Annotated in this window: 54 protein-coding genes and 2 pseudogenes (1 of these 56 only partly in view); 29 read left to right on the top strand and 27 right to left on the bottom strand. The window is 64.2% G+C overall.

Annotated features, from left to right (window positions below; genetic code table 11):
- From R3355_RS20470 to R3355_RS20455, 4 genes are all read left to right on the top strand, one after another.
- On the top strand, nucleotides 1-1059 hold the 3' portion of the coding sequence (locus R3355_RS20470) for a TRAP transporter substrate-binding protein (protein WP_318946351.1). 36 nt of this gene lie to the left of the window's left edge; only the last 1059 of its 1095 coding nucleotides appear in the window; the start codon falls outside the window, past its left edge; its stop codon occupies nucleotides 1057-1059.
- 195 nt (nucleotides 1060-1254) lie between these two features.
- Complete coding sequence (locus R3355_RS20465; protein ID WP_318962867.1) at nucleotides 1255-1833, top strand: TetR/AcrR family transcriptional regulator; 579 nt, start codon at nucleotides 1255-1257, stop codon at nucleotides 1831-1833.
- A 106-nt stretch (nucleotides 1834-1939) separates the two neighbouring features.
- Nucleotides 1940-2785: a Tim44 domain-containing protein gene (locus R3355_RS20460; protein ID WP_318962866.1), complete on the top strand. Its 846-nt coding sequence runs from the start codon at nucleotides 1940-1942 to the stop codon at nucleotides 2783-2785.
- A gap of 183 nt (nucleotides 2786-2968) precedes the next feature.
- Nucleotides 2969-3379, top strand: a complete 411-nt coding sequence (locus tag R3355_RS20455; RefSeq protein ID WP_318946348.1) for an SMI1/KNR4 family protein — start codon at nucleotides 2969-2971, stop codon at nucleotides 3377-3379.
- A 117-nt stretch (nucleotides 3380-3496) separates the two neighbouring features.
- Here the strand turns inward: R3355_RS20455 and R3355_RS20450 are convergent, their stop codons facing one another.
- Entirely contained in the window at nucleotides 3497-4186 is a 690-nt protein-coding gene (locus R3355_RS20450; RefSeq protein ID WP_318962865.1) for a GntR family transcriptional regulator, read from the bottom strand.
- Between the two features lie 413 nt (nucleotides 4187-4599).
- Nucleotides 4600-5379: an SDR family NAD(P)-dependent oxidoreductase gene (locus tag R3355_RS20445; protein WP_318946346.1), complete on the bottom strand. Its 780-nt coding sequence runs from the start codon at nucleotides 5377-5379 to the stop codon at nucleotides 4600-4602.
- Between the two features lie 125 nt (nucleotides 5380-5504).
- On the opposite strand from R3355_RS20445, the gene R3355_RS20440 reads away from it, so the two are divergent.
- The 5 genes from R3355_RS20440 to R3355_RS20420 all read left to right on the top strand — a co-directional run bounded on the left by R3355_RS20440 (nucleotide 5505) and on the right by R3355_RS20420 (nucleotide 9382).
- Nucleotides 5505-6902, top strand: coding sequence for an aspartate aminotransferase family protein (locus R3355_RS20440; RefSeq protein ID WP_318962864.1), 1398 nt, complete (start codon nucleotides 5505-5507; stop codon nucleotides 6900-6902).
- A gap of 114 nt (nucleotides 6903-7016) precedes the next feature.
- The gene (locus R3355_RS24440) at nucleotides 7017-7289 is read left to right on the top strand and encodes a hypothetical protein (RefSeq protein ID WP_413243548.1); all 273 of its coding nucleotides are present in this window, start codon (nucleotides 7017-7019) and stop codon (nucleotides 7287-7289) included.
- A 157-nt stretch (nucleotides 7290-7446) separates the two neighbouring features.
- Nucleotides 7447-8205, top strand: coding sequence for an SDR family oxidoreductase (locus R3355_RS20430; protein WP_318946345.1), 759 nt, complete (start codon nucleotides 7447-7449; stop codon nucleotides 8203-8205).
- Nucleotides 8206-8399: 194 nt separating this feature from the next.
- Nucleotides 8400-8882 (top strand): acyl-CoA thioesterase, encoded by a 483-nt coding sequence (locus tag R3355_RS20425; protein ID WP_318946344.1) that lies wholly within the window; start codon nucleotides 8400-8402, stop codon nucleotides 8880-8882.
- A gap of 95 nt (nucleotides 8883-8977) precedes the next feature.
- Nucleotides 8978-9382, top strand: coding sequence for a DUF3301 domain-containing protein (locus R3355_RS20420; RefSeq protein ID WP_318962863.1), 405 nt, complete (start codon nucleotides 8978-8980; stop codon nucleotides 9380-9382).
- A 143-nt stretch (nucleotides 9383-9525) separates the two neighbouring features.
- On the opposite strand, the gene blaOXA is transcribed toward R3355_RS20420, so the two are convergent.
- The 3 genes from blaOXA to R3355_RS20405 all read right to left on the bottom strand — a co-directional run bounded on the left by blaOXA (nucleotide 9526) and on the right by R3355_RS20405 (nucleotide 12292).
- Nucleotides 9526-10308 carry a class D beta-lactamase gene (blaOXA, locus tag R3355_RS20415; protein ID WP_318962862.1) on the bottom strand — a complete coding sequence of 261 codons (783 nt, stop codon included), beginning with the start codon at nucleotides 10306-10308 and terminating at the stop codon, nucleotides 9526-9528.
- Between the two features lie 58 nt (nucleotides 10309-10366).
- Nucleotides 10367-11245, bottom strand: a complete 879-nt coding sequence (locus R3355_RS20410; protein WP_318962860.1) for an alpha/beta hydrolase — start codon at nucleotides 11243-11245, stop codon at nucleotides 10367-10369.
- Nucleotides 11246-11326: 81 nt separating this feature from the next.
- Nucleotides 11327-12292, bottom strand: a complete 966-nt coding sequence (locus R3355_RS20405) for a CobW-like GTP-binding protein (protein WP_318962859.1) — start codon at nucleotides 12290-12292, stop codon at nucleotides 11327-11329.
- A 162-nt stretch (nucleotides 12293-12454) separates the two neighbouring features.
- Between R3355_RS20405 and R3355_RS20400 the strand changes: the two genes are divergently transcribed.
- The gene (locus R3355_RS20400; RefSeq protein WP_318962857.1) at nucleotides 12455-12808 is read left to right on the top strand and encodes an NADH:ubiquinone oxidoreductase; all 354 of its coding nucleotides are present in this window, start codon (nucleotides 12455-12457) and stop codon (nucleotides 12806-12808) included.
- A gap of 93 nt (nucleotides 12809-12901) precedes the next feature.
- Here the strand turns inward: R3355_RS20400 and R3355_RS20395 are convergent, their stop codons facing one another.
- From R3355_RS20395 to dksA, 3 genes are all read right to left on the bottom strand, one after another.
- Entirely contained in the window at nucleotides 12902-13537 is a 636-nt protein-coding gene (locus tag R3355_RS20395) for a DUF1826 domain-containing protein (RefSeq protein WP_318962856.1), read from the bottom strand.
- Nucleotides 13538-13638: 101 nt separating this feature from the next.
- Entirely contained in the window at nucleotides 13639-14847 is a 1209-nt protein-coding gene (gene zigA, locus R3355_RS20390; protein WP_318962855.1) for a zinc metallochaperone GTPase ZigA, read from the bottom strand.
- A 14-nt stretch (nucleotides 14848-14861) separates the two neighbouring features.
- Nucleotides 14862-15287: an RNA polymerase-binding protein DksA gene (dksA, locus tag R3355_RS20385; protein ID WP_318962853.1), complete on the bottom strand. Its 426-nt coding sequence runs from the start codon at nucleotides 15285-15287 to the stop codon at nucleotides 14862-14864.
- Between the two features lie 76 nt (nucleotides 15288-15363).
- Here dksA and folE2 point away from each other — a divergent pair, with 76 nt between their 5' ends.
- The 7 genes from folE2 (at nucleotide 15364) to R3355_RS20350 (ending at nucleotide 20452) form a co-directional block, all read left to right on the top strand.
- Nucleotides 15364-16260, top strand: coding sequence for a GTP cyclohydrolase FolE2 (folE2, locus tag R3355_RS20380; RefSeq protein WP_318962851.1), 897 nt, complete (start codon nucleotides 15364-15366; stop codon nucleotides 16258-16260).
- Nucleotides 16257-16928, top strand: coding sequence for a metal ABC transporter ATP-binding protein (locus tag R3355_RS20375; protein ID WP_318962849.1), 672 nt, complete (start codon nucleotides 16257-16259; stop codon nucleotides 16926-16928). The genes folE2 and R3355_RS20375 overlap by 4 nt, the downstream gene beginning before the upstream one ends.
- A gap of 2 nt (nucleotides 16929-16930) precedes the next feature.
- Nucleotides 16931-17785 (top strand): metal ABC transporter permease, encoded by an 855-nt coding sequence (locus R3355_RS20370; protein WP_318962848.1) that lies wholly within the window; start codon nucleotides 16931-16933, stop codon nucleotides 17783-17785.
- Between the two features lie 10 nt (nucleotides 17786-17795).
- On the top strand, nucleotides 17796-18668 hold the full coding sequence (locus R3355_RS20365; protein WP_318962847.1) for a metal ABC transporter substrate-binding protein: 873 nt from the start codon (nucleotides 17796-17798) through the stop codon (nucleotides 18666-18668).
- Between the two features lie 84 nt (nucleotides 18669-18752).
- Nucleotides 18753-19112, top strand: a complete 360-nt coding sequence (locus R3355_RS20360; RefSeq protein WP_318962846.1) for a MerR family transcriptional regulator — start codon at nucleotides 18753-18755, stop codon at nucleotides 19110-19112.
- A gap of 91 nt (nucleotides 19113-19203) precedes the next feature.
- A complete protein-coding gene (locus R3355_RS20355; protein ID WP_318962845.1) occupies nucleotides 19204-20193 on the top strand; it encodes an NAD-dependent epimerase/dehydratase family protein in 990 nt (329 codons plus the stop codon).
- Nucleotides 20194-20233: 40 nt separating this feature from the next.
- Nucleotides 20234-20452 (top strand): hypothetical protein, encoded by a 219-nt coding sequence (locus R3355_RS20350; RefSeq protein ID WP_318962844.1) that lies wholly within the window; start codon nucleotides 20234-20236, stop codon nucleotides 20450-20452.
- Nucleotides 20453-20591: 139 nt separating this feature from the next.
- Here R3355_RS20350 and R3355_RS20345 read toward each other — a convergent pair whose 3' ends face one another.
- Together R3355_RS20345 and R3355_RS20340 are read right to left on the bottom strand one after the other, a co-directional pair.
- The gene (locus R3355_RS20345; RefSeq protein ID WP_318946330.1) at nucleotides 20592-20885 is read right to left on the bottom strand and encodes a hypothetical protein; all 294 of its coding nucleotides are present in this window, start codon (nucleotides 20883-20885) and stop codon (nucleotides 20592-20594) included.
- Complete coding sequence (locus tag R3355_RS20340) at nucleotides 20882-21955, bottom strand: DMT family transporter (RefSeq protein ID WP_318946329.1); 1074 nt, start codon at nucleotides 21953-21955, stop codon at nucleotides 20882-20884. Before R3355_RS20340 ends, R3355_RS20345 begins: the two co-directional genes overlap by 4 nt.
- Before the next feature lie 777 nt (nucleotides 21956-22732).
- Between R3355_RS20340 and R3355_RS20335 the strand changes: the two genes are divergently transcribed.
- From R3355_RS20335 to R3355_RS20300, 8 genes are all read left to right on the top strand, one after another.
- Complete coding sequence (locus R3355_RS20335; protein WP_318946363.1) at nucleotides 22733-24103, top strand: NAD(P)/FAD-dependent oxidoreductase; 1371 nt, start codon at nucleotides 22733-22735, stop codon at nucleotides 24101-24103.
- Nucleotides 24104-24385: 282 nt separating this feature from the next.
- Entirely contained in the window at nucleotides 24386-24871 is a 486-nt protein-coding gene (locus R3355_RS20330; RefSeq protein WP_318962843.1) for a GNAT family N-acetyltransferase, read from the top strand.
- Nucleotides 24872-24902: 31 nt separating this feature from the next.
- Nucleotides 24903-25139 carry a hypothetical protein gene (locus tag R3355_RS20325; RefSeq protein WP_318946327.1) on the top strand — a complete coding sequence of 79 codons (237 nt, stop codon included), beginning with the start codon at nucleotides 24903-24905 and terminating at the stop codon, nucleotides 25137-25139.
- A gap of 146 nt (nucleotides 25140-25285) precedes the next feature.
- Nucleotides 25286-25690: a ribonucleotide reductase subunit alpha gene (locus tag R3355_RS20320; protein ID WP_318946326.1), complete on the top strand. Its 405-nt coding sequence runs from the start codon at nucleotides 25286-25288 to the stop codon at nucleotides 25688-25690.
- A gap of 196 nt (nucleotides 25691-25886) precedes the next feature.
- Nucleotides 25887-26609: a hypothetical protein gene (locus R3355_RS20315; RefSeq protein ID WP_318962841.1), complete on the top strand. Its 723-nt coding sequence runs from the start codon at nucleotides 25887-25889 to the stop codon at nucleotides 26607-26609.
- Nucleotides 26606-27601, top strand: coding sequence for a DUF6976 family protein (locus R3355_RS20310; RefSeq protein ID WP_318962840.1), 996 nt, complete (start codon nucleotides 26606-26608; stop codon nucleotides 27599-27601). Before R3355_RS20315 ends, R3355_RS20310 begins: the two co-directional genes overlap by 4 nt.
- Nucleotides 27602-27847: 246 nt before the next feature.
- Entirely contained in the window at nucleotides 27848-29755 is a 1908-nt protein-coding gene (locus tag R3355_RS20305) for a DUF294 nucleotidyltransferase-like domain-containing protein (RefSeq protein ID WP_318962839.1), read from the top strand.
- Between the two features lie 23 nt (nucleotides 29756-29778).
- Nucleotides 29779-30489, top strand: a complete 711-nt coding sequence (locus tag R3355_RS20300; RefSeq protein ID WP_413243549.1) for a 3'-5' exonuclease — start codon at nucleotides 29779-29781, stop codon at nucleotides 30487-30489.
- 175 nt (nucleotides 30490-30664) lie between these two features.
- Here the strand turns inward: R3355_RS20300 and R3355_RS20295 are convergent, their stop codons facing one another.
- On the bottom strand, nucleotides 30665-32332 hold the full coding sequence (locus R3355_RS20295; protein WP_318962837.1) for a BCCT family transporter: 1668 nt from the start codon (nucleotides 32330-32332) through the stop codon (nucleotides 30665-30667).
- A gap of 266 nt (nucleotides 32333-32598) precedes the next feature.
- Here R3355_RS20295 and cls point away from each other — a divergent pair, with 266 nt between their 5' ends.
- Nucleotides 32599-34044 (top strand): cardiolipin synthase, encoded by a 1446-nt coding sequence (gene cls, locus R3355_RS20290; RefSeq protein WP_413243547.1) that lies wholly within the window; start codon nucleotides 32599-32601, stop codon nucleotides 34042-34044.
- Here the strand turns inward: cls and R3355_RS20285 are convergent.
- The 3 genes from R3355_RS20285 to R3355_RS20275 all read right to left on the bottom strand — a co-directional run bounded on the left by R3355_RS20285 (nucleotide 34041) and on the right by R3355_RS20275 (nucleotide 38170).
- Nucleotides 34041-35261 (bottom strand): PepSY-associated TM helix domain-containing protein, encoded by a 1221-nt coding sequence (locus R3355_RS20285; RefSeq protein WP_318962836.1) that lies wholly within the window; start codon nucleotides 35259-35261, stop codon nucleotides 34041-34043. The two genes, cls and R3355_RS20285, sit on opposite strands and share 4 nt — an antisense overlap.
- A gap of 66 nt (nucleotides 35262-35327) precedes the next feature.
- Complete coding sequence (locus tag R3355_RS20280; RefSeq protein WP_318962834.1) at nucleotides 35328-37445, bottom strand: TonB-dependent siderophore receptor; 2118 nt, start codon at nucleotides 37443-37445, stop codon at nucleotides 35328-35330.
- A gap of 209 nt (nucleotides 37446-37654) precedes the next feature.
- Nucleotides 37655-38170: a DUF3617 domain-containing protein gene (locus R3355_RS20275; protein WP_318962833.1), complete on the bottom strand. Its 516-nt coding sequence runs from the start codon at nucleotides 38168-38170 to the stop codon at nucleotides 37655-37657.
- Nucleotides 38171-38458: 288 nt separating this feature from the next.
- Between R3355_RS20275 and R3355_RS20270 the strand changes: the two genes are divergently transcribed.
- Together R3355_RS20270 and R3355_RS20265 are read left to right on the top strand one after the other, a co-directional pair.
- Nucleotides 38459-40354 carry a DUF294 nucleotidyltransferase-like domain-containing protein gene (locus R3355_RS20270; protein ID WP_318962832.1) on the top strand — a complete coding sequence of 632 codons (1896 nt, stop codon included), beginning with the start codon at nucleotides 38459-38461 and terminating at the stop codon, nucleotides 40352-40354.
- Nucleotides 40351-41070 carry a 3'-5' exonuclease gene (locus R3355_RS20265; protein ID WP_318962831.1) on the top strand — a complete coding sequence of 240 codons (720 nt, stop codon included), beginning with the start codon at nucleotides 40351-40353 and terminating at the stop codon, nucleotides 41068-41070. The genes R3355_RS20270 and R3355_RS20265 overlap by 4 nt, the downstream gene beginning before the upstream one ends.
- A 371-nt stretch (nucleotides 41071-41441) precedes the next feature.
- On the opposite strand, the gene R3355_RS20260 is transcribed toward R3355_RS20265, so the two are convergent.
- Nucleotides 41442-43097 carry a BCCT family transporter gene (locus R3355_RS20260; RefSeq protein WP_318962830.1) on the bottom strand — a complete coding sequence of 552 codons (1656 nt, stop codon included), beginning with the start codon at nucleotides 43095-43097 and terminating at the stop codon, nucleotides 41442-41444.
- A 147-nt stretch (nucleotides 43098-43244) separates the two neighbouring features.
- On the opposite strand from R3355_RS20260, the pseudogene R3355_RS20255 reads away from it, so the two are divergent.
- A pseudogene (locus tag R3355_RS20255) lies at nucleotides 43245-43507 on the top strand (cardiolipin synthase); the annotation flags it as partial.
- A gap of 92 nt (nucleotides 43508-43599) precedes the next feature.
- Here the strand turns inward: R3355_RS20255 and R3355_RS20250 are convergent.
- The 12 genes and pseudogenes from R3355_RS20250 to R3355_RS20195 all read right to left on the bottom strand — a co-directional run.
- On the bottom strand, nucleotides 43600-44091 hold the full coding sequence (locus tag R3355_RS20250; RefSeq protein WP_318962828.1) for a GNAT family N-acetyltransferase: 492 nt from the start codon (nucleotides 44089-44091) through the stop codon (nucleotides 43600-43602).
- Nucleotides 44092-44370: 279 nt separating this feature from the next.
- On the bottom strand, nucleotides 44371-44796 hold the full coding sequence (locus R3355_RS20245; RefSeq protein ID WP_318946314.1) for a DUF1850 domain-containing protein: 426 nt from the start codon (nucleotides 44794-44796) through the stop codon (nucleotides 44371-44373).
- Nucleotides 44793-46820, bottom strand: a complete 2028-nt coding sequence (locus R3355_RS20240; RefSeq protein ID WP_318962827.1) for a TRAP transporter permease — start codon at nucleotides 46818-46820, stop codon at nucleotides 44793-44795. Before R3355_RS20240 ends, R3355_RS20245 begins: the two co-directional genes overlap by 4 nt.
- A gap of 230 nt (nucleotides 46821-47050) precedes the next feature.
- Nucleotides 47051-48004, bottom strand: a complete 954-nt coding sequence (locus R3355_RS20235) for a TAXI family TRAP transporter solute-binding subunit (RefSeq protein WP_318962825.1) — start codon at nucleotides 48002-48004, stop codon at nucleotides 47051-47053.
- 731 nt (nucleotides 48005-48735) lie between these two features.
- Nucleotides 48736-50088, bottom strand: a complete 1353-nt coding sequence (locus tag R3355_RS20230; RefSeq protein WP_318962823.1) for a sigma-54 dependent transcriptional regulator — start codon at nucleotides 50086-50088, stop codon at nucleotides 48736-48738.
- Between the two features lie 125 nt (nucleotides 50089-50213).
- Entirely contained in the window at nucleotides 50214-51968 is a 1755-nt protein-coding gene (locus R3355_RS20225; protein ID WP_318962821.1) for a sensor histidine kinase, read from the bottom strand.
- 236 nt (nucleotides 51969-52204) lie between these two features.
- Nucleotides 52205-53389 carry a C17 cyclopropane fatty acid synthase CfaB gene (gene cfaB, locus R3355_RS20220; protein WP_318962819.1) on the bottom strand — a complete coding sequence of 395 codons (1185 nt, stop codon included), beginning with the start codon at nucleotides 53387-53389 and terminating at the stop codon, nucleotides 52205-52207.
- A gap of 82 nt (nucleotides 53390-53471) precedes the next feature.
- Nucleotides 53472-54257 (bottom strand): DNA-binding domain-containing protein, encoded by a 786-nt coding sequence (locus tag R3355_RS20215; RefSeq protein WP_318962817.1) that lies wholly within the window; start codon nucleotides 54255-54257, stop codon nucleotides 53472-53474.
- The gene (locus tag R3355_RS20210) at nucleotides 54248-55093 is read right to left on the bottom strand and encodes a DUF692 domain-containing protein (RefSeq protein ID WP_318962815.1); all 846 of its coding nucleotides are present in this window, start codon (nucleotides 55091-55093) and stop codon (nucleotides 54248-54250) included. The genes R3355_RS20215 and R3355_RS20210 overlap by 10 nt, the downstream gene beginning before the upstream one ends.
- A gap of 58 nt (nucleotides 55094-55151) precedes the next feature.
- Nucleotides 55152-55406 (bottom strand): hypothetical protein, encoded by a 255-nt coding sequence (locus tag R3355_RS20205; RefSeq protein WP_318962813.1) that lies wholly within the window; start codon nucleotides 55404-55406, stop codon nucleotides 55152-55154.
- A 201-nt stretch (nucleotides 55407-55607) separates the two neighbouring features.
- Nucleotides 55608-55799 carry a 2-hydroxymuconate tautomerase gene (locus R3355_RS20200; RefSeq protein ID WP_318949441.1) on the bottom strand — a complete coding sequence of 64 codons (192 nt, stop codon included), beginning with the start codon at nucleotides 55797-55799 and terminating at the stop codon, nucleotides 55608-55610.
- 54 nt (nucleotides 55800-55853) lie between these two features.
- Nucleotides 55854-56277: pseudogene (locus tag R3355_RS20195) on the bottom strand (4-oxalocrotonate decarboxylase); the annotation flags it as partial.

Here is a 56277-nt window from a genome sequence, read left to right as displayed (position 1 = left end):
CTGTTCGCCGTTATCGGCCTGGCCGGCTGCAAGGACGAAAAAGCCGGCAGCGAGCAGGCCGCGGCCGAGCCGGTGCAGAGCTTCCAGTGGAAGATGGTCACCGCCTGGCCGAAGAACTACCCGGGCCTGGGCACCGCCGCCGAACGCCTGGCCGAGCGAGTCGCGACCATGAGCGCCGGGCGCCTGACCATCAAGGTCTACGCCGGTGGCGAACTGGTGCCGCCGCTGGAGGTGTTCGATGCGGTCTCGCGCGGCACCGCCGAGCTGGGCCACGGCGCCGCCTATTACTGGAAGGGCAAGGTGCCGGCCGCGCAGTTCTTCACCGCCGTGCCCTTCGGCCTGTCCACCAGCGAAATGAATGCCTGGCTGAGCAAGGGTGGCGGTCAGGCGTTGTGGGACGAGGCCTATGCCCCGCACGGGGTGAAGCCGGTGGTGGTGGGCAATACCGGCATGCAGATGGGCGGCTGGTACAACAAGGAAATCAACTCCCTGGATGACCTCAAGGGCCTGAAGATCCGCATGCCCGGCCTTGGTGGCGAGGTGCTGAGCAAGCTCGGCGCCACCACCGTCAACCTGCCCGGCGGCGAGGTGTTCACCGCCCTGCAGACCAACGCCATCGATGCGACCGACTGGGTCAGCCCCTACAACGACCTGGCCTTCGGTTTGCACAAGGCGGCCAAGTTCTACTACTACCCAGGCTGGCAGGAGCCGCAGGCGGTGCTCGAACTGCTAATCAACCAGAAGGCCCTCGACAGCCTGCCGGCCGACCTGCAGGCGATCCTCACGGAAGCCGCCCGCGCCGCCAGCCAGGACATGCTGGATGACTACGTCTACCACAACGCCCTGGCCCTGGACGAACTCAAGCAGCAGGGCACCCTGCTCAAGCGCTTCCCCGACGAAGTACTCGACGCCATGCAGCGCGAATCCGAAGTGGTGCTTGGCGAACTGGCCGCGCAGAGCGAGCTGAACGGGCGCATCTGGGCCTCGATGAAAGCCTTCCAGGCCCAGGCCAGCCAGATGCACAAGCTGTCCGAGAAAGAGCTGTATAACTGGCGCTAAGCCCCCGTAGGGTGGATGACGCCTTTTTCATCCACCAGCGCAATCGGTGGATGGGTGAAGCGTCATCCACCCTACGAGGTTGCAGGCCTTACAATAGACATAGGATCTACGACCAACCGGAGCTTCGCCTTCCGTTGGTCGTCTCCACCCCGCCTCGCGCTCCCCTCGGCCCATACTGCTTGGCGAGGTGAACCGATGAAACAACCGAAAATCACTGCAGCGCAGATCCTCGATGCTGCCCTGCAACTGGCCGATGTCTGCGGCTGGGAGCGTCTGCACCTGTTCGATGTGGCCGCCCATCTCGACGCTGGCCTGGACGCCATCGCCACCCATTACCGGGAAAAGGACCAACTGGTCGACGCCTGGTTCGACCGCGCCGACCGCGCCATGCTGGCGCGCAGCAGCGCCGCCGATCTAAGCGCTCTGGCGCCGAGCAAGCGCCTGGAAGAATTACTGGTCGCCTGGCTCGACAGCCTGGCCGCACATCGCTCGGTGACCGGGCAGATGCTGCTGTACAAGCTCGAGCCCGGGCATATCCACCTGCAGATCCTCGGCCTGCTGCGCATCAGCCGCACCGTGCAGTGGTGGCGCGAGGGCGCCCGGCGGGAATCCCAACACCTGCAGCGTATCGTCGAAGAAAGCCTGCTGACCGGCGCCTACCTGCGCAGCTTTATCCACTGGCTGCGCCACCCCGAGGAAGACTCCGCCGAGTTCCGCGCCTTCCTGCGCCGGCAACTGCGCTGCGGGCCTCTGCTGATGTTGTTGCGCCAGTAGCGGCTCGGGTAAAAAGCAAAAGTTCGAAACATTCTATGGCTAGCCTTGCACGCCACTGGCGGGCAAGATGCCGCGCGTAGTTCCAACCACCAAGAGACAGCTAAACATGCAGCGTTTCCTCAGCATTGCCCTGGCCATGTGCCTGAGTCTGGGCCTTACCATGAGTTTCGATGCCGAAGCCAAGCGTTTTGGCGGCGCCAAATCCATCGGCTCCGCGCCTAGCCACCAGACCCGCCAGGCGCCGGCCCAGCAAACCGCCAGCGCGCCGACCGCCGGTCGTCAGCCGGCAGCGGCCAGCGGCGCCTCGCGCTGGCTCGGCCCATTGGCCGGCCTGGCCGCTGGCGGCCTGCTCGCCTCGATGTTCATGGGTGACGGCTTCGAAGGCCTGCAGATCATGGACATGCTGATCTTCGGCCTGATCGCCTTCCTGCTGTTCCGCTTCCTCGCCTCCCGGCGCAAGCAGGCCGGCCCGCTAACCGCCAATGACGCGCCCATGCAACGCGACATGCCCGCTCAGGCTGCACCCGCCTCGATCTTCGGTGGCGCTGGCGCCGCCGCGATCAAGCCGGTGATCAATGCCCCCGCCTGGTTCAACGAGCAAAGCTTCGTCAGCGCCGGGCGCGAGCACTTCCTCAGCCTGCAGCAGCACTGGGACGCCGACGAAATGGACAAGATCGCCGAGTTCGTCACCCCGCAGCTGCTCGAATTCCTCAAGCGCGAACGCGCCGACCTCGGCGAGGGCTTCCAGTCCACCTACGTCGACAACCTCGAGGTGCAGCTGGATGGCGTCGACGACCTGAGCGACAAGACCGTCGCCACCCTGACCTTCACCGGCGTGGCCAAGACCTCGCGTTTCGACCAGGGCGAAGCCTTCAGCGAAAGCTGGCGCCTGGAGCGCGAAGCCGGTGACAACCGGCCGTGGCTGGTGGCCGGTATCCGCCAGAACGGCTGACAGGCGCTCACGTTTCACGCGAAACCCGGGCCTGTCCCGGGTTTTGTGTTTCCCGCGAGCCCCCCCTCTTGTTCGGCCAGGCCGGGCAGAGTAAAACCCCTACGCGGGAGAGTCGTGGCGCCTTATGGCCCGAGGCTCGCCGTTGCTACCCCGTCATTCTGTCCTGCTGCTGGAGTCCACACCGTGGAAGAAGTCATCGAACAACTGCGTGAAATGAACGAACCGGTACCAGTCGCCCTGGAACTGCCGGAAGAGGAACTGCTGGTGGAAATCGAAGAGCAGATTCTGATCAACCTGCCGTTCGAACTGCGCGAGTTTCTGCTCAAGGTCAGCGATGTGGTCTACGGCCGCCTGGAGCCTGTCACGGCCACCGACCCGCAGTCGCACACCTACCTGCCGGAAGTCGCCTCGGTGGCCTGGTCGCTGGGTGTCTCCCGTGAGCTGGTGCCGATCTGCGAGGATCGCGGCAACTACTACTGCGTCGAACAGGACGGCACCGTGGTGCTCTGGGAAGGCGACACCGGCGAGCTGAGTGAAGAAGAAACCTGGGACTCGGTGTGGCACTGGGTTCGCGACGTCTGGCTGGAAAACTGAGCGCTTGTGAAAAAACGCTCGCCTACTGCAGCAACGCTGTTCACTTGAGCCAGGTGAGCAGCATCGGGCCTACGCATTGGGCGCCTGGAGAAGGCCTCGCGACGGTGCTCGATATGTTCACGACCGCTGAGCCTTGCGGGACTTGCGCAAGCAACCTGGCCCATCCGACTCCTGCTCCAGCAGGTTGAGCAGGTACTCGTCGAAATAGCTCAGGTCCCTCTCCATCGCCGCGCGCGCCGCTTTGCCGTCTCCGGCCTGCAACGCGTTGAAGGTCGCCTCATGGAAATCATTGAGGTGCAGTAACTGAGTGCTGTCGCTAAACAGCCGGTTGAAGAATGGTCCGATTTGCAGGCGCAGGGACTCGATCATACGCAGCAGGATCGGATTGGCGCAGGCACGGTACAGGCTCAGGTGGAACAGGCTGTTGTCCTGCAGATAGGCCGCTACATCGCGCCGCTCCAGCGCCTGCTCCATGCGCAGGAGACAGCCGTGCAACAGGTCGATTTCGGCCCCATCCAGGCGCGCTGCCGCCAGTTCGACGGCCAGGCCCTCCAGGTTCAGGCGCACCTGGATAATCTGCTGGAAGCGTTCGCGGGTCATTGTCGGTACCCGCACCGAACGCTGCGGCTCCCCTTCCAGCGCCCCCTCGGCGACCAGACGCTGCAAGGCGGCGCGCACCGGCATCGGGCTGGTGCCCCAGACAACGGCGAGGTCACGAATTTTCAGGCGTTCACCGGGTTGGAAACGACCGGCCAGCAAATCGCTGCGGATCCGCTGGTAGAGTTGCTCCTGCAGGTTATCGGCCATCGGCGGGCACCAGGCCGTGGCCTGGCGACGCCGGCAATGGTTTCAGGGGGCAACAGCGCATGCGTTTCTCCGCAATCAGGAAAGTGATGGGGGGCTGAGTGGCTTGCTGGCAGGCCGTTGAAAAATGTCGTCGCGGCAGCCAAGACAAGGCCTGGTCAGCCCCGCAAAAATGGCCGCAACGTCGCATAGCGGAGTAACGGCCACAGGCTGGCCCACAGGGCGAGCAAAGCGAGTCAACAGCGGAATGGGCTCGCACGCGAGGCCATGTTTAACGCCCCGCTCTTCTATCAAGAGGGTCAACCTAGGTAGTTTTTCAACGGCCGGCAGAGCCTGGCAAGGCGCTGGTGCAGTCGACAAGCGCAGTTGACCGCAGTCATGACACCGGCGACAACGCCTGACCGATACACAACCGCTCAGGGAGCCTTGTTTTCGATCAGGCAGTTGCCACCGTCCACCACCAGCACTTCACCGGTGATGTAGCTGGCTTCGGCTGAGGCGAGGAAGGCCACGGCGCCGGCTATCTCCTCCGGGCGCCCGGCACGGCCAAGCGGTGTGTAACTGGCAGCGTGGCGTTCTTCATCGGTGCTCGAACCGGTGGCGATCCAGCCCGGCGCTACGCTGTTGACGGTGATGCCCTGCTTGGCCACTTCCAGCGCCAGGCCCATGCTCAAACCGAGCATACCGGCCTTGGCCGCACTGTAGGCCGCCTCGCCAGGGTTGCTGCCGCGGGTGCCGGTGGTCGAGCTGATGTTGACGATGCGCCCGTAACCGCGCGCCTGCATGTTCGGCAGCAGGGCACGGGTGAGCAGGAAGGCGCTGGTCAGGTTGCGCGCCAGCGACAGGTTCCAGGTCGCCAGGTCCATGCTCGCCACCTCGGCGAAGGGTTCCGGGCTGCCCTGCATGGCCATGCCGGCGTTATTGACCAGGATGTCTACATGGCCGAACTGCGCCGTTGCCCAGTTGGCCAACTCCAGCACCTGGGTTTCATCGGTAAGGTCGGCAGGCATGGCGCGGGCGTCGATACCTTCAGCCAGCAGCTCGGCGGCGCGTTGCTGGATCCGTGCACTGCTGGCGGTCAGCAGGATGCGCACCCCTTCGCGCCCCAGGCGGCGCGCAATGGCCAGGCCGATGCCGCTGTCGCTGCCGGCGCCGCTGACCAGGGCAACCTGGCCCTGCCAATCAGGAGTGCTCATCTCGATCCGTCCTTGCGCTCACAAAAAGTCGCCGAATAGTAGCAGACGCCACTTCATTCGCCAGTCGTTGACATATGCTCATCACACCACAAGAATGTGCAGAAAATCGAACGAGGTGTTCAAGCATGACTGCCAGCGGTATCGCCGAATCTGCCATCAGCACCTTCACCGCCCGCGAGCGGCAGCGCTTCATCGAACAGAACCCGCAATCCGTGGCGCTGGCCGAGCGCGCGCGCCATTCGCTGTTCGGCGGCGTGCCGATGCACTGGATGGCCGATTGGTCGACCCCCAGCCCACTGTTCGTCAGCCGGGCCAAGGGCGCGCGCTTCCATGATGTCGACGGCCACGAGTACATCGACTTCTGCCTCGGCGACACCGGCAGCATGTTCGGTCACTCGCCGGACCCGATCGCCAAGGCCATCGCCGAACAGGCCAACAACGGCCTGACCAGCATGCTGCCCGGCGAGGACGCCGTGGTCGCCGGCGAACTGCTGGCCGCGCGCTTCGGCCTGCCGTACTGGCAGATCACCGCCACCGCCACCGATGCCAACCGCTGTGTGCTGCGCTGGGCACGCGGCATCACCGAACGCAAGGTGCTGCTGGTGTTCGACGGCTGCTACCACGGCACCGTGGATGACGTCATGGTGCGCTGCCACAAGGGCCAGACCCAGCCGCGCTCCGGCCTGATCGGCCAGGCCTACGACCTGACCCAGTACAGTCGCTCTATCCCGTTCAACGATGTGCAAGCGCTGGAGGCCGCCCTGGCCCAGGGCGACGTCGCCGCACTGATGTGCGAGCCGGCGATGACCAATATCGGCATGGTCCTGCCCGCGCCGGGCTTCATGGCCAAATGCCGCGAGCTGACCAGGAAATACGGTAGCCTGCTGATCATCGACGAGACCCACACCATCTCCAGCGATATCGGTGGCTGCACCAGGCTGTGGAACCTCGAACCGGACTTCTTCGTGCTTGGCAAGCCGATTGCCGGCGGCGTGCCCTGCGCGGTGTTCGGTTGCAGCAGCGCCATGGCCGAAGCCATGCAGCAGGTGCGGCACCGCGCCAGCGAGAACAGCCACGGCCATGGCCATGGCCATAGCGGCATGGGCACCACCCTGTCGGCCAACGCTCTGGCCATGCATTGCATGCGCGCCAACCTGGAGCAGGTCATGACCGCAGCCGCCTACGCGCACATGCTGCCGCTGGCCAAACGCCTGGCCGATGGCTTGCGCCGTCTGATCACAAAACACCAGCTCAAATGGTCGGTGACCGAACTGGGCGCGCGCAGCGAGTTCCAGTTCTGCGCGGTGTCGCCGCAGACCGGTGCCGAGGCCGAGGCGGCCTTCCACGATGAGCTGCAAATGGCCCTGCACCTGTACCTGATCAACCGCGGTATCCTGATCACGCCGTTCCACAACATGTGCCTGTGCTGCCCCGATACTTGCGCAGCCGATGTGGATCGGCTGATCGATCTGCTCGACCAGGCCCTGACCGAGCTGCTGGCCATCCCCGACGCCCGCGAGTGATCCATACGCCCCAAAACCTGTGGGCTGAGCCTGCGCTACCCGCCCCCACATCACCGCATGGGTATCGCTACGCTGAACCTGCGCGGCCCGACCCATCCTATCGAGGACGCCACCATGCAGCTTGCCGACATTCAGGAAGCTCGCGATTTCCTCGCCCTGCCCCCCGATGTATGCCTGATCGAGCTGTTCCTCATCGACGCCAACGGCGTGCCCCGCGGCGAGCGGCTGCTCACCGCCCTGCACGCCCTGGAACAGTCGAGCGGAGCCAAGGACGCCCTCGGAGCGGATTTCCTCAAGGTATTTCTGGCGAAAAAGCACGAGGAACATCGCCAGTTCATGGGCGACGTGGGCAAGCAGGACAGGCGCGGGTACCTGACTCAGGCGTGAGCGCTTGTGAAAAAACTCGCGCCTACTGCGACCGCCCCCAGGTGTTCGCTGCCGGCGTTGCGCTCGATATTTTCACAACCGCTGAGGGTTTTTCCACAAAACGCTGAACACCCCCTTACCTACACCGGATTGACCACCACCCCTGGAGGAACCACCCATGAGCACTCCCGTTATCCTGATCACCGGCGCTGCTGGCGGCCTCGGCCGCGCCATCGCCAAGCGCTTCTCGCAGAGCCGCTGGCGGGTCACCGCCACCGACGTCGACAAGGCCGGCCTGCATGCACTGAATACCGCGGTGCCGCTGGATTTCAGCGCCACCGCCGACCTGCGCAGTGCGAGTAACTGCCGCGAGCTGCTGGCTGAAGTGCTGGCCAGCACTGGCCGCCTGGATGCCGTGGTCAATGCCGCCGGAGTCTGGCGCGAGGGGCCTGTGGAAACGTTCGGCGAAGACGACTTTGACCTGGTCATGGGCGTCAACCTGAAGGCTGCGTTCTATATCAGCCAAGCCGCCATCCCGACCCTCAAGGAAACCCGCGGCTGTATCGTCAATATCGCCAGCGATGCCGGGCGCCAAGCCTACCGTGGCTCGGCGGCCTATTGCGCGAGCAAGGCGGCGCTGGTGATGCTGAGCAAGACCCTGGCCCTGGAACTGGCCGAGTACGGCGTGCGGGTCAACGCGGTATCGCCCGGCGACATCGCCACGCCGATGCTCGACTACCAGGCCGAACGCTATGGCAAGGGCAACCCAAACGCCTACAAACGCGAACTGCTGAACCTCTATCCACAGGGCCGCGAGGCGCGCTTCCTGCGCCCGGAGGAAATCGCCGAGCTGGTCTGGTACCTGTGCCAGCCGCAGGCCGAGGCCATCACCGGCGCCGACCTGGCGATCGACTTCGGTCTCTCGGCGGGCAAGTAGCGCCGGGCTCACATACCGCAGGTCAGGGCTGGCGCAATCGCCGGGCGCAGGTCGGCGAACCGCTCGGCTACAATGGCTGCGCCGCCTACCTGCATGCGCGCAAACGCTGGCGTGACCTCCTGGCACCTGAGTCGTTCTGATAGACAGGGCGCTGTAACGCCCGGACCCACCCAACTCAACTGCGAGAGAGCCCCATGGAAGCCGGAAACGCCCAACTGACGATGACCGTATTGATGACCCCGGATATGGCCAATTTCTCCGGCAATGTCCACGGCGGCACCCTGCTCAAGTACCTCGACGAGGTGGCTTACGCCTGCGCCAGCCGCTTCGCCGGCTGCTACGTGGTGACCCTGTCGGTGGATCAGGTGACCTTCCGCGAGCCGATCCATGTCGGCGAACTGGTGACCTTCCTCGCCTCGGTCAACTACACCGGGCGCAGCTCGATGGAGATCGGCATCAAGGTGATTACCGAAAACATCCGCCAGCGCTCGGTGCGCCACACCAACAGCTGCTTCTTCACCATGGTCGCGGTCGACGACCAGGGCAAACCAGTCGCGGCACCGGCACGCCAGCCGCAGACCTCCGAAGAACAACGGCGCTTCACCCAAGGCCAACAGCGCCGGGCGATCCGCCAGGAGCTGGAACAGCGCTACCGCGACCTCAAGCACGACGGCTGAGCGCTCGGGCAAGACAGCCCGCAGCGGGACTGGCAGAATGGCTCGAGTCACGTCGTGACACGCTGCAATCCGACCAAGCCCGCCTGGAACCCGCAATGCTGACCCTCGGTAATATTTTCGTTCTGATGCTGCTGGCCACGGCCGGCGCCTGGCTGTGGCACGCCCACGGCTTGCGCGAGCGGGCCCTGGCGCAGGTCAAACAGCACTGCGCGAAAGCCGATGTCGAACTGCTCGACGGCAACGTCGCGTTACGCAAGATCACCATCTTGGCCGATGCCCGCGGGCGCAAGCGCCTGGCACGGGTGTATGGCTTCGAGTTCACCGTCACCGGCGAACAACGTCATGTCGGCAGCATCGTCATGTTCGGCCCGCAGGTCGGACGCATCGAACTGGCGCCCCATCCGTTCAGGACGCCACCGGCGGAAAATCCCCAGGTGATCGAACTGCAGCAATGGCGCTCGGATCACCGCAAACCCGACAGGCACCAGCCCGAGCCTTAACAGGCCGTTGAAAAATGTCGGTGAGGCAGCCAAGACAAGGCAAAAATGGCCGAAAAAGCGGAGTTTACGTGTTGTAAATGAGCATTTTTAACGCCCCTCTCTTTTATCAAGAGGGGCAACGTAGGTAGTTTTTCAACGGCCTGTTAAAGCAGGCCCAGCGCCCGCAAGCTGGCTTTGCCCAACTCGATACGCTTGCCCGCATCGCGCAAATCGGCCATGGGGATGTTCAGCGCGAAGCTGTACAGCTTGTCGTCCTGCTCCAGCCAGCCAACCCACCAGCCGATGCCCGGATCCTGAGCGGTGGCCCAGCCAGTCTTGCCGTACAACGTCCAACCGGCGCCTTGCTCCAGCCTGCAGATTTCCCGGACCTGGCCCTGAATGGCCGGCGGGAACGGCAACTGATCCTGGGCCAGGCGCGCCAGAAACTGGGTCTGCTCCACGGCACTGATGGTCAAGGGTCCCTTCAGCCAGAACTGATCAACCTCGCTGCCGACCTGGCCATTGCCGTAACCCAGTGCCTCTACCTGCCTGCGCATGCGCTGCAGACCGATGCGCCGCGCCAGCTCCTGGTAAACCGGCAGGTTGGAGACCTTGATCGCCTCGCGCAGGCCCATGTCCTGCTCCCAGGTCTTGAGAAAGCGGGGCTTGCCGTCGTACGGGAATACCTCGTCGACACTGCTGACCGCGCCCGTGGCCAGGCCAATCAGGCTGTTGGCAATCTTGAAGGTGGAGGCCGGGATATAGCGGGTTTGCGCGCGCGGACGATTGTGCCCGAGCAGTTGCCCGCTACCGATCTCGTAAAGCACAAAGGTGCCCTGCATGGCGGCACGATCGAATTCAGCGGATACCCCAGGGCTGTCCCGCCAATCGAGGGCCGTGACCTGACTGCTCAACAGCAGCAAGGCTAGGCAAAACATCCGGTTCATAGCGACTCCTTGAACAAGGGAAATTTGCCAGAAACGCTCATGGGCCGCGCTCGGCATCTCAGCTGCACTGCAGGAGGAAGTTGCTGACCCGCTCGGCCGTATCCCGCGGCTGCTCCTGCATGAAGCAGTGCCCGCCATCCACCACCTGGGCGTGAATGTGCGGATTGCTGGCGCACCAGCGTGCCACCGACTTGGCGACGAAGGGGTAGCTGTGCTGGCCATAGAGCACCTGGGTTGGCGTCGTCACCTTGGCCAGCGACGGCCACAGACGCCGGGGAAAGGAGCCGAAGATTTCCGCCTCGCGGCTCGGCCGGCACTTCAACTCGACGCCCTCCTCGGTGTCCCTCAGGGCATGATTGATATAGGCGTAGAAGGCGTCCTCGTGCCAGCCGCGGAACATCCCGCGGCCATGCAGCGCGGCATGCGCCGCCACGCGATCCGGCCACTCGCGGCGACGCTTGCGTGCCTTGCTCGCCAGGGTATTGCGCTGGCTCAGACCAACCACGTCGGAGAGCGCCATGACCCCGATCATCGCCGGAGTGAACAACACCGGATCGAGCAGCACCGCGCGTTGAAACAGTTGCGGCTGCTGGGCCAGCATCAGGCTGCTCAAGACCCCGCCAAAACTGTGGCCAACGGCAAACAATGGCACCTCGGCAAAGTGTTTGCGGCCTTCGGCGAACGCCTCCAGCGCCAGCTCGGCGCTGCGGTTCCAGCCATGGAAACGCCCACCATGATCGCTGTCGCCATGGCCCTGGGCATCGCACAGCCAGAGGTCGAAATCCGCAGCCAGGCAGGCCAGCAGCGGCTCGTAGACGCGTCCGCAATAACCGTTGCCATGCAGAAAATGCAGCAACGGCTTGCCCGAAGGTGGCGAGTGCCAGCCGCGCAGGGTGAACCCGGCGGAGCAGGCGTGGGACCAGGGGAGCAGGTGCATGTCCTTCATCCATCAGGAAAATCTGCGGAGTCTAGCAGGCCCGCACAAATAGCCGTGCACCGCCCACCACAGATTGCTGGTTCAGGCCAATCGACACTGCTGAAAACCCGCCTGCAAAGCCACCACATCCTGTGCCTCGCCGAAGATCAGTTCCAGGCGCGAGTCCTTGCGCCACTCGCTGTTCTGCCAGTGCAATGGCTGACCGTCGAGGGCATTGGCCGAGAGCCAGCCGGCATTGGTCTGCAGCACCAGCTTGGCGCGGCGCCAGGCCAAGCTGCCGAGCCACTGCTGCACCCGCATCAGCTCGAAGCGCTGGCTCGGGTGCCAGCGCCAACCGATGCTCCAGCCTTCGGCTTGCGCCTGAACCTGGCAGATCGGTTCGGCAAGCGTGCGCCAGATCTGCGGCACAGCTGCAACGGCACTGGGCAGGTCGTCCAGACCTGTACCTGGCTCGGCCCGGACGGCGAAACCGGGCAGTTGGCTCAAGGGCAGAGCCGCTTGGGTCGTCCAGCGCAGCGGGCGCGCCGGCAGTTGCGCCTGGATCCGCGACCTGGTCACCTCGTCCAGGTTCTCGGCCTTGTTCAGCAGCAGCAGACCGGCACTGCTCAAGGTGGCTTGCTGGCTGTCGGGCAAGCCAGCGCCGGCGGCCAGGGCGGCCGCATCCAGCACCAGCACCGCCGGCTGCACGGCCAGCACCCCGGCCCAGGGCGGCTCGCCCAGCTGCTCGAGCAATTGCAGGGGGTGGCCCAGGCCGGAGGGCTCGATCAGCAGGCGATCCGGCCTGGCCTTGCGCAACAACCGGCTCAGACCGACCTGAAAGGGCACGCCGTTGACGCAGCACAGGCAACCGCCTGCCACTTCGCCCATGGCCACACCGTCGGCGTCGCTGTCGAGCAGGACCGCGTCCAGACCGACCAGGCCGAATTCGTTGATCAGCACCGCCCAGCGTTCATCCGCCGGACGCTGGGCCAGCAGGTTGCGGATCAGGCTGGTCTTGCCGGCGCCCAGGGGGCCGGCAATTAGGTGGGTGGGGATATTTTTCAACATGGCCCTATGGTGCGGGTTTGCCTGCCGGGAGAGAACCCCGAGCAGGGCGCAGACTGAATAAAAGCCGCATGCTAGAGTCGGCAGACTGTTTATTGGCCATGCCAGCGCTCCTACAGAATCCACCTGTACCTGGCCATTGCCTGTTTATCGAGGTTTTTAACGATGCGTGCCGTTCTACTGCTCGGCTTGTACCTGTTGTCCGGGCTGGCCTGGGGCGAGGCCTGCGTGATCCACAGTCAGGCCGAACGCCTGGACGTCAAGGTCTGCCAGCAAAACCGCAGCATCCCGCCGAACCTGTTTCGCAGCGGTTTCTGCCAACCGCAACTGAAGGGCCAGAAGGTCGAAGTCGCCTTCGTCGAGCAATGCCCGATCGGCGCCTACGGCGTCTGTCGTAACGCCCAGGTCAGAGGCATGCCCTACCAGCAGGACATTCATTACTACGGAGTGGCCAGCGACGCCGCCTACCTCAAGCCGTTCTGCGAACGGCAGAGCCGAGGCGTGTGGATGGCGCGCTAGCCACACCCAGGTAGGGTGCGCCATGCGCACCGATAACAACTCGGCTGGCCGCCGGTGCGCAGGTCGTACCTTACTCCGGCAGTACCCCCGGCATCAGGTCAGCCAATCCAGGGTCAGCAACAAGCGCCGCGCGCCTGCTGGCGGTTGCGGCGAGCGGTGAATCAGCCCGCCGCCCTCGTTACCGACCCATTTCTCGCCCTTGGCCAGCAGCACATGGCCGGTCGCGGCGCGTTCGATCCGGGCCTCATCCACGGGCTCGGCCGCCGGGTCGCCGAGGCGCTGCCGCGCCATCACGCCCTCGCGCAGCCACTGGCTGCCGACCCCGGCATAACTGGTGATCAGGCGCAGCGGCACATGGTCGACGTGAAAGCGCGGGCACATGGCCCTGTCCAGCACGCGCAGGCGCAGGCCGATGCGCTTGGCGTCGAGCAGGCAGGAGAAGGCAGCGACCAGCCAGGCCACATCGGTGATAAAGGCCGCGTGGCCGGGCAACTCGCCATAGCCCTGGAGCAGGTCGCCAAGATCCACCGGGCTCTCCGAGTGCGCCAACTCCAGCACCCTGGACTCTGCCAACGGCTCACCCCGGGCCAGTAACTGCTCGGCGAACGCACCGATCGCTGGCGGCAATCGACGTTGCCAGACGGCCAGGTTGACCTCATCACGCAACACCTCGCCGAGCACCTCGATCTGCCCGCCGGCGACCTGCTGCAACGGCTGCCTGGCGGGCATACCCGCCTCCCTCATCCGGCGCTGCGCACCACCTTCTCCCGGAGGGAGAAGGGCATAAGGATGGCGTCGCTGCGCGACTTTCACATTAATGGGCGCAAGCATCAGGCCGCCTCCTCCTCGACCCAGGGGCCGAAGGGATCGGGCAGCGCCCGCCAGGCATCCACGCCCAGGGCCATTTCCGCGTCATCCAGCAGGCAGGCATCCAGCTCGGCGGTCAGCTGGGCGAAGTCGATGTTCTGGCCGATGAACACCAGCTCCTGGCGGCAGTCGCCGCTCTGTGCTTGCCAATTCTTCATGATCGCCTGCAGGCCTTCGTCATCGCTCGGCCACTGGCTTTTCGGCACGAAACGCCACCAGCGCCCGGCAAAACCATGGCGCATCAGGCCGCCGGCCTGGGACCAGCTACCGGCTTCCTGATACTTGCTGGCCAGCCAGAAGAAGCCCTTGGAGCGCAGCAGGCGGCCATTGCTCCATTCGCGGTTGATGAAATTGAAGAAACGCTCGGGGTGCAACGGCCGCCGCGCCCGGTAGGCGCTGGAAGCGATGCCGTACTCCTCGGTCTCGGGGATGTGCTCGCCGCGCAGCTCCTTGAGCCAGCCCGGCGCCTGGGCCGCACGCTCGAAGTCGAAGCGCCCGGTATCGAGGATCTTGTTCAGCGGCACCGCGCCCATGGCCATCGGCAGGATCTCGGCGTGGGTGTTGAGGCCGCGCAGAATGGCGATCAGCTCCTCGCGCTCATGGCTGCCGATCAGATCGATCTTGCTCACCAGCAGCACGTCGGCGAACTCCACCTGCTCGATCAGCAGGTCGGTGATCGAGCGCTCATCCTCTTCGCCGAGGGTCTCGCCACGGCTGGCCAGGCTCTCGGCCTGGTGGAAATCGCGGAGGAAGTTGACCCCGTCGACCACTGTGACCAGGGTGTCCAGGCGCGCCAGATCGGCCAGGCTCTGGCCCTGTTCGTCACGGAAGGTGAAGGTTTCCGCCACCGGCAGCGGCTCGGAAATGCCGGTGGACTCGATCAGCAGGTAGTCGAAGCGACCGTCCCGAGCCAGGCGGCCGACCTCTTCCAGCAGGTCCTCGCGCAGGGTGCAGCAGATGCAGCCGTTGCTCATCTCGATGAGTTTTTCTTCTGCGCGGTTGAGGCTGACATCGCGCTGGACCTCGCTGCCATCGATATTGATCTCGCTCATGTCGTTGACGATCACCGCGACCTTGAGGCCCTCGCGGTTCTTCAGGATGTAGTTGAGCAGGGTGCTCTTGCCGGCACCGAGAAAGCCCGATAGCACGGTCACGGGTAGTCGTTCAGTCATCGCAGGGGTCTCCATCATTGATCACGGTCGCGCAGGTGTATTTCCCGTTGTTCCTGGCGCTCCTTGGCTTCGACGCACAGGCTGGCGGTGGGCCGCAGCAGCAGGCGCCTGAGACCGATGGCCTCTCCAGTTTCCCGGCACCAGCCGTATTCGCCACGGGCCAGGTGAGCCAGGGCTTGGTCGATCTTGTCGAGCAGTTTCCTTTCCCGCTCAAGCTGGCGCAGCTGCCACTGCCGCTGTTCTTCGGCGCTGCCGATATCGGCCGGGTCGCTGCTGGTTTCACGCTCGCGCAGGGCCTCCAACTCCTCGGCAATGCGCGCCTGCAGTTCGCCGCGCTGGTTCAGCAGCAAGGTGCGGAAGAATTGCTGCTGGGCGTCGCTCATATAGTCATCGGCCGGCTGGGCGAGCAGCTCGGCTTGGGTAAGCAGGGTCAAGGTCATGGTTCGAATTCACTGGCGTGGCGCTTTAATTGTTATAACATAACATTTATCGCCTCAGTCACACCCTGGATTTCTGATGAACGCCCTGACTCTGCCGGATATCGCCGCCCAAGCGACTCACTACCAACAACCCCTGGACTGGGTCGGCATGGGCGAAATCGCCCTGCCGCTGCTGTTTGCCGGGCAACGGATCAACGCTCGTGCCGATGCCGGGGTCAGCCTGGATGACGGCGGCGCGCGCGGCATTCATATGTCGCGCCTGTACCTGGCCCTGCAGGTCCTGGAGACTGACAACCTCAGCCCGCTGCTGTTGCGGCAACTGCTGGGCGAGTTTCTCGACAGCCATAAAGGCCTGTCGCAACAGGCCCATATCAGCCTGAGCGGCGAGGCTTTGCTCAGCCGACCGGCCCTGGTCAGCCCGCTATCAGGCTGGAAGGCTTACCCCTTCGAAGTGCGCGCACGCCAGGATTCATGGGGGTTCCACGTGGAACTGCAGGTTCAGGTCGACTATTCCTCGACCTGCCCCTGCTCCGCCGCCCTGGCCCGCCAACTGATCCAGCAGCGCTTCATCGAAGACTTCGCCAATCAGCCGCTCGACCATCAGCAACTGCTGACCTGGCTCGGCTCGACCCAGGGCATTCTGGCCACGCCGCATAGCCAGCGCAGCACCGCCACCCTGCAGGTGCGCCTGAGCCCGCAGGCCGACGAACTGCCCTTGATCGAGCTGATCGACCGCGCCGAACAGGCCCTCGGCACCGCGGTGCAGACCGCGGTCAAGCGCGCCGACGAGCAGGCCTTCGCCCTGGCCAACGGGCAGAACCTGATGTTCTGCGAAGACGCCGCGCGGCGCCTGCACAGCACCCTGTTGCTGCAGCCCGGGCTGAGCGCCTTCAGCCTGCGCGTGGTTCACGCGGAAAGCCTGCACGCCCACGATGCCGTGGCCGCCAGCAGCTGGAACTGGAGCCCGGCATGATCCGCTGCCAGCACCTGCAATGGGGGCCGAGCGGCCAGCCGCTGACCCCGCCGCTGGATCTGCAACTGCCCAGCGGCAGCCTGACCGGGCTGATCGGCAGCAACGGTTGCGGCAAGAGCAGCCTGCTCAAGGTGATCGCCGGCCTGCAACAACCGCTGCGCGGACGCCTCGAACTAGGCGTGCCGCGCCTCGGCGGCGTGGCCTATCTGGTGCAACAGCAGGCCCTCGACCGGCAATTCCCGATCAGCCTGCAGAGCCTGGTCAGCGCCGGCTTCTGGCGCAGCCCACTGAACCGCCGCGAACGCCAGGCGCGTCTGCAGCAGGTGCTGAGCGACTGGGGCCTGCTCGACCTGCAGCAACAGTCGCTGCAGGCGCTCTCCGGCGGCGAGCTGCAGCGCGCGCTGCTGGCACGCCTGAGCCTGACCGACGCCCAGGTGTTGCTGCTGGATGAGCCCGAGGCGGCGCTGGACGAGCACGGCCAGGCCCTGCTCTGGCAGCATATCCGGCGCTGGCAGGCCGAGGGCCGCACCCAGCTGCTGGTCAGCCATGACCTCGCCAGCCTTGGCCGGCGCCTGGACCACGCCCTGCAGGTGTCGCGCAACGGTTGCCGCTTCGCGCCGATTCGCCAGCTGATCGGCCAGCGCCCGCCCTTGGAACAGGTGGCCTGAGCATGGAACTGCTGTGGGCACCCTTCATCGAATTCGCCTTTATGCGCCGCGCCCTGCTCGGCGGCGTGGTGCTGGCATTGAGCGCCGCGCCGCTGGGGGTGTTTCTGATCCTGCGCCGCCTGAGCCTGATCGGCGACGCCATCGCCCACGGCATCCTGCCCGGCGCCGCCATCGGCTTCTGGCTGTTCGGCCTTAGCCTGCCGGCCCTGACCCTCGGCGGTCTGGTCGCCGGCCTGGGCATGGCCGGTCTGGCCGCCTGGGTCACCCGCCACACCGGCCTGCGCGAAGACGCCAGCCTGGCGGCCATCTACCCGATTTCCCTGGCCAGCGGCGTACTGCTGCTGGGCCTGGCCGGACGCCAGCTGGACCTGCTGCACCTGCTGTTCGGCTCGGTATTGGCCGTCGATCAAAGCACGCTCAACGGCATGCTGCTGGTCTCGCTCGGCAGCCTGGCGGGCCTGGCGCTGATCTACCGCTGGCTGCTGCTGGACAGCCTCGACCCGCTGTTTCTCGCCAGCGTCAGCCGCTTCGGGCCGCTGGCCTACGGCCTGTTCCTGACCCTGGTGGTGCTCAATCTGGTGATCGGCTTCCAGGCCATAGGCGCACTGATGGTGGTCGGCCTGATGATGCTGCCGGCCGCCGCCGCGCGCTTCTGGAGCGGCCACCTGCCCAGCCTGCTGCTGCTCGCCGCACTGACCGGCGCGACCTGCGTCTGGCTCGGCCTGCTGCTGTCCTACTACGCCAACCTGCCCAGCGGGCCCTGCATCGTGTTGCTGGCAGGCCTGGCCTATGCCCTTTCCGTGCTGTTCGGCCCGCTCAACGGCCTGCTGCGCGCCCAGCCCTTACCGTCACCCTGAGGAACGCTCCATGCGTGTATTGATCGCCCTGTTCGTCCTGTTCGCGTCGCTGCCCCTGAACGCCGCAGAGAAACTCAAAGTCGTCACCAGTTTCAGTATTTTGGCCGACATTACCCGACAGATAGCCGGAGATAAGCTCGAACTGCGCAATCTGGTCGGTGCCGATGCCGACGCCCATGTCTACCAGCCGAGCGCCGAGGATGCCAAGGCCGTGCTCGACGCCGACCTGATCATCGCCAACGGCCTGGGCTTCGAGCCCTGGCTGCAGCGCCTGATCGCCAGCAGCGATGCTCCCGGTACACGGCTCGACGCCAGCGCCGGGGTACTGCCGCTGATGCTCGATGAAGACGGCGACAAGGTCCCCGACCCGCATGCCTGGCAGAACCTGGCTAATGCCGAGATCTATGTGCAGAACATCGCCAAGGCGCTGAGCCAGGCCGATCCGGTCAATGCAGCGCATTACGCCAGCCGCAGCGAGGCTTACCTCAGCCAGATCCGCGCCCTGCTCGGCGAAGCCCGCGCCGGCCTGGGCCAGTTGCCACAGGCCCAGCGCAGCATCATCACCAGCCACGATGCCTTCGCTTACCTGGGCCAGGCCTACGGCCTGAATTTCATCGCGCCTCAAGGGCTATCCACCGAAGACGAGCCATCGGCCGCCGAAGTGGCCGCCCTGATCCGGCAGATCCGCGCCGACGGCGTGCGCGCGGTGTTCGTCGAAAATATCCGCGACCCGCGGCTGATCCAGCAGATCGCCGCAGAAGGCGGTGCCAAGGTCGGCGGCACCCTCTACTCCGATGCCCTGGCCAGCGAAGGCCCGGCCAGCAGCTACCTGGGCATGTTCAGGCACAACCTCGACACCCTGCTGGCCGCGCTCAAGCCGTGAGTCACAGGCGGCGCCAGTCGCCGATTTACCTGCCCTCGCCTGCCGGGTAACCTGCCGGCCTTCTCGTCGTTCAGGACTTACCTGATGTTCATCGGACAACTGGCCAAACTCACCGCCTGCACGCCCAAGGCGATCCGCCATTACGAAAAAATCGGCCTGCTCCCCGCGCCACTGCGCCAAGGCAGCTACCGCTGCTACGACCAGCACCACGTGACGCTGGTACGCATGATCCGCCAGGCCCAGGCCGTGGGCTTCAAACTGACAGAGATACTCCCGCTGATTACAGAAAAACTGCGTAGCCAGCGCTTCCCCCTCGAGACGGCCACCCTCGGCATCGAGCAAAAACGCGTGCAACTACAGGCCGAAATCCAGGCCTTGCAACGCCTCGACCAGCAACTGCTGCAGCTCAAGCAGGACATCAATCGTCTATTCGCACCCCATTAAGGTTCAACCAGCGAAAGCTTGACCCTGCCCCCAGGGGCAAGGTTTAGCCTGTCTCCCGACAAAACAGTCAACGCCGTGCAGGGAGATCGCAATGGGCACTTTATGTTTGGTAACCGGGGCCAACGGCCATCTGGGCAACAATCTGCTGCGGGCACTGTTGGCGCAAGGCCAGCGGGTGCGCGCCGGGGTGCGTGACCTGAACAATACCCAGCCATTCGCCGGGCTGGATTGCGAATTGGTATACGCCGAGCTCGAGGACCAGGCCGCACTGCTCAAGGCAATGGAGGGCGTCGAGGTGCTCTATCAGGTGGCCGCGGTGTTCAAGCACTGGTCAGCGGACCCTGAAGCGGAAATAGTCCGCGCCAATGTCGAAGGTACCCGCAGCGTGCTCGAGACGGCGGTGCAGGCCGGCGTCAAGCGCGTGGTCTACGTCAGTTCGGTCGCCGCCGTCGGCCACAACGGCCAAGCCTTGGACGAAGGCAGCTGGAACCAGGACCTGAGCAACCCCTACTACCGTTCCAAGATACTCTCCGAGCAACTGGCCTGGGAAATCGCCAAAGCCCATGGTCTGTGGATGGTGGCGGTGCTGCCTGCCGCGATGATCGGCCCCAACGCCTATCGCCTGAGCGACACCATGGCTTTTATCGAGCGCATCTACAAAAAATCCGTGCCCATGGACCCCAACTTTCATTTCAATTTCGTTGATGTGCGCGACGTCGCGCTGGCCTGCATCGCGGCCGCCAACCGGGGCGAAACCGGGCAGCGCTATATCCTGGCGAACCAGCACAGCTCCTCATTCAGCGACATAGTGGCGGCCGCCAATGCCGTTGCTCCTGGCTACAAGCTGCCACCGCACGCGCCACAATGGTTACTGCTGAGCCTTGCCTGGGGCGCCGAACTGCTTGCCAGGCGGACCGGCAAACCGGCGAACCTGACCCGCAGCCAGGTGCGCACCTTCTATGGCGTCAAACAGGAATACGACATCCGTAAAGCCTGTGCACAATTGGCTTACCAGCCCAAATCCCCCTTTGCGGCCTTGCGGGAAACCTTCGCATACTTACAACGGCGACAATCTGCTTGAGGCTGTGAGCGACATCCACCTCAGCCGAACCTTACAGCCCATGCCCAGCCATTCGGCCTTCACCTTGCGCGATTACCACGCCCAGGATCTGCAGGCGTTAGTCGAGCTGTTCAGCGCCTCGGTGCATCAACTCAGCGCCGAAGATGCCAAGGCCAGCACCTACCTGGGCATGTTCAAACACAACCTCGACACCCTGCTGATGGCGTTGAGGCCATGCATCCGTGGAGCCCATTGCGAGCGGCGCATCAGATCTTGGTGACGAACGTACGAGCTTGATAGAGCGCGAACCCGCTCAGCGCGATGATCACCAGCACCGCCAGGATATCGGCCCCCGGGTAACCCCAAAAATCAGACATGGTATTTCCTTTTCAGTTGGTGGATGAGCCGGTGCGGGTTGATCAGATCAGCGCGGTATCGCGCATGCGCTGACGCCCGAAATCGCTCAGCCGAAATTTGAACAGCACCTTGCCGAGACCGAAGTAGCCCTGCTCATCCAGTTGCTCCTCGACACTTTCGATAATGCCGCTGGAATAAAGATCGGTCAGGGTTACCCGCGTGGTGCCCCGCCAGTACGAGCCGGAAATAGCGTATTCACGCTCAAGAATGTTCGACACCTGCCAATCCCACAGACCTGCATCCAGCTGGTCATTGATCAGCTGCAGGATGCGGCCCTTCATGTGCAGCTGTTTCATGATCGGACCTCCTCTGGGTTGTTCCTGGACACGGCACGCACCACTTCCAGCACCTCGTCGCTCTCGGTGTACATGACAAAGCCACCGATCACGAAGAGGGCAAGCCCGGCGAGAAAATTCCACTCGGGAAACTTCAGGGTAAAGGCGGCCAGAAAGATCACCGCAAACAGGCCGTACAACGCCGCAATGGCCTGCCCGCGACCCACGCCGATAAGGGGAAAAGATTTGTACCAAGACACATAACAGAAGGCGAAGGTGACCCCGGCCAACATCAACCAGCCGATTGCCGCCCAGTTGAACGTGGCCACTACCAACTCCACCACCGGTTGATCGGTAAACAGATAAATGGCCGGCAGGATCAACGCGACCCAGTAGAGCACCTCGGCGGAGAAGCGTACGGTGATGCCAACGTCGGGGTCGGCGACATCCAGGCCTCGCCCAGCGATGGCCCCCTCAATACCCCAACCCAGGGCCGCCATGGCACCGCCCAGATAGCCCAGCCAGCCACTGTCACCGGTTCCCGTCAATTCACCGATAATGCCCGGCGCATATACCGTCACACCGCCGGCCATGATGATGAAAATGCCGATTGCAGCCCGTTTGGTTATTTTCTCCCGGTACCAGAGGCGCGCCAGGGTAGCGCCGATGATCGGGTACATCAGCGCGGCGATGGCGGCGAAGGCGCCTCCGATATAACCCATGGCCAGATAGGAACCGAAGATCGCCATGGGGCCACCGAAAATTGCACCGATGAAAAACCACTTGGAAATGTTACGCATCTGCCGAATGGTGCGGCCATATTCCCCCCACTTGCCAAGCACACCGTTCCAGATAAACAGGAAGAACAGCACGGCGATTGCGTTGAAGGTTGTCAGCACTGCTGCCGCCAACAGAAACTCCGCATTACTCTCATACGTCAGGTTGACATAGGGCGCTTCAAACCAGACCGCTGATCCGGGCACATACCAGGCCCCCCACAAAACAGCACACCACAACGCCCAGGTAAATCCCCAGCGAATACTACTGGCCGTAAAGCGCGTTCGCGCTTGTGCCAGGTTTGTATGCATCATTATTTTCTCCTTCAACGTTGAACGAGAGACGCATTGGCCGCCGAATAATGTAGTTAACTCAACTGCACTCGACACATCGCACCCAGCAAAAAAAGCACCGGGCAACGCCAATGTCAAAAACCTTGCATCACTCTTAATTTTTCCCACGAACACTTCGCGCTGTGCGGCACACGCTAACATGCAAATAGCAAAACCCGATAAACATTTAACTTTAAACACTCAAGCAAGCCGGGTAATTCACCACTCATCCAAGCAAACAATATCAGTTTCTATCGGATCTGTTCGCGCGCCTGAATATACACCTGAACCCATCGCGATCTTGCTGAACCCCCTGGCCAAACCACACAACTATTGGCCGCATCCCGGGTATTATGTAACCGCGACGGATGGCCGCGCCACACTGAGACGGCAACCTGTCACATCGGTATTTACAAGAAATAGCCCTAGTTAAGACCGCCTTCTTGCGCGACTGCCGAGCGCACCCGACCGACCATCATGATTATTGACCAAGGCCTGCCACACCTAGCTATCAGCGCACTCTAGGCTGCTTTAGCAAACCGTTTGTAGCGGCCCTACTGCTGCTCTCGGCGCACCTCAGAACATCACCAAACAGACAAATCAGCACACTTGCTGTATGGTCTTACATCATTTTCACGCACATCGACCTCATGAATCTTGCGACTCATGATTCTTGATCTATTAACTCGCCTAGTTGATAGACCGACGTCTTGTTATTTATCAAAGAGGTAACAAGACGTCTTATCCAGGGAGAAATTTATCACGATTCGAGTAGCCATTATTGGTGCCGGCCCCAGCGGCCTTGCACAACTTCGCGCCTTTCAGGCCGCCCAGGAACAAGGCGCTGAAACCCCCGAACTGGTTTGTTATGAAAAACAGGCAGACTGGGGCGGTTTGTGGAATTACACGTGGCGTACAGGCCTGGACAAGAACGGTGAAGCGGTGCACGGCAGTATGTACCGTTACCTCTGGTCCAATGGTCCAAAAGAATGCCTAGAGTTTGCCGATTACACTTTCGATGAACACTTTGACCAGCCCATCGCGTCCTACCCGCCCCGCGCGGTACTCTGGGATTACATCAAGGGCCGGGTCGAGAAAGCCGATGTCCGTCAATATATCCGTTTCAATACTCCGGTTCGGCAAATCAGTTACTGTCCACAAAGTCGTCAATTCACGGTCACTGCCCATGATCATGGCAGCGACAGTACCAGCAGTGAACTTTATGACCATGTGATTGTGGCGTCTGGTCATTTCTCGACGCCCAGCGTGCCCTTTTTCGAGGGGTTCGAGGGCTTCAATGGTCGCATTCTGCATGCCCATGATTTTCGCGACGCACTGGAGTTCAAGGACAAGGACATTCTGCTGATTGGCAGCAGTTATTCCGCCGAGGATATCGGTTCGCAATGCTACAAGTACGGTGCACGGAGCATTACCAGCAGTTATCGCAGCCGGCCCATGGGCTTCGATTGGCCGGATAACTGGGAAGAAAAGCCCCTGCTGACCAAGGTCGATGGCGATACCGCCTATTTTGTCGACGGCAGTTCAAAGCGAATCGATGCAATTATTCTCTGTACCGGCTATCTGCATCACTTTCCGTTTATGGATGAAGAGCTGCGCCTGAAAACCAGCAACCGTCTCTGGCCTCTTGGCCTGCACGAGGGCGTGGCCCTGGTCGAGCAGCCGAACCTGTTCTACCTTGGCATGCAAGACCAGTGGTACACCTTCAATATGTTTGATGCCCAGGCCTGGTATGTGCGGGATGTGATTCTGGGTCGCATCGTCATGCCCGCAAAACCCGTGATGGAGGCCGCCATCCAGGCCTGGAGTCGGCGTGAAGCGCTACTTGAAAGCGATGAGCAGATGATCCGGTTTCAGGGTGATTACATAAAATCCCTGATCGAACAGACCGACTATCCGACCTTCGACATCGAAGGTGTGAACCAGACCTTTCTGCAGTGGGAACAGCATAAGCACAACGATATCCTGACCTTCAGGGATCACTCCTATCGCTCCCTGATGACGGGCACCCAGGCACCGGCTCACCATACGCCGTGGCTCGAGGCAATGGATGATTCGCTGGACGCCTATCTGAATCCACCCTGCGTAGCGGAATCTGCAACGGCCATCTGAACCAGCCCGGGGCGCATCAGAACCTGCTCGGCTGGTGACCAACCGCTCTGGGAGCGCTTAGCCTGATCGTTGCAGAGGGCACTGGCATGGCACAGGTGATGTGCCCGTTATGGGCTGAGGGCAAAACCTGGGCCGGGCTGGGCCTGGATCGGCTATCTTTGCAAGTACGCGGGGTTGGTATGCCGGCCGAATGGCGACGTCTATCGGCAGCCCCTATACACCGCCGATCCGACCTGGCCACAGCACGTGCCAAGCCACCCCCAGCAACATCAGTCATGACCTATGACCAACCAACCAAACATTTCCATCCGTGATTACCGCCCCAGCGATCTCCGGGCTGTAGTCACCCTGTTCAGCACCTCCGTGCATGGTTTGGCGAGCGCTCACTATGACGCCACGCAGCGTCTGGTCTGGGCGCCGGAAGAAGCCGATCTGCAGGCCTGGCAAGTGCGCCTGGCGGCGCTGCAGATCAGGCTGGCGGAACACCGGGAACAGCTCACCGGGTTTATCGGCTTCACTGCCAACGGTCATATCGAGCTGCTGTTCAGTTCGCCGTTGTATGCCCGTCAAGGGGTGGCGACGGCACTTTACCGAGACGCCGAGGCCTGTTTGCGCAGCCTGGGAGTGGCTTCGGTCTTTACCGAAGCCAGCCTGACGGCGCGGCCATTCTTTACCCGCCAGGGCTTTTCTGTGGAACAGGCACAGACGGTGGCGCGCGGCGCTGTTACCTTGCAGCGCTTTGCCATGCGCAAGCCACTGCGCCCCTGAATGGCTGAGCGACAGCCAGCCCGGAGTAGCCATGACTCATCTGATCTGGACAGGACTTGCACTGCTGCTGCTGGCAGTCGCGGCTCTGGCCTACTGGACTTGGCGCAGTAACCGCCGCCTCAGACAGCTGGATCGGCGTGTCCGCCAGCAAGGCGAATTGCTCGAGCAAATCGACATCGTGCTGGAAAACCCGCACCTCAGCGAAGAAGAACAGCTGATCAGAAGCGAAGCCCTGCTGGCCAAGCTGCGGGAAAGCAACGAGTCCTGACAGGTCGTCTGGACGCAGGCATCCGGCCTGCCAGCGGATGGCTGCGCGACGCGCCATCTATGCCTTAAGAGATATGGTCAAGGGCCGACCATGCGTGGCAGTCTGGGCTATCGCTTCGCTCATTTTTGCCGTACGGATGGACTGTCATGGATATTGCCGAATTCGCCGACCTGCTGGCCGCTTCCAGGGCCCAGCCGGAACCGCAACGCTTGCTGTTGGTGTTCGTTTCCGCCGAGCTGCCGGAAGATGCAACCGAAGAGGAACGCCAGCGCCACGCCGAGAACCAGGGCGGCTCGCTCAAGCCGGTGCTGTGCGTCGACAAGCTGCCGGACGAACTGGTGGATTTTGCCGGGCTGCTGGCCGAGTCCAGCCGCACCGGTGTGGCCTGGGACCTGGTGTTCGCCGCCGGTCTGGCCGGACGCGCAGGCATGGTGCCGAGCAGCGACGAGGCCGAGCAGCCATTGAAGATGATGGTCGGGGCCATCGAAGCCGGCAGCATCGGCAACTTCATCGCCTTCGATCGCACGGGGCAGGTGGTGAGCTTTTACTAGGCGCCTGTCCGAGAATGGCAGTCGGCCCAACCTACAAAATTTCATATTCTCGAACAGCCTCCCAGGAAGCTGTCCCCGTACTAGTGCACAAGTCGCAACAAGCAAGTCGCAACGACTTAGTGCCAAGGTTGCCTGGCTCGCTGCGCGCCCCCATGTGAAGGTCCCTGGACTGGTAAACCACAACAGGGAGGTCCGGGTGAAAGACGCAGAATTGTGCCGCTGGCTGCTGGAAGTGAACGAGCCCTGGGAGGTCAGCCGGGTTCGTGTCGATACCCACAGCCGCGAGGTGCATGCCTACCTGAGCACCGGCAAGAGCTGGTTCGGCCGCTACCTCGGCGAACAGCCCCGCTCACGCTGGCGGCATACCAATATCGGCGCCTACAAGACCTATATCCATGCCAGCCTGCCGGAGCAGGACGGCCAGCCGCCGCAAGCCTTCCTCGGGAAAAGCGCCAGCGATTTCACCCATGGCCTGGCCCGGCGGGTGATCCAGTGCCTGCAGGACGGCCTGCGCTATCGTCAGGTCTGCGCCCTGCTGGATATCGACATTCACCTCGCCTGGCAGATCAAGCACGCGATCGAGTCCGGCCAGCTGGCCGCGACGGATACGGAGCTGCGGGCACGCCTGCAACTGGACGATCCGGCGGGACAAACCGCCAGCAGCATTCCCGCCAGCGACGACCAGGCCTGGCTGCGCCTGCTGGCGCCGGATTGCCCGTTCGAGATCCGCTTGCTGAGCCTCAAACTGCTGCTGGCCCGCGCCCGCCAGGAGTTTGCCAGGGCGCATGACCCGGATATGCAGATTCTCAGGATCAATGAACTGCGGCGCTTCTTCATCAAGCACGAAAAGCATCTGGAACACGAGATCGCCCAGCTGACCAGCGACCGGCAGCAGGCCACGGAGGGCGACCAGCCATGAACGACGGCACAGCGACAAGCGCACTGCTGGATCTGCGCCAGGCCAGCGCCTTGATCGAGCGCGGCGAAACCCTGGCCATCGCCGGCCACCTCGACTGCCTGGCGGCGCTGCCCAAGGGTAACTGGATCGGCGGCACCACCCCCTACTTCATGGCGAGCGAGGGTGGCACCTGTCGACTCGACCGGGTGTTCGTCCAGCCCTTCGGCCGGCAGGCCGGCGAGATCCTCTGCTATGACCGCGAACGGCTGCCGCACATGCTCGAAGACGCCCCGGAGAATGGCTTCAGCATCGTGATTCTGCCGGCCGCCAGTGCCGTACTCGAGGACTATGCGCGCGAGGCCCCCAACTACCCCGACATGTACATCAAGCCGATTGCCGGCTGGGTCGCCGGCGTGCACCTGGATCAGCTGGGCAGCGCCCAGGCCCAGGTGATCGACGGCCGCAGCGGTCGTTGTTACACCGACCAGGCCATCGTCCTGCACATCCCCCTGCCGCCCGGCCAGACGGCCGTGGTGCATGCGGTGAACCTGTTCACGCCCGGCGCGGGGCCGACGCTGAGCTTCGACGAGACCGGCTTTGCCGCCCGCGACTGCCTGATCGATGGCGTGCGCGGCAGCCTGCTGGAGCTGATCCGCGCGCACGGCATCGACACCCGCCTGCCGCTGGTGGCCGACTACTGCGGGGCCATGATCAATGTCAGCATCCAGTCGCTGGAGTCCGAGCCGGGCCTGGTGTCCTTCTACGCGCCGGTGTTCGCCGGGGTCAACTACCGGTTCGCCGACGCGGTCGAGGACTACAGCGAGCGCTTCCTGCAGGCCATGCCCAGCGACGGCGGCCCCATCCTGTTCGGCTGCAACTGCATCCTCAACTACCTGTATTCGCAGTTGCAGGGACGCCAGACGGCGCGACTCACCGGCCCCATCACCTTCGGCGAAGTCGCCTACCAGCTGCTCAACCAGACCGCGGTCTACCTGACGCTCGAGCACAGCTGAACCGATGGCCGCGAGCTGCCGGGGTCAGGACCCGGCAGCGAAACAGTCGCGTGCCCGCTTCGGGACAGGTTATGGTTAGCGCATGCCGATCATCCGGCACAATGCTGCCGGTGTTCGCCCGCCGGCCGTCATTTTCCAGGACTCGGACGAACCTTTCGGATGCTCCCGCGAGGCCAAAAATCGGCGTGAACCCGCACCGGCGCAGCCGACGCTGCCGCCCGCCTGCCCCACCCTCAAGAGGACCGCATGCAGATCGAGCTGATCGAAATCCGCGACCACCTGCAGCGCTTCCCCCCCTTCGATGGGCTGCCCGAAGACACCCTCGACGAGATCGCCCGCCAGGTGGAGGTCGCCTACTTCAAGGCCGGTAGCGAGATCCTCAGCTTCGGCGCGGAAATCCACGATCTGCACTACGTGCGCAGCGGTGCGGTGGAGATCTACCGGCGCACCGGCGCCCTCTACAACCGTCTGACCGAGGGCGACATCTTCGGCCAGTTCGGCCTGCTGCGCGGGCACAAGGTGCGGCTGCCGGCCCGGGCCATCGAAGACAGCCTGATCTATTTCATTCCCGGCCGCCTGTTCGAGCAGCTCTGCGAGGCCCATGACTTCTTCGCCGACTTCGTCGAGGCCGAAGGCCAGTCGCGCCTGAAGTCGGCGGTGGACAGCCAGGGCAAGGCCAGCGAACTGATGAAGATCAAGGTACGCCGGCTGATCTCCCGGCAAGCGGTCAGCGTGCCCCTGGACACCTCGGTGCAACAGGCCGCCCGGGTGATGACCGAGCAGAGCGTGTCCTCCCTGGTGATCGTCGACCCGCAGGCCGGCGAATCCGAGCCCAGCGACATGGCGGCGGCCGCACAGCCCGCCCAGCTGATGGTCGGCATCGTCACCGACCGCGACCTGCGCTCCCGGGTGCTGGCCGAGGGCCTGGCTGCGAACACCCCGGTCAGCCAGGTGATGACGCCCAACCCGATCACCCTGCAGGCCGATGCCTCGGTGTTCGAAGCCATGCTGTGCATGCTGCGGCACAACATCCACCACCTGCCGGTAGTGCACCGACGGCGGCCGGTGGGGGTGATCAACCTGGCGGACATCATCAGGTACGAATCGCAGAGCAGCCTGTACCTGGTCAACAGCATCTTCAACAGACAGTCCGTGGCCGAACTCAAGGCATTGCTGCCGGATCTGCGCGCGACCTTCGTGCGCATGGTCACCGACGAGGCCAGCGCCCACATGATCGGCAGTGCCATGTCGGGTATCGGCCGCAGTTTCACCCAGCGCCTGCTGGAGCTGGCCGAGCAGCAGTTCGGCCCGCCGCCGGTACCCTACTGCTTCATGGCGCTGGGTTCCATGGCCCGCGACGAGCAATTGATCGTCACCGACCAGGACAACGCCCTGGTCCTCGACAACCGCTTCGACCCGCGGGTCCACGATGAGTATTTCCTCAAGCTGGCGACCTTCGTCAGCGACGGCCTGGCGGCCTGCGGCTACAGCTACTGCAAGGGCGGGATCATGGCCACCAACCCCCAGTGGCGCCAGCCGTTGCGGGTGTGGAAGGGCTATTTCAACCAGTGGATCGAGCGCCCCAACCCGCAGACCCTGCTCAACAGCTGCATCTTCTTCGACCTCGACAGCGTCCATGGCGAAACCGAGCTGGTCGAAAGCCTCAAGGATCTGCTCGCGGAGAAGGCCAGTCAGAACCCGCTGTTTCTCGCCAGCCTGGCGCGCAATGCCCTCAACCGCACCCCGCCGCTGGGCTTCTTCCGCACCTTCGTGATGGAAAAGGATGGCCAACAGAACAACATCATCAACCTCAAGGGCCGCGGCACCGCGCCGCTCACCGACCTGATCCGCGTGCATGCCCTGGCCTGCGGCTCCAAGGCGCAGAACTCCAACGAGCGGTTGGACGCCATCGCCGCCACCAAGCTGATGCCCCCGGAAGCCATCAGCAAGCTGCGCTACGCCCTGGAGTTCCTCTCCATCGTGCGCATTCGCCATCAGGCCATGGATCTCGAGGCCGGCCGCGAGCCGGACAACTACATCGAGCCGGAAAAGGTCTCCGCCAGCGAGCGCTACAACCTCAAGGAAGCCTTCCAGGTGCTCAGCAATGCGCAGAAATTCCTGCGCTTCCGCTACCCGGCGAGCGGCGCCCCGTGAGGCTGCCCGGTATCCAGCGAAAAATCGCCCGCGCCGTGCCAACGGATTGGCAGAGCCTCTTCGCCCGGCTCGCGCAAACGGCCAAGGACCCGCGCCTGGCCGCCTTCTATCAGGCCGGCGCGGTGGCCGCCGACACCCCGCTGGAGCAGGTGCCGCTGGTGGCGCTGGACGTGGAAACCACCGGCCTGGATTGCAGCCGCCACTCGATCGTCAGCCTCGGCCTGGTGCCCTTCAACCTGGCGCGCATCCGCTGCGGCCAGGCGCTGTACTGGGTGGTCAAGCCGGTCTCCGAGCTGAGCAGCGAGTCGGTCACCTTCCATCACATCACCCACAGCGACATCCGCGATGCACCCAGGCTGACGACTATTCTCGGCGAACTGCTGACGGCCATGGCCGGCAAGGTGATGGTGGTGCATTACCGCACGCTCGAACGCGGCTTTCTCGACCAGGCGGTACGTCAGCATCTGGGCGAGGCGCTGCACTTCCCGGTGATCGACACCATGGAACTGGAGGCCCGGCTACATCGCAGCCAGCGCCAGCCGGGTTGGCTCGACCGCCTGTTCGGCCGCCAGCCGACCTCCATCCGCCTGGCCGACAGCCGCCTGCGCTATCGCCTGCCGCTGTACCAGGCGCACCACGCCCTGACCGATGCCCTGGCCACGGCAGAGCTGTTGCAGGCGCAGGTCGCCACCCACTACTCGGCGAATACACCGGTCGGTGAGTTATGGAGTTAGGCGGGTTGCTGCGCATCATCTTGTGGAAGGGGCTTTAGCCGCGATGCTTTTGCCCCACTGGTTAAGCGCTCGCGGCTAAAGCGGTGTGCCGCCCAGCCCCTCACAAGGATTTGCTCACCGCCCACAAAAAACGCGCCCGAAGGCGCGTTTTTGCATTACCCAGGAGCAGCAGCGGTCAGCGCGGCTCGCTCATCAAGCCTTTGACGATCGACACGCAGCCCACCAGCAACACGATGGTGAACGGCAAACCGGTGGATACCGCCATGGCCTGCAGGGCCACCAGGCCACCGCCGAGCAGCAGGGCGATGGCCACCGCACCTTCCATGATCGCCCAGAAGGCCCGCTGCGGCACCGGTGCATTGACCTTGCCGCCGGCGGTGATGGTGTCGATCACCAGCGAGCCGGAGTCCGACGAGGTGACGAAGAACACGATCACCAACACGATGCCGATAAAGGAGCTGATCTCGCTCAACGGCAGCTGGCCGAGCATGACGAACAACTTCAGCTCCAGGGCCGCATCCTGCACCCCGGTGAAGCCGTCGCCGAGCAGTTGGCCGATGCCGGTGCCACCAAAGGCGGTCATCCACAACACCGACACCAGCGACGGCACCAGCAGGACGGCGATCAGGAATTCGCGCACCGTGCGGCCACGGCTGACCCGGGCGATGAACATGCCGACGAAGGGCGACCAGCTGATCCACCAGGCCCAGTAGAAGGCGGTCCAGCCCTGGCTGAAGTTGGCGTCTTCGCGACCGACGGGGTTGGACAGCTCGGGCAGATAGGCCAGGTAGCTACCCAGGTTGCTGAAGAAGCCGGTGATGATCGCCAGCGTCGGCCCGACCAGCATGATGAAGCCGAGCAACAGGATGGCCAGCACCATGTTGATTTCCGACAGGCGCTTGACCCCCTTGTCCAGGCCGGCCAGTACCGAGAGCAGGGCGATCCCGGTAATGCCGGTAATCAGCAGCACCTTGCTGACGTCGGTGGCGGGTATGCCGAACAGGTGATCGAGGCCGGCAGCCGCCTGCTCGGCGCCCAGGCCCAGGGAAGTGGCCAGGCCGAACAGGGTGGCGAACACCGCGAGGATGTCGATCAGATGCCCCGGCCAGCCCCACACCCGCTCACCGAGCAGCGGGTAGAAGATCGAGCGGATGCTCAGCGGCAGGCCCTTGTTGAAGGAGAACAACGCCAGTGCCAGCGCCACGATGGCGTAGATCGCCCAGGGATGCAGACCCCAGTGGAAGATGGTGGCCGCCATCGCCAGGCTCGCGGCTTCCTGCGCATTACCGGCGGCCGCGCCCAGCGGCGCCCAGTCGGTGCGCAGGCCATCTTCGCCGACGCTGATCCCGCCCATGGCCGAGTCCAAATGCGACATCGGCTCCCCTACGCCGTAGAACATCAGGCCGATGCCCATGCCGGCGGCGAACAGCATGGAAAACCAGCTTGCGTAGCTATGGTCTGGCGTCGCCTCCTTGCCGCCCAGGCGCACCCTGCCCAGCGGCGAAACGATCAGCCCCAGGCAGAGCAGCACGAAGATGTTGGCCGCGCCGATAAAGAACCAGGCCAGGTTGCTGGTCAGCCAGTTGCGAATAGCGCTGAAAATCGGTTCGACCTCGGCCTGCAGGGCCAGGGTCAAGACCACGAACAGCAGAATGGTCAGCGCGGAAATACTGAACACCTTGCCGTGGATATCCAGGTTGAACAGGAACCTGCCCTTGATGTTGTCCTGACCGACCACGTAGTCGGTATCGATCAGATTGGCGGCCCCACTCGGGGCCGGAATGCCACCCGGGACTTCCGCTTCTGGCTGTGGCGTCGTGTCATGCAAAGGGGGTTTTTCCATGTGGAGTTCTCCTTGAGGCATTTAACTCGCTGGCAAGCACAAGAAGGACGGATACGCCCAACTTACAACTCATCACGACCGAAAAATTTTTCGGTTAGCCGGTAAGGGTAACAGGCAAACCCCACTCCTGCCGGCCACGGGGCGTCATTCGCAGGCCAAATGCCGTCATCCTCCGACTCAGAGCTTGGCGCATGCCGCCCTGTTGGTGCCACACTGCAGGGGTAACAGATTCGCCATCCATCCGGCGTCAACGCACAGGAACCAGCATGCCCCTGGACTTCGCGATCCCCAATCTATTCGCCTACCTGATCGCCGCGATCCACGCCCTCGGCATGCTCGCGGCCGTGCATGCCGTGCTGACCGTGCGCACCGCCCAGGGCGCTCTGGCCTGGGCAATGTCGCTGTTCTTCATGCCCTACCTGACCCTGCTGCCTTACCTGGTGTTCGGCCGCAGCCGTTTCGATGCCTATATCAAGGCCCGGCGCCACGCCGACAAGCAGATGCACCAGGCCATGGCCGCGCTGAACTGGCGGCCCTGGGTCGACGAAGCCCTGAGCGCCAGCGCATCGCCGGCCTACCAGCAACTGCGCGCCCTGCCCCAGCTGGGCCGGATGCCCTGCCTGGCGAACAATCAGATCCAGTTGCTGATCGATGGCGAAGCGGCCTTCGCCGCGCTCTTCGCCGCCCTGGCCGACGCGCGCAAGGTGATCCTGCTGCAGTTCTTCATCATCCGCGACGACCGGCTCGGCCAGCGCCTGCAAGACCTGCTGCTGGAGCGCGCGGCCGCCGGCGTGCAGGTTTTCGTGCTCTATGACGGCGTCGGCAGCCACGCCCTGCCGCGCCACTTCAGCGAGAAAATGCGCACCGGCGGCATCCGGGTCCATGCCTTCGCCACCGGCGGCGGGCTGCTCAGTCGCTTCCAGCTGAACTTTCGCAACCACCGCAAGATCGTGGTGGTCGATGGCGAATGTGGCTTTCTCGGCGGACTCAATGTCGGCGACGAATACCTCGGCCACAAGCCGCCCCTGGCGCCCTGGCGCGACACCCATGTCGAAGTGCGCGGACCGGTAGTCGCCTGCCTGCAGGAATCCTTCGCCGAAGACTGGTTCTGGGCCACCCACCAATTACCCCCACTGTTGCTGCCCGAGGCCTACCCGGGCGACGGCATGCTCTGCCAGGTAATCGCCAGCGGCCCGGCCGACCCGCAGGAAACCTGCGCGCTGCTGTTCGTCGAGGCGATCCACAGCGCCCGCGAGCGGGTGTGGATCACCAGCCCCTATTTCATCCCCGACGAGGCGCTGTTCGCCGCCTTGCGCCTGGCCGTGCTGCGCGGCGTCGACGTGCGCATCCTGCTGCCGGCGCGGCCCGACCACCGGGTGGTCTACGCCGCCTCCAGCCTGTATGCCTTCGAGGCCTTGCGCGCCGGGATCCGGGTGTTTCGCTACCAGCCGGGCTTCCTGCACCAGAAGGTCATGCTGATCGACAGCAGTGTCGTCGCCATCGGCAGCGCCAACCTGGACAATCGGTCGTTCCGCCTGAATTTCGAGATCACCCTGCTGACCTTTGACCCCGACTTTGCCGCCGAGGTCGAACAGATGCTCGAAGAAGACCTGCGCAATTGCCGCGAACTGATAGGCGCCGACCGCCACAACCTGCATCGCCTACAACAGCTCGGCATGCGCGTGGCACGGCTGATCTCACCGATTCTCTAACAGGCAGCAGGCGTCTCGCCCAGCGCCTGCCGACTGCGCTGCCCACCGAGTACCCGCGAACGACGCTTTCTCACCCAGATCACCACCCCGGTCAGCGACAGCATGGCCACGGCCAACCCCAGCAGCGACACCAGGATGCGCCCCGGCAGGCCGAGAATGCGCCCGGAGTGCAGCGGGAACTGCGCCTGCATGAAGATATCCCCGGCGCTGCCGCTGCCCGGTATCAGGCTGCCCACGATGGCACCGCTCTGGCCGTCCAGGTACAGCCAGGGATTGCCCAGGCCACCGTCGCCGTGGTCGTTCTGGGCGGTGTAGAAACCGACGCCGTAGACATCGAACTCCGGCGAATAGAATACCCCGCCGGCGGGGTTCTCCAGGCCCAGGCGTGCCGCTTCGGCTGCCGCCAGACTGACCGCTTCGGCGCGGCTGATGCCCGGTTGCTTCTGCTCATCGAGGCTGACCGGGGTGCGGCTGGCAAAGGGGCTCGGGGTCAGCGGCGAGAACAGCTCGACCAGCGGCCGGGTCACCTGCACATTGAGGTTCATCGACACCGAGGTCACCGCCAGAATCAGCAGCAGGCTCCAGATCCACACCCCGCCGGAACGGTGCAGGTCGAAGTTGAGCTTGTAACCACCCTGCTGCCAGCGAAAGGCCAACGACTTGCGCCACACTCGCCAGCTGGGAAATGACAGCCAGAGGGCGACGAAGGCGTCCAGGCTCCAGACGATGGCGACAATGCCGAACAGCAGAATGCCCAGCTCGAGGCCGAAACCGTCGGGGATGTGCAGGCTGTAGTGCAGCTTGTAGAGGAACGGCATCAGGTTCTCGCGGCTCAGCGACAGCGCGCCCCACATCCGCCGGCCCTGCTCCTCGCCGGTCACCGGGTCGAGAGCCAGCTGGTTGAAATCCAGCTCATAAGCCTTGCCGGTGGCCGGATCGACGCGCGGATTGAGACTGACACCAAAGGCGTGGCCCGGCTCGGTGTACAGCGGCATAAAGCCGACCTGCACACGCGGATCGCGGGCTTCCAGCTGGGCGGCCAGGGCCTCGGGCGACTGCGCCGGCCCTTCGCTATGGGCCTCGAACAGCTGCGGGTTAAGCCACTCGTCGACCTCGTGATCCCAGGAAATAACCGCCCCGGTCAGGCCGGAGACGAACAGGAACACGGCGATAAACAGGCCGAACCAGCGATGCAGAACAACCAGGGAGGCACGCATGGGCTATCTCGTCAGGGGAGGTGGCAGCGCGCCGACAGCCTGCTCGGGCCACGGCGCGCCGGCGTTCTAGTAGTTCCAGCTGACCGTCATGCTGGCGTTGCGCGGGGCGCCGTAGAAACCCTGCTCCCAGTACAGGCTGGAGAGGTACTTCTCGTCGGTCAGGTTGTTGAGGTTGGCCGAGACGCTCCAGTTCCGGTCGATGTCGTAGGCCGCCATCAGCCCGACCAGGGCGTAGTCGTCCTGCTCGATCCGCCCGGCACTACCATCGGCCAGGGTCACGGCACGGTAGACATCGTCCTGCCAGCTCAGGTTGGCGCCCACCTTCAACTGCGGCAGGTGCGCAATGCGGTAGACGGTGGAAGCACGCAGCATGTGCTTCGGCGCGTAAGGTCGGCCATGGCTATGGTCGGCATTCTGAATGTCGACATAGGTGTAGCCGCCCATGACCTGCAGACCCGGCAGCACCTCACCGGACACTTCCAGCTCGTAGCCTTCGCTCAGGTAGTCGGCACCGTCGTAGAGCTGCTTGCCGCTGGCCGGATCGAAGCCGATGGACTCGGCGACGTTGGACTGCTTGGTCTTGAACACCGCCGCTGACACGTTCAGCTTGCCGTCGAGCAGCTCGCCCTTGATGCCCACCTCGTAGTTCTCGCCCTCGATCGGGTCCAGGCGCTGCAGGCCAGCGCCCTCTTCCTTCTGCGGGTTGAAGATTTCGGTGTAGCTGGCGTAGAGCGAGTACTGCTCGGTCAGGTCATAGACCAGGCCGGCGTAGGGCAGGATGCTGTCATCCTTGCGCTTGCGCTCCTGACCGTAGGAGAAGCCTTCGGTCTTCAGCTCGATGGCGCGGGCCCCGGCGATAAAGGTCAGCTCGTCGGTCAGACTGAAACGCGCCGCCGAGTAGAAGCTCTGCTGCTTGTCCTCATACTCGCCGCCATTTGAGCTGCCCCAGGCCGTCGGCTTCGGGAAGTCACCGTTATAGATCTCATCCGCAGGCACGGCGACGGAGAAGCCGGGAATATAGAGCGACTGCTCTTCCACCTCGGACTGGTACCAGTTGGCCCCCAGCACCAGTTCGTGTTCACGCCCGGCCAGGCTGAACGGGCCGCCGATCGATGCATCGGCGATCCACTGGCGGAAGTCGGCCGAGTACTGCGACGGATAGCCGAAGAGCCCTTCCCCGGTCAGCGCATCCGGAGTCCCGAAGACGTAGAACAGCTCCGAGTCGCTTTTCTTCTTCACGTGGGTGACGCTGCCCTTGGCCTGCCAGCCATTGGCGAAGCTGTGCGTCAGCTCGGTGAAGGTGCGCTCCTCCTGATTGTTCCACCACGACCAGTCAGCAGCAGTACTGGTGGAGCGCGACAGATCGGTCGACTTGCCAACCGAATCGAACAGCGGCAAAGCCCCCCACAACGGACTGTTGGCGTTGTTCTTGTCCAGGCTGTAGCCAATGGAGAACAGGGTGTCGGCGCTCAGATCGGCTTCGAGCACGCCGTAGAACACATTGACCTCGCGCGAGTAGCGGTCGAGGTAGGAGTTCTTGTTCTCGTGGGCGTAGACCGCTCGCCCGCGGAGATTGCCCTCGTCGGTCAACGCACCGGAGACGTCGGTCTGGATACGGCGCTTGTCCCAGGAGCCGGCAGTCACATCGACACGCGCCCGGGGCGCCAGGGTCGGCCGCTTGCGCACGAAGTTGACGGTGGCGGACGGGTTGCCGCTGCCACTCATCAGGCCGTTGGCACCCCGCAGCACCTCGATACGCTCGAAAGGAGCGAGATCAATGGCGCCATCCTGGTTGCCGGAAGAGAACGGAATACCCACGCCGTCGAACTGGAAGTTGGTGATGTCGAAGCCGCGCGAGGTGAAGTAGGTACGGTCGGTCTCGATCTCCTCGACAGTGATGCCGGGGGTAAATTTCAGCACATCGTTGATGCTGTTGAGCTGGAAGTCATCGATCTGCGCGCGGGTGATGGTGGAGATCGACTGCGGGGTCTGCCGTGGCGTCAGCTCCAGCCTGGTCGCGGCGCTGCTGGGCGCGGCCTTGTAGCTGTCGGGCGGCGTGCTGTCGGTGCTGCCGACTACGGTCTGGGCCTCGAGTTGCAGGGACTCGCCGTCGGCGGCCAGGGCATGGTTGAAACTACAAACGGCGGCGATGGCCACGGCCAGACGGGTCTTTCTGCACAACACAAGGACTCTCCCCAATGCGAATATCGAATGCCCTGCAGGGTCGTCCTTGCTTGCAGGAGGCGCTTACCAGCACACGTGCATCGGCTACCCAATCGCACCGATGCAAATGCTAATAATTATCGATTGAATTTTCGCAACAGTTTGCCGTCCCCGTCAACGCAATTGAGCTTTATTATCGCTTGCCAGTCATTATCGATGGCATACACGGATCAATGCGGTTGCAAGCCGCCGCAATCGGCCGCAATCCAGCGCGCATGGCTCTGCATGCTGCTGCTCTGGCCGCCGTAGGTGCCCTGCACCTGGGTAGTGAACTCCCTGTCGCTGAGAAAGCGCGTCTCGCCCTCGCCCTGGCCATCCGGGCAACTGAAGCGGAACTTCCACAGGCTGGCGCTGCGCTCGGTGATCTCGTGGCTACAACCGGACTTAGGGTCTTGCAGGGGAATGTCCTGGGCCTTGATCTGCGCCTCGCTCATGCAGATACGCACGCCCTGGTCACCCAGCTGCACACCCTGCCTGGCCATCATCTGCTCCATCATCTGACGCTGCTCGGGCGGCAGATTCTTCATCTGCTCGAGCATTTGTTGCATGTCCGGCAGCGCCTGGCCATCGACCTGCATATTGCTCGAGCTGATTTCCCACAGACCGGGCTGAAGCTCCTGCGCCGTGGCCAGCGCGGACAGCAGACACAGGGCCAAGGGCAGACTTTTCAATACTGAGACGCGCATGGCAAGACTCCATAGGTTCGCTATCGACCCTGCAAGCGTAGGTTGAGTTAGCGACCCAGGTCGGCGGTTGATGAAAACCCGGTGCGCACAGCGCGACCTGCGGGGTCACGTTTTCGCGATGGATCTGCAGGTATGCGTCCAGACGCGCCGGGCGCCCGGCCATTTTGCCTGCAACCGACACCCAACTGCCTGACAACGACCGGCGCAGCCGCGCCCCGAACGCGGCGACTGCCCGCACTACCGGGCCTATGCTTCAATGCTGCCATACGCGCCCGCCAGGACCCCCGCATGCAGGTCGAGCTGATCGAAATACGTGACCATCTGGGTCGCTTCGCCCCTTTCGACGGACTGCCGAACGACGTCCTCGACCAGATCGCCCAACAGGTCGAGGTCGGCTACTTCAAGGCCGGCAGCGACATCCTCCTCTACGGGGCGCCCATCCAGGACTTGCACTACATCCGCAGCGGCGCGGTGGAGATCTACCGGCGCAACGGCGAGCTGTACAACCGCCTGGCCGAAGGCGAGGTGTTCGGCCAATTCGGCTTGCTGCGCGGCAAGAAAGTCCGCCTGCCGGCACGGGCGATCGAGGACAGCCTGATCTATTTCATCCCCGGCCAGCTGTTCGAGCAGTTGTGCGAGGCCCATGAGGCCTTTGCCGACTTCGTCGAGGCCGAAGGTCAGTCGCGGCTCAAGTCGGTGGAAGAATCCCAGGGCAATGCCAGCGAACTGATGAGGACCGAGGTGCGCAAGCTGGTCACCCGGCGCACCGTCAGCGTGCCGCTGGGCACCTCGGTGCAGGATGCGGCGCGGGTGATGACCGAGCACGGCGTATCGTCCCTGGTGATCCTCGGCTCGCCGCCAGGCAACGCCGGCCAGGGCCAGGGCCAGGTGATGGCCGGCATCACCACCGATCGTGACCTGCGCAGCCGGGTGCTGGCCGAGGGCCTGGGCCTGGACACCCCGGTCGAGCAGATAATGTCGCCCAACCCGATCTCCATCCAGGCCGACGACTCGGTGTTCGAGGCCATGCTGCGCATGCTCCGGCACAACATCCACCACCTGCCGGTGGTGCACCGTCAGCGCCCGATCGGGGTGATCAACCTGGCGGACATCATCAAGTACGAGTCGCAGAGCAGCCTGTATCTGGTCAACAGCATCTTCAACCGGCAGTCGGTGACAGAGTTGCAGGCCCTGGTGCCGGACCTGCGCGCCACTTTTCTGCGCCTGGTCAACGAGCAGGCCACCGCCCACATGATCGGCAGCGCCATGTCCGGCATCGGCCGCAGCCTGACCCAGCGCCTGCTGGAGCTGGCCGAGGAAAAGCTCGGGCCGCCGCCGGTGCCCTACTGCTTTATGGTGCTGGGCTCGATGGCCCGCGACGAGCAACTGATCGTCACCGACCAGGACAACGCCCTGGTGCTCGACAACCGCTTCGATCCGCGGGTCCACGATGACTACTTTCTGCAACTCGCCGAGTTCGTCAGCGATGGCCTGGCGGCCTGTGGCTACAGCTACTGCAAGGGCGGGATCATGGCCAGCAACCCCAAGTGGCGCCAGCCGCTACGGGTCTGGCGGGGCTACTTCACCGAGTGGATCGAGCGACCCAATCCGCAGACCCTGCTCAACAGCTGCATCTTCTTCGACCTGGACAGCGCCTACGGCGAGGCCAAGCTGGTCGAGAACCTCAAGGACCTGGTGGCGCAGAAGGCCAGCCACAACCCGCTGTTTCTCGCCAGCCTGGCGCGCAACGCGCTCAACCGCACCCCGCCGCTGGGCTTCTTTCGCACCTTCGTGATGGAGAAGGACGGTCAGCAGAACAACATCATCAACCTCAAGGGCCGCGGCACCGCGCCGCTGACCGACCTGATCAGGGTGCATGCCCTGGCCGCCGGATCCAAGGCACAAAACTCGCTGGAGCGCCTCGACGCCATTGCCACCACCAAGCTGCTCACCGAGGAAGCCATCACCCAGCTGCGCTACGCCCTGGAGTTCCTCTCCATCGTGCGCATCCGCCATCAGGCCATGGACCTGCAGGAAGGCCGCGAGCCGGACAACTACATCGAACCGGAAAAGGTCTCTGCCAGCGACCGGCAGAACCTCAAGTCGTCCTTCCAGGTGCTGAGCAACGCGCAGAAATTTCTGCGCTTCCGCTACCCGGGGCAACTGCAAAATCTGCCGCTATGAGACGCCACAGCACTGGCGCGCCGCCTGACTGGCCGGCGCTGTTCGCCCAGCTGGCGCAGGCCGCCCGCGACCCTCGTCTGGCACGCTTCTACCAGGCCGGCACGGTAAGCGCCGTCACCCCCCTGGAACAGGTGCCGCTGCTGGCCCTGGATGTCGAGACCACCGGCCTGGACAGCCGCCGCGATTCGATTGTCAGCCTCGGTCTGGTGCCCTTCAACCTGCGCCGCATTCGCTGCCGCGAAGCCAACTACTGGGTGGTCAAGCCGGCGGGCGAACTGAGCAGCCAGTCGGTCACCTTCCACCACATCACCCACTCGGACATCCACAGCGCGCCGAGCCTGGAGGCCGTGCTCGAACAGCTGCTGACGGCCATGGCCGGCAAGATCATGGTGGTGCACTACCGCCCTATCGAACGCGGTTTTCTCGACCAGGCCGTACGCCATTTGCTCGGTGAAGGGCTGCAATTCCCGGTGATCGACACCATGCAGCTGGAAGCCCGGCTGCACCCGCGCAAGCGCCGGCTCGGCTGGCTGCGTCAGTTGCTCGACCAGCAGGCGGTATCGATCCGCCTGGCCGACAGCCGTCTGCGCTACGGCCTGCCGCTGTACCAGGCCCATCATGCCCTGACCGATGCCCTGGCCACGGCGGAATTGCTGCAGGCACAAAGCGCCACCCACTACCCGGCCAGCACGGCGGTGGGCGATCTGTGGAGTTGAGCGGGTGGTTGCACATCACACTGCTTTAGCCGCGAGCGCCTAGGACAGCATCGAGGCTAAAGCGGAGTGCCGCCCAGCCCCGCACACACAAACGCGCGCCCGAAGGCGTAGTGCTGTTCACATGAAAAATGCCGCTTCTCCCTTGCCAGAGAAGCGGCATTTTTTTTTGCGCCCCGAGCGGCTTGAGCCGCGAAGCGGACCCGGCAACGGAGTGTGCTGAGCGGGTAGCCCAGATAAGCCTTGGCGCAATCCGGGAACAACGGGCCACGCGGTGCGCACAGCGCACCCTACGCAGGCACACGGCCTCTCGGTAGGGTGCGCCGCGCGCACCGACCTCGACGCCAGTGCTTGTGGCGCAGCCACGAGTCAGGTCAGCGCGGCTCGCTCAGCAGGCCCTTGACGACAGCTATGCAGCCCACCAGCAGGACGATGGTGAACGGCAGACCGGCGGACACCGCCATGGCCTGCAGCGCCACCAGGCCGCCGCCGAGCAACAGGGCGATGGCTACCACCCCTTCCAGAATCGCCCAGAAGGCCCGCTGCGGCACCGGCGCGTTGACCTTGCCGCCGGCGGTGATGGTGTCGATCACCAGGGAGCCGGAGTCCGAGGAGGTGACGAAGAACACGATCACCAGGACGATGCCGATAAAGGAGCTGATCTCGGTCAGCGGCAGTTCGCCGAGCATGGCGAACAGCTTCAGCTCCAGCGCCGCGTCCTGCACACCGGTGAAGCCATCATTGAAGAGCTGGCCCAGGGCGGTGCCGCCGAAGGCGGTCATCCACAATACCGACACTACTGACGGCACCAGCAGGACGGCGATCAGGAACTCGCGCACCGTGCGACCGCGGCTGACCCGGGCGATGAACATGCCGACGAACGGCGACCAGCTGATCCACCAGGCCCAGTAGAAGGCGGTCCAGCCCTGGCTGAAGTTGGCATCTTCACGGCCGAACGGGTTCGACAGGGCCGGCAGATGGGTCAGGTAACTGCCCAGGTTGCTGAAGAAGCCGGTGAGGATCGCCAGGGTCGGGCCAACGATGATGACGAACAGCAGCAGCATGGCCGCCAGCACCATGTTGATTTCCGACAGGCGCTTGACCCCTTTGTCCAGGCCGGCCATTACCGAGAGCAGGGCAAGTGCGGTGATACCCGTGACCAACAGCACCATGCTGGTGTTGTTGGCCGTGATGCCGAACAGGTATTCGATGCCGGCCGCCGCCTGCTGCGCGCCGATCCCGAGCGAAGTGGCCAGGCCGAACAGGGTGGCCAGCACCGCGAGGATGTCGATCACATGGCCCGGCCAACCCCACACCCGCTCGCCTAGCAGCGGATAGAAGATCGAGCGGATGCTCATCGGCAGACCCTTGTTGAAGGAGAACAGCGCCAGGGCCAGGGCCACGATGGCGTAGATCGCCCAGGGATGCAGACCCCAGTGGAAGATGGTGGCGGCCATGCTCAGGCTGGCGGCCGCTTGGGCGTCGCCGGCCGCGGCGCCCAGCGGCGCCCAGTCGGTGCGCACGCCGTTCTCGACGCTGACCCCGCCCATGGCCGAGGAGAAGTGCGACATGGGTTCGGCCACCCCGTAGAACATCAGGCCGATGCCCATGCCGGCGGCGAACAGCATGGCGAACCAGCCGGTGTAGGTGTAATCCGCTGTCGCCTCCTTGCCGCCCAGACGCACCTTGCCCAGGGGCGAGACGATCAGGCCCAGGCAGAGCAGCACGAAGATGTTCGCCGAACCGAGGAAGAACCACGCCAGGTTGCTGGTCAGCCAATTGCGCACAGCCGTGAACAGTGGCTCGACCTCGCTCTGCAGGGCCAGGGTCAAGACCACGAACAGCACGGTTAGCAACGCGGAAATGGTGAAGACCTTGCCATGAATGTCGAGGTTGAAGAGATACTTGCCCTTGATGTTGTCCTGGCCGATCACGTAGTCGGTGTCGATCAGGTTGCTCGCCCCACTCGGGGCCGGGATGCTCTCAACGACCGGCGGCAGGATTGTGCCCTCGGGTGGATAGTTAGCCATCTGCAGTTCTCCTTGCTTCGATTGACATGCCCAAACAGGCAAACGACGGATATGCCCACTGACAGATAACCGGGCCAACTCCGCTCTAATTGAAAAGGGTAACCGCCGGGGCGTCGTCCGAGCGGCACCCAAAACGCCGCACAGTATTTCAGAAACGTCATCCCCTACCTGGTGTTCGGCCGCAGCCGTTTCGACGCCTCTATCAAGGCCCGGCGCCTGGCCGACCAGGAAATGCACCAGGCCATGGCCACCCTGGATTGGCGCCCCTCGGGCGAGGAAGCCCTGACCGCCCGCGACGCCCGACCTACGAACAGCGGGTGCGCCTGGTCGACGGCGAGGCGATCTTCGCCGCCCTGGCCGGCGCGCGTCAGGTGATCCTGTTGCAGTTCTTGATCATCCGACGAGGTGCTGGCGCAACTTGCCCGCTGAGGGACAAGACGCTATCTGCGAGGCTCAACCGAGCGCACCCTGCCAGGTGAAAAACCGGTGCGCACAGCGCACCCTACGGGGTCACGTCTTCGCGGTAGACCTGCAGGCCGCGTGCCTGGTAATTGGCCAGGGCGCCAGGGTGATCGAGGCTGCAGGTATGCACCCAGACCCGCGTGGTGCCCGGCCAGGCCCAGGCGGATTGCAGCGCGTGAGTCAGCAGCGGGCCGCCGAAGCCCCGGCCGAGAAACGCCGCGGCCAGGCCGAAGTAGAGAATCTCCACCGCGCCCTCGGCATCGCGCAGCAGCTCGTAATAACCGGCGATCGCGCCCTGGTGATAGGCCACCCAGGTACGGTGATCGGCCTGCTCGACCAGCTCGCGCCACTGCGCCTCGCTCCAGCTCAGCTTGTCCGTCCAGGCCCAGGGCTCGCCGACCAGCTGGTAGAGAAAGCGGTTGAGCTGGAACTGCTTGTGCCGGCATTCGACCACGCTCAAGTCGCCCGGCAGCGGTTTGCCAAGAATCTGCTCGGGGCGCTGCATGTCCAGGTAATAGGTGGTGGTGCTCATCGGTTTCCTGCTCTGTAATCACGAAAATCGGGGAACAGCCCCGGACGAGGACTGGCGGGCCAGGCGGGCCAAGATAACCAACCCCATGCATAAGCAAGGCTCTGTCCCAGGACTGGGTTGTGTCCAGATGCTCGGAACTTGAGTGCGCGGTAGCCTGCCCTACCCGACTCGACAGAAATCCAAGCCCAGCCATAAGAACAAAACCCCCACAGGCCTGCGCCAAATGGGGGTTCTCCTCTACGACGACCAGGGCTTGTGGCCTTGGGAGCAGACGCGGCCTTAACCGTCGTCCTGGCCTGGATCCACGGAGGATCCAGGGGAGCCGAGCTCACAGCTCCAGAGTTCCAACGCCGGCTGGGTCGCTTGTGGCGGGCCGAGCCAGTCGCTCATCGAGCGACAACGCTGGTTGAAACACAGTTGGTAATCCCCTGCCTCGGGGGTTCGCCCCAAGCGCAGCGGTTGCAGGGGCGCTAGCTGGCGTTGGTAATGCCAGCTGCCCTCACGCAGTTCGGCATCGGCAGGGATTTCCATGCCGGCACCAGACCCCTTGACCCGCGCCTCGCCGAGCAACAAGCCCTCGGGCGTAACGCGGTAATCCTCTTCCCAGCGGACCTTTTCGATCGTGTGTTGCCAGGCCAGGGTAAACCCCGGCACCGGCAGTTCAGCCCACACCACCCCGGCCAGGCCCATGCACAATCCGATCACGCCATCGTCGCCTGGGCACGGTGCCCACGCCAGAAGTGCTGTGCGAGGAACAGCGCCGCCAGGGCGAAGCCGATCTCATCGCTCATCGGCGTGGCCAGGATCAGGCTGGCACCGGCAGCGAAGCCCAGCGCCCGCTCCCACCAGGCCATCTTGCAATGCAGAAAGCCGGTGAAGATCGCACCCCAGATACCGATGGCCACGGCCGCCTTGAACAACACATAAACGGTGGCCAGCCAGCTATCGCCTTGCAGCATCAGCGCCGGCTCATACACGGCCATGAAGGGGACGACGAAACCGGCGATGGCGATACGTATGGCCCACATGCTGATCTTCAACCCGGTTTCCTTGGCTATCGGCGCCGCCGCGAAACAGGCCAACGCTACCGGTGGGGTGAGGTCGGCCATGATGCCGAAGTAGAAAACGAACATGTGCGAAACGATCAGCGGCACGCCCAGCTCCAGCAGCGCCGGCGCGGCAATCGAGCTGGTGATGATGTAGTTGGGAATGGTCGGAATGCCCATGCCCAGCACCAGGCAGGTGAGCATGGTGAGGATCAGCGAAAGGAACAGATTTTCCTGGCCGATGGCCAGGATATAACCGGCGAAGGTCGACGCCACCCCGGTCAGCGAGACCACGCCGATGATCACCCCGACCAGGGCGCAGGCAATACCCACCGGCACCGCGTGACGCGCGCCTTCGACCAGCGCATGCAGGCAGATCACCAGGGTGTCACGGCCGCCCTTGATGAACCAGCAGATCGCCACCAGCAGTCCGACCACGCCGAACACCACGCCGATGCCGAGCTGGAAGAAGGCCGCGCAGAGCAGGCCGAGGGCGATCCAGAAGGCCATGCGCAGGGCCAGGGAAGACACCCGCAGGATAATCGCCGAACCGAGAATGACGATGGCGGTCAGGGCCAGGCCGACCATCCCGGAGAACAACGGCGTGCGCCCGGAAAACAGCAGGTAGATGAGGATGAACAGCGGGATCAGCAGGTACCAGCGCTCCTTCACCGCCGCCCAGGGATTGGGGCACTGGTCTTTCGGCAAGCCTCTCAGGTTGGCCCGTTTGGCTTCCAGATGAACCATCCAGAACACCGAACCGAAGTACAGCAGCGCCGGGACCAGGGCGGCCTTGGCCACCTCGATGAAGGGCACATTGATGGTCTCGGCCATGATGAAGGCCACGGCGCCCATGATCGGCGGCATGATCTGGCTGCCCATGCTCGAGGTGGCTTCGACGCCGCCGGCAAATGCCGACTTGTAACCGAAGCGCTTCATCAACGGAATGGTGAACTGGCCGGTGGTGACCACGTTGGCCACACCGGAACCGGTGATGGTGCCCATCAGCGCCGATGACACCACCGAGACCTTGGCCGGGCCGCCGAGCTTGTGGCCGAACAGGCCCATGGCGAAGTCGGTGAACAGCTTGATCATGCCCGCCTGCTCGAGGAACGAGCCGAACAGGATGAACAGGAAGATATAGGTGGCCGACACGTAAGTCGGGGTGCCGTAGAAGCCCTCGGTGCCGAAGGCCAGCTGGTTGACGATCTGATCCAGGCCATAGCCGCGGTGGGCCAGATCCCCGGGCAGGTATTGGCCGAGCAGGCCATAGGCGAGGAACAGCCCGCAGATCAGCGGCAGGGCGATGCCCATGACCCGCCGCGCCGCCTCGAACACCAGCACCGTCAGCACCAGGCCGACCACCATGTCGGCACTGGTCAGGTCGCCGGAACGCTGGATCAGGTCCGCCTCGAACACCCATTGATAGACCGCGGTGCCCATGCCGGCCAGGCCGAGCAGCCAGGCCAGCGGTTGCCAGGGCTTGTGCTTGCCGACCAGCGGAATGCTGAGGAATACCACCATCAGCAGAAAGCCGACGTGCACCGCACGGAGGATCTGGCTGGACACCGGATGAAAGGCCGCCGTGGTTATCTGGAAGATCGAGAACAGCAGCGCCACGTAAAACAGCGCTTTCGGCCAATCGCCCGGACCTGCCGCAAGGCCGTGGTTTTGTTCAGTCATGGAGCTTATGCCCTCTTTACTACGTCGATAAGGCGCAAGAGTCGCCAACAAAACCTGCCGTGCTCGGCACGCTGGTTTTATTTGCAACTCTACCTACAGGATGGCGCATGGGTAGGATGGGTTAGCCGCGCAGCGGCGTAACCCATCTAGTGGTGGCCATGGGTATCGCTTTACGCGGCCCGCACCATCCTTCCGAGGCGGGTCGAGCGAAGCCCGGGCCACCCGTGTTTTTACAGTGCGCCGACTTCCTTGTAGAAGCGCTCGGCACCCGGATGCAGTGGAATCGGCAGGTTCTTCGCCGCGCTTTCCAGCTTGATTTCCTTGGCCGCGGAATGGGCGTTGCCCAGGCGCTCGAGGTTGTCGAACATCAGCTTGGTCATCTGGTAGGCCACTTCCTCGGACACGTCTTCATGGCTGACCAGGATGTTCTTGATCGCCACTGTCGCGATGTCGACGTCCTGACCGTCGTAGGTGCCGGCAGGAATCACGGCTGGCTGATAGGCCGCATTGCCGATCTTGGCGGTGACCTCAGCCGGTACCGCGACGAAGTTGATCGGCAGGGTGGCGGCCAGATCACGGATCGCCGCCATGCCCAGACCCGAGGATTGCAGGGTGGCATCCAGCTGACGGTTCTTGATCAGCTCGACCGACTCGGCGTACGGCAGGAACTCGACCTTGCCCATGTCTTCATAGCTCAGACCCGCTGCCGCGAAGATCGCCCGAGCATTCAGCTCGGTGCCGGACTTCGGCGCACCGACCGAGATGCGCTTGCCTTTGAGGTCGGCCAGCGTGTTGATGCCGGCTTCCTTGTTGGCGACGATCTGGATGTAGTTCGGGTAGGTGCCGGCGATGGCACGGAGCTTTTTCAGCGGCGCCTTGAAGCCGGCGTCTTCCACCCCGTTCCAGGCATCGGCCACCGAATCGCCCAGGGCCAGGGCCAGTTCGCCACGACCGCTCTGCAGCAGGTTGAGGTTTTCCACCGAGGCCTTGGTCGCCTGCACCGAGGTCTTCGAACCTTCGATGCCGGTGCTGTAGAGCTGCGACAGGCCCACACCGATCGGGTAGTAGACCCCGCTGGTGCCGCCGGTGAGGATGTTGATGAAGGTCGGTGCGGCAAATGCGGCAGTGCTGGCCGTCAGGGCCGCGGCTGCAGCGAGCAGGCTGAAACGCTTGGTCAATCGCATGGAGTATCTCCGTCGTTGTTATGGCTTTATGCAGCGTTTTTTTACTGTAGACGATGCGCAGCCGCCGCAGCGGAAAGGCAGGTCTGGAGTTCGATCAGATGGACGAAAGTGGCGAATGCCCGCACCCGGCCGAGGCCTGGCACGCAAGAGGCGGCATAGCGGAGCTGAGCGAGACGCGCTCGCGGGGGGGAAGTACGGCAGTTCATAGGCTCACCTCTGGTCTTTCTTATTAGTCGCCGACGCAAACAACGCGTCTGGCGTAGCAGAGCTATAGCAGATGCCGTGCCAAGGGTTGCGAAGCCCACCCTAGAAGGCTTTGCCTGGATGGTTTGAGGGGTAATGAGCGAATTAACGCCTACTATCGAACGGCAATAGGCGTAAATCCGCCGACGCCATCAACCCGTAGCCTGGATAAGCGCAGCGCAATCCGGGAAGTTCATCGTCTGTTCAGGCGCTCCCGGATGGCGCCGGGGCTTATTCGGGCTACATTGCCGCCGTGCAGACTTGCCTCAGAAGCTGTGAAAATGTCGAGCGCAACGCAGCAGCAGGCGTTTTTTGCGGTCCGTAGGGTGTCACTCGCCGCAGGCAGTGCACCGTGGTTCAGCGGCGCGGCATAAAGCTGGCGGGTTGTCGCTGCGCTCCGAAGCCGCCCTACCTCCTAACGGATCGCCGCCCGGACGGACTGCCGAATTTGAAGTGATCGCAGTAGGCGGGAATTTTTTCACAGCCTCTCAGTCCTCGTCGCCGCTGCCGGCCGGGCGATAGCTGCTGCGCTGCAGGCCGTGGCGTTGCATCTTCTCGTTGAGGGTGCGGCGCGGCAGCTGCAACAGCGCCATGACCTCGGCGATATTGCCCTGGCAATATTGCAGGGCGCGGTGCAGGCAGTGCGCCTCGAAGGTTTCCATCTGCTCGGCGAGGGATTGCGCCGGCAACTCGCCCACGCTGTCGACCGGGGCACTCAGGCCCAGGGCATGACGCTCGGCGGCGTTGATCAACTCGCGCACATTGCCCGGCCAGTCATGGCCGAGCAGCCGCGCCAGTTCGGCCGGCGACAGCGGCGGCATTTCCCGGCCGTGGCGCTCGGCGGCTTCGCGGGCGAAGTGCTCGAACAGCAGGGGAATGTCCTCACGGCGCTCGCGCAGTGGCGGAATGCGCAGGCCGGCGACATTCAGCCGGTAGTACAGATCCTCGCGGAAACGCCCGGCGCGCACCTCATCGAGCAGGTCCGGCTTGGCCGCACTGATCACCCGCAGGTCGACCTGGATGCTGCGATTGGAGCCGAGTCGTTCCAGGGTCTTCTCCTGCAGCACGCGCAGCAGCTTGACCTGCTGCGCCAGCGGCAGGCTTTCCACCTCGTCGAGGAACAGGGTGCCGCCGTCGGCGTGTTCGATGCGGCCGATGCGCTTGCCCTGGGCACCGGTGAAGGCACCGCTTTCGTGGCCGAACAGTTCGCTCTCGAACAGCTGTTCGGGGATCGCCGCACAGTTGAGGGCGACGAAGGGTTTGCCGGCGCGCACGCTGAAATCATGCAGGCAACGGGCGACCCGCTCCTTGCCGCTACCGGTTTCGCCGCGAATCAGGATATTCACCGAGGTGCCGGCCAGCTCGAGGATCTGCCGACGCAGGTTTTCCATCGGTCGCGAGACGCCGAGCAGCTGCGCCTCGATATGGTCCTTGAGGGCGAACTGCTGACGCAGCTGGCGGTTCTCGCAGACCAGCCGGCGCTTGTCCAGGGCGCGGCGCACGCTGTCGAGCAGGCGCTCGGGGGTGAAGGGCTTCTCGATGAAGTCGTAGGCGCCCTGACGCAGGGCCTGCACGGCCATGGGCACGTCGCCGTGGCCGGTGACCAGGATCACCGGCAGGTCGCGATCGAGCTCCAGCAGCTTGTCCAGCAGTTGCAAACCATCGGTGCCGGGCATGCGCACATCGCTGATCACCACCCCGGGGAAATCCCGGTCGATCAGCGCCAGGGCCTGGACCGCGCTGGCGCAGGTCTGCACCTGCAGGCCGGACAGCTCCAGCCACTGCTGCACCGCCTCGCGAATCGCCGACTCGTCATCGACCACTATCACCTGACCGCTCATGACATCTCCTGTTCGATCCGCCGCACTGTTGGGGGGATTAGCGCCGCAAAACCACCCGTTTGCATACAACCCGGTGCTTGGCGCGACGTTGTGTTTGCCTGCTCGGCTACGCGCCGCTAACCCTCTTACGGATTCGGCGCTGCCGGCAGCTTGAGGGTAAACACTGCACCTTCCGGGCCATTGCTCACCTCCAGGCTACCACCCAGTTCACGAACGATGCCGTAGGACACCGCCAGGCCCAGGCCCAGACCCTGCCCCACCGGTTTGGTGGTGTAGAAGGGCTCGAAGATATGCGCCAGGTCTGCATCGGCAATGCCGCCGCCGCTGTCCGCCACGCTCAGCAAGCACTGCCCGCCCTGGCGGCGGATCGTCACCTCAAGCACCCGCGACTCGACCCCGGCCATGGCGTCCAGGGCATTGTGCAGGAGGTTGAGGAGCACCTGCTCGAGACGGATGGCGTCGCCCATCACCTGCACATTCGCATCTATTTCGCTGCGCAACTCCACCTGTTCGTTGCGCAGACGTGGCGCCAGCAGTTGCAACGCCTGTTCCAGCACATCGCCCAGGCGCAAGCGTTCGCTGAGGCCGGCCGGGCTCTTGCGGGCGAAGGTCTTCAGGTGCCCGGTAAGCCCGGCCATGCGTTGCAGCAAGCCATCGATGCGGCGCAAGCCTTCGTGCACATCGGCCTGGCGACCGCTGTCGAGCAGCAGGCGCAGGCTGCCCAGTTGCATCTGCATGGCGGTCAGCGGCTGGTTGATCTCATGGGCCATGGCCGCCGACATCTGCCCCAGGGCGGCCATCTTCGCTGCATGCACCAGGCCGTCCTGGGCCTCGCGCAACTCGGCGGTGCGCAGCGCCACCTCGCGTTCCAGCCGCTCGCGGATGCCCGCCTGCAGACGCTGGTTCTTGCGCCGCTGGGCGAGAAACAGCAGCAGAAACGCCAGGGTCATCCACACCCCGGCGGCCGCCAGGCGGTAGCTGCGTACGCTGTCGACCAGCGCCTGCGGCTCGCTCAGCAGGTGCAGGGTCCAGTTTTCCTCGGGCAGCGTCAGGCGTTGCCAGAGGTAGTCGCGGCGACCGTCCGGGCCATCGACCCGGCGCCACTCGCTGTCCTCGCCGATGCGCCGGCGCAGCTCGCTGGCCAGCGGTTGCAGCGCCTGCTCGGCATACTTGCGCACCTCCACCAGCTCGCCGCGGGCCTCTTCGCTCAGTGCGTGCAGGGTGAGAAAACGCCAGGCCGGACGACTGCTGAGAATCACCACCGAGTAGCTGTCGGCCACCAGCAACACCCCGGACTGCCCGGCCCATTCACGCTGCAATTCCTCCAGTTCGAGCTTGACCACCAGCACGCCGAGCACCGCACCGTCGGCGTCGCGCACCACGTGGGAGAGAAAATAGCCGGGAATCCCGGTGGTCACGCCTACCGCGAAATAGCGCCCGGAAGACTGGCGCACGGCATCCTGAAAGTAGGGGCGGAAGGCGTAGTTGTTGCCGACGAAGCTGCTCCAGTCGCGCCAGTTGCTCGCCACCAGGGTCTCGCCCCGGTTGTCGAGCAGGTAGAGCACGGTGGAGCCGGCGGCGGCATTCAACTGTTCCAGGCGCTGGTTGAGTTTTTCGCGCAGCAGGCGATCGTTCGGCGCATGCAGCAGCGACTTGATATCGCTGTCCAGCGCCAGCACCTCGGGCACCGAGCGGAAGCGCTCGACCAGGGTATGAATCGACTGGGCATAGAGTTGCAACTGGCCACGCGCCTCGACGCTGCGCTCCTGCCAGGCACGCTGCTCGGCATAACGGCCGGCCAGCCACATACTGGCGAGCAGGCCGAGGAGGATCAGCAGCACGATCAGGATGACGCGGTAACGCGGGAAGAAAGCGGGCATGCGCGGCTCGCAGCAAGGCAATCCCGGCATGGTAAGGCAAAGCGACACCCGGCGCTGCCGATCGATCCCATCTCCACCCTTCAGGCCGGCAGGAGCGGTCGCCGCGTTTTCGACGCCGCGCGGTCGCGCAGCAAACTGGAGGCAATTGCGTCTATCGGTTTGTGGGTATCTGTAGGAGCAGGCCGCGCAGGCTGAGCGCAGCGGTACCCATCACCGCGTTGCAGGGTGGATCAGCCTCAGCGATACAGATCGGCCCGGGTCCAGGGCAGGTCGTGGCTGCCGTCGGCGTGCGGCTTGACCGCGAGGATCTGGTGCAGGCTCATCCAGCCGCGGGAAAAACCGTAGGCGCAGCCGGCCAGGTACAGGCGCCAGATGCGCAGGGCCTGCTCGGGCACCAGTTGCGCGGCCTGCTCCAGTTGCGTTTCCAGGCGCGCGCTCCAGTGTTCCAGGGTGCGCGCGTAATGCAGACGCAGATTTTCCACGTCGACCACTTCCAGGCCGGCATCGCTGAGCTGGGTGGTCATGGTCGCCAGGTGCGGCAGTTCGCCTTCGGGGAACACGTAACGGCCGATGAACTCGCCGCCGCCGCGCGCGACCGGGCGGCCATCGGTGTGTTTCGCGGTGATGCCATGGTTCATCACCAGACCGCCGCTCTTCACCGCGCCGAACAGGCGCTGGCAGTACAGCGGCAGGTTGGCGTGGCCGACGTGCTCGAACATGCCGACGCTGACCACCTTGTCGAAACGACCGTCCTGCGGCAGGTCGCGATAGTCCAGCAGTTCCAGCTGCACCTGCGGCGCCAGCCCCGCGTCCGCAACCCGTTGCCGGGCCAGTTGCAGCTGCGCCTGGCTGAGGGTGATGCCATGCACCTCGACGCCGAACTCGCGCGCGGCGAAGCGCGCCAGCCCGCCCCAGCCGCAGCCGACATCGAGCAGGCGCTCGCCCGGTTGCAGGCGCAGCTTGCGGCACAGGTGGCGCAGCTTGGCCTGCTGGGCCTGTTCGAGGTCTTCGCTGCCGGTCTCGAAATAGGCGCAGGAGTAGACCATCTCGCGGTCCAGCCAGAGTGCGTAGAAGTCGTTGGACAGGTCGTAGTGGTAGCTGATCGCCGCTGCGTCGGTGTCTTTGTCGTGGGCACTGTGCTGCGTCTGCGCAACCGGCTCATCGTCGATCAGCGCCTGACTCAGGGCATCGCCGAGTTCGATCACCGCACTGATCGGCCCCTCCAGCTCCAGGCGCCCCTCGACATAGGCGCCGCCCAGGGCCGACAGGCTCGGATGAGCCAGTTGCGCCACCAGGCTGGGGTCTTTGACCACCATGGTGACCCGCGGCTCGGGTCCCAGGTCGATTTGCTTGCCGTCCCACAGCCGTAGCCGCAGCGGCAGTTGCAGATCACGCAGGGTCGGTGGCAGATACGCGAGCATGGGAACCTCCAGCTTGCAAAAAATCACTGAAAGACTAGTTCAAGTGACTCGCTTGTCAGGCTATCGGTTCCATAGACGATGGCTATCCGCCATGCCGCTGCAACAGGCCGTCGCACAACCATTGGCGCAGCCAGGTGGCGGCCTGCAGCGGCGCCTGGTCGCCCCGTTCGCCGAGCTGCGCGCACAGCTCGGCGAAACTCCAGCCAGCCACGGCCATGCCGTGCAAGGCCGCGGCCTCGTCGGCTTCCAGGCTGCGGTAATGACTGATCAGGCCGTGCCGCCAGATCAGGCAGACCTGCGCCTGATCCAGGACGGTGCTGCCGGGGAAGCTATCCTGCGCCTTGTTCGCGCGCCAGAGCGCCAGGCTGTTGTAGCGGCAGAGTTGCCATTGCACGCTGGGCAGCAGGCGCACCTGCAGGTTCGGCCAGTCCTCGGCCGCCAGATTGGCCATCTGCTCCAGGGTCAGGGGCTCAGCCTCGGCCGCGTCGAAGGCCAGGCCGAACGCCCACTCCAGCCGCGCCAGTTCGCCGAGCGGGGCCGCCTGTGCCGGCACCAGATAGGTATCGATGAAGTTCGCCAAATCGGCGCCCAGCCAGCGCAGGCTGAAATGCCGCGAGGGGTGCGCCGCGATATAGGCGCCGGCCAATGCATCGAACTCCGCGTCGCCGAGCCAGCCGTGCACGGCCGGGTAATCGCCGCGCAAAGCCTCCAGCAGGCGCGCGCGGTAGGCGTTGTGGTAAATCGCCAGACCCTGCTCGACCGCCAGCGCCGGGCTGCCGAGCAGGCTGGCACGCAACGCCGGGCTGGCCGTCGGGTCGTCGCCGAGCAGATAGGCCTCGAGTTCGCGCTGCCAGTCGTTCAGGCGCATGGCCGGTACTCCTGCAGAGCCACGGCACCATAGGCGCGAGCCTGCTGCAGTTCGCCGAGCAGCTCGTCCAGCACCGGGTAGTGGTCGTCGCGCTCGAGCAGGGTGGCCACCGGGCCGAGGTGGCGCAGGGTGCGCTGATACAGCTGCCAGACCGGATCGCTGACCGGCTGATCGTGGGTGTCGATCAGGTAGCTGCCGTAATCGCTGTGCCCGGCCAGGTGCAATTGGCGGATCCGCTGCCTGGGCAGGCCGCTGATGAAGTCCCAGGGCTCGAAGCCATGGTTGCGCGCGCTGACGTAGACGTTGTTGACGTCGAGCAGCAGCTCGCAGCCGCTGAGTTCGCTGAGCGCGGCGAGGAACTGCCATTCGCTGAACTGATCGTCGGCGCTGCGCAGGTAACTGGAGACGTTTTCCAGCACCAGCGGCCGTTCAAGCACGTCCTGCACCTGGCGTACCCGCGCGGCGACGTGCTGCAGGCTTTCCTCGGTGTAGGGCAGCGGCAACAGGTCGTGCAACTGGTGGGCGTTGCCACGGCTCCAGCACAGGTGATCGGAAATCCACGCCGGCTGGACCCGCTGCGCCAGCTGCTTGAGCCGGCGCAGGTAGTCGCGATCCAGTTGGTGCGGGCCGCCGATCGACAGCGACACGCCATGCATCACCAGCGGGTAGTGTTCGCCGATGGCGTCCAGGTAATAGAGCGGCTTGCCGCCCTCGACCAGGTAGTTTTCCGAGATGATCTCGAACCAGTCGACAGCCGGTCGCTGCTCGAGAATCGCCTGGTAATAGGGAGTGCGCAGGCCCAGGCCATAGCCCAGGCTGGATGGTTCGGCGGACATGTCAGGCTCCTTGAACAACCGCGGGAGCGGAGTGGCCTTACGGCCACTCCGTGTGCCGTCACTCGCCGACAGTACCCTTGGCCGCATTGCACTCGGCCAGGGTCATGCTCTTGAAGCCCTGGCCCTTGCAGGCACCCTGGCCCTTGCAGCTGTTGTTGGCGGTCTTGCAGTCGTTCTGGCCCTTGCAGCCGTTGACGCCATAACAGTGCACCTTGGCCTCTTCGGCCACAGCAACGGTGCTGGTCAGGCCGGCAAACAGGGTAGCGGCGGCAAATGCCAGGGCGGCACCGGTAGCCATAGTCTTGGTAGTCATGGGGTAATCCTCGAATAGTCTGGGAGTGCCGGTCGCCGCAAGGTTTTGCGTGCCGGCATTCAACTAGAGCGAGGTCGCGGCGTGGCGTTACAGGCCACGCCGATATTTCTTGCCGATTGGCATTTCGACGCCACCGACGATGCCGTGCCCGGGATGAGCACAAGGCAGTCCGCCGCCAACGCCAGGCGGCGGCACAGGCCACTAGCGCCTGACCTTGCTCGCCGGTACGCCGCCGATGCCGAAGTGGTTCTTCGGCATCTCGGTGATGATGACCCGCACCCGTTCGATCGGCGCGTCCAGCGAGCGCGACATGGCCTCGCTGACTTCGCGGATCAGGGTTTCCTTCTGCTCGTCGCTGCGACCTTCGAGGATGTACAACTGGGCGATGGGCATGGCCTCGTCCTCCAACAATAGGGGCGGCCGACCGTGCAGGCCGGCCGCGGGGGTTCAGATAAAGCGCGCGGACACCGAGCCGAGGCCCTGGTAGCGCACGCAGATGTTGTCGCCCGGCGCCACCGGCACCGCCGCGGTGATGCCGCCGGTCATGATGAAGGTGCCGGCCGGGATGTGTTCGCCGCGTTCGGCCAGCAGGTTGGCCAGCATCGCCACGCTGGACAGCGGATGGCCGAGCACTGCGGCACCGGCGCCGAGTTCCACCACTTCGCCGTTCTTCTCCATGACCACGCCGAGGGTGCGCAAATCGACCTCCTCCAGGCTGGCCATGCGCCCACCAGTGATGAAGCGGGTCGAGGAGGCGTTGTCGGCGACCACGCTGATCAGGTCGAACTTGAAGTTCTCGTAGCGCGAGTCGATCACCTCGACGGTGGGGATCACGTAGTCGATCGCCGCGATCACGTCGCCGAGGTGGCAG

Source organism: Pseudomonas sp. (assembly GCF_033723075.1).
Classification (GTDB): Bacteria; Pseudomonadota; Gammaproteobacteria; order Pseudomonadales; family Pseudomonadaceae; genus Aquipseudomonas.
Note: the sequence above shows the minus strand (reverse complement) of the source record. Positions and strands in the feature narration are given on the sequence as shown.

Bases quoted from the DNA above. Each gene is read 5' to 3' on its own strand.
- R3355_RS20465 (WP_318962867.1), top strand. From the start codon at position 1,255: ATGAAACAACCGAAAATCACTGCAGCGCAGATCCTCGATGCTGCCCTG.
- R3355_RS20460 (WP_318962866.1), top strand. From the start codon at position 1,940: ATGCAGCGTTTCCTCAGCATTGCCCTGGCCATGTGCCTGAGTCTGGGC.
- R3355_RS20450 (WP_318962865.1), bottom strand. From the start codon at position 4,186: ATGGCCGATAACCTGCAGGAGCAACTCTACCAGCGGATCCGCAGCGAT.
- R3355_RS20445 (WP_318946346.1), bottom strand. From the start codon at position 5,379: ATGAGCACTCCTGATTGGCAGGGCCAGGTTGCCCTGGTCAGCGGCGCC.
- R3355_RS20440 (WP_318962864.1), top strand. From the start codon at position 5,505: ATGACTGCCAGCGGTATCGCCGAATCTGCCATCAGCACCTTCACCGCC.
- R3355_RS24440 (WP_413243548.1), top strand. From the start codon at position 7,017: ATGCAGCTTGCCGACATTCAGGAAGCTCGCGATTTCCTCGCCCTGCCC.
- R3355_RS20430 (WP_318946345.1), top strand. From the start codon at position 7,447: ATGAGCACTCCCGTTATCCTGATCACCGGCGCTGCTGGCGGCCTCGGC.
- R3355_RS20425 (WP_318946344.1), top strand. From the start codon at position 8,400: ATGGAAGCCGGAAACGCCCAACTGACGATGACCGTATTGATGACCCCG.
- R3355_RS20420 (WP_318962863.1), top strand. From the start codon at position 8,978: ATGCTGACCCTCGGTAATATTTTCGTTCTGATGCTGCTGGCCACGGCC.
- blaOXA (WP_318962862.1), bottom strand. From the start codon at position 10,308: ATGAACCGGATGTTTTGCCTAGCCTTGCTGCTGTTGAGCAGTCAGGTC.
- R3355_RS20410 (WP_318962860.1), bottom strand. From the start codon at position 11,245: ATGCACCTGCTCCCCTGGTCCCACGCCTGCTCCGCCGGGTTCACCCTG.
- R3355_RS20405 (WP_318962859.1), bottom strand. From the start codon at position 12,292: ATGTTGAAAAATATCCCCACCCACCTAATTGCCGGCCCCCTGGGCGCC.
- R3355_RS20400 (WP_318962857.1), top strand. From the start codon at position 12,455: ATGCGTGCCGTTCTACTGCTCGGCTTGTACCTGTTGTCCGGGCTGGCC.
- R3355_RS20395 (WP_318962856.1), bottom strand. From the start codon at position 13,537: ATGCCCGCCAGGCAGCCGTTGCAGCAGGTCGCCGGCGGGCAGATCGAG.
- zigA (WP_318962855.1), bottom strand. From the start codon at position 14,847: ATGACTGAACGACTACCCGTGACCGTGCTATCGGGCTTTCTCGGTGCC.
- dksA (WP_318962853.1), bottom strand. From the start codon at position 15,287: ATGACCTTGACCCTGCTTACCCAAGCCGAGCTGCTCGCCCAGCCGGCC.
- folE2 (WP_318962851.1), top strand. From the start codon at position 15,364: ATGAACGCCCTGACTCTGCCGGATATCGCCGCCCAAGCGACTCACTAC.
- R3355_RS20375 (WP_318962849.1), top strand. From the start codon at position 16,257: ATGATCCGCTGCCAGCACCTGCAATGGGGGCCGAGCGGCCAGCCGCTG.
- R3355_RS20370 (WP_318962848.1), top strand. From the start codon at position 16,931: ATGGAACTGCTGTGGGCACCCTTCATCGAATTCGCCTTTATGCGCCGC.
- R3355_RS20365 (WP_318962847.1), top strand. From the start codon at position 17,796: ATGCGTGTATTGATCGCCCTGTTCGTCCTGTTCGCGTCGCTGCCCCTG.
- R3355_RS20360 (WP_318962846.1), top strand. From the start codon at position 18,753: ATGTTCATCGGACAACTGGCCAAACTCACCGCCTGCACGCCCAAGGCG.
- R3355_RS20355 (WP_318962845.1), top strand. From the start codon at position 19,204: ATGGGCACTTTATGTTTGGTAACCGGGGCCAACGGCCATCTGGGCAAC.
- R3355_RS20350 (WP_318962844.1), top strand. From the start codon at position 20,234: ATGCCCAGCCATTCGGCCTTCACCTTGCGCGATTACCACGCCCAGGAT.
- R3355_RS20345 (WP_318946330.1), bottom strand. From the start codon at position 20,885: ATGAAACAGCTGCACATGAAGGGCCGCATCCTGCAGCTGATCAATGAC.
- R3355_RS20340 (WP_318946329.1), bottom strand. From the start codon at position 21,955: ATGATGCATACAAACCTGGCACAAGCGCGAACGCGCTTTACGGCCAGT.
- R3355_RS20330 (WP_318962843.1), top strand. From the start codon at position 24,386: ATGACCAACCAACCAAACATTTCCATCCGTGATTACCGCCCCAGCGAT.
- R3355_RS20325 (WP_318946327.1), top strand. From the start codon at position 24,903: ATGACTCATCTGATCTGGACAGGACTTGCACTGCTGCTGCTGGCAGTC.
- R3355_RS20320 (WP_318946326.1), top strand. From the start codon at position 25,286: ATGGATATTGCCGAATTCGCCGACCTGCTGGCCGCTTCCAGGGCCCAG.
- R3355_RS20310 (WP_318962840.1), top strand. From the start codon at position 26,606: ATGAACGACGGCACAGCGACAAGCGCACTGCTGGATCTGCGCCAGGCC.
- R3355_RS20305 (WP_318962839.1), top strand. From the start codon at position 27,848: ATGCAGATCGAGCTGATCGAAATCCGCGACCACCTGCAGCGCTTCCCC.
- R3355_RS20295 (WP_318962837.1), bottom strand. From the start codon at position 32,332: ATGGAAAAACCCCCTTTGCATGACACGACGCCACAGCCAGAAGCGGAA.
- cls (WP_413243547.1), top strand. From the start codon at position 32,599: ATGCCCCTGGACTTCGCGATCCCCAATCTATTCGCCTACCTGATCGCC.
- R3355_RS20285 (WP_318962836.1), bottom strand. From the start codon at position 35,261: ATGCGTGCCTCCCTGGTTGTTCTGCATCGCTGGTTCGGCCTGTTTATC.
- R3355_RS20275 (WP_318962833.1), bottom strand. From the start codon at position 38,170: ATGCGCGTCTCAGTATTGAAAAGTCTGCCCTTGGCCCTGTGTCTGCTG.
- R3355_RS20270 (WP_318962832.1), top strand. From the start codon at position 38,459: ATGCAGGTCGAGCTGATCGAAATACGTGACCATCTGGGTCGCTTCGCC.
- R3355_RS20265 (WP_318962831.1), top strand. From the start codon at position 40,351: ATGAGACGCCACAGCACTGGCGCGCCGCCTGACTGGCCGGCGCTGTTC.
- R3355_RS20260 (WP_318962830.1), bottom strand. From the start codon at position 43,097: ATGGCTAACTATCCACCCGAGGGCACAATCCTGCCGCCGGTCGTTGAG.
- R3355_RS20250 (WP_318962828.1), bottom strand. From the start codon at position 44,091: ATGAGCACCACCACCTATTACCTGGACATGCAGCGCCCCGAGCAGATT.
- R3355_RS20240 (WP_318962827.1), bottom strand. From the start codon at position 46,820: ATGACTGAACAAAACCACGGCCTTGCGGCAGGTCCGGGCGATTGGCCG.
- R3355_RS20235 (WP_318962825.1), bottom strand. From the start codon at position 48,004: ATGCGATTGACCAAGCGTTTCAGCCTGCTCGCTGCAGCCGCGGCCCTG.
- R3355_RS20230 (WP_318962823.1), bottom strand. From the start codon at position 50,088: ATGAGCGGTCAGGTGATAGTGGTCGATGACGAGTCGGCGATTCGCGAG.
- R3355_RS20225 (WP_318962821.1), bottom strand. From the start codon at position 51,968: ATGCCCGCTTTCTTCCCGCGTTACCGCGTCATCCTGATCGTGCTGCTG.
- cfaB (WP_318962819.1), bottom strand. From the start codon at position 53,389: ATGCTCGCGTATCTGCCACCGACCCTGCGTGATCTGCAACTGCCGCTG.
- R3355_RS20215 (WP_318962817.1), bottom strand. From the start codon at position 54,257: ATGCGCCTGAACGACTGGCAGCGCGAACTCGAGGCCTATCTGCTCGGC.
- R3355_RS20210 (WP_318962815.1), bottom strand. From the start codon at position 55,093: ATGTCCGCCGAACCATCCAGCCTGGGCTATGGCCTGGGCCTGCGCACT.
- R3355_RS20205 (WP_318962813.1), bottom strand. From the start codon at position 55,406: ATGACTACCAAGACTATGGCTACCGGTGCCGCCCTGGCATTTGCCGCC.
- R3355_RS20200 (WP_318949441.1), bottom strand. From the start codon at position 55,799: ATGCCCATCGCCCAGTTGTACATCCTCGAAGGTCGCAGCGACGAGCAG.